This window comes from Streptomyces sp. JK94, assembly GCF_053613315.1.
Map to the genome: position 1 here is coordinate 1 of NZ_JBSICH010000042.1, position 57,671 is coordinate 57,671.

The 57,671-nt window shown below is 73.5% G+C and carries 45 protein-coding genes and 1 pseudogene (1 of these 46 running past the window's edge); 17 read left to right on the plus strand and 29 right to left on the minus strand.

Going from position 1 to position 57,671, the window contains the following annotated elements; all coding sequences use genetic code 11:
- The first annotated feature begins 437 nt into the window (after positions 1-437).
- The 8 genes from ACVV2G_RS29300 (at position 438) to ACVV2G_RS29335 (ending at position 9,825) form a co-directional block, all read left to right on the plus strand.
- Positions 438-2,582: a hypothetical protein gene (locus tag ACVV2G_RS29300; protein ID WP_453845794.1), complete on the plus strand. Its 2,145-nt coding sequence runs from the start codon at positions 438-440 to the stop codon at positions 2,580-2,582.
- Positions 2,583-2,643: 61 nt separating this feature from the next.
- The gene (gene pelF / locus ACVV2G_RS29305) at positions 2,644-4,176 is read left to right on the plus strand and encodes a GT4 family glycosyltransferase PelF (RefSeq protein WP_453845795.1); all 1,533 of its coding nucleotides are present in this window, start codon (positions 2,644-2,646) and stop codon (positions 4,174-4,176) included.
- The gene (locus ACVV2G_RS29310) at positions 4,173-5,582 is read left to right on the plus strand and encodes a hypothetical protein (RefSeq protein ID WP_453845796.1); all 1,410 of its coding nucleotides are present in this window, start codon (positions 4,173-4,175) and stop codon (positions 5,580-5,582) included. Before pelF ends, ACVV2G_RS29310 begins: the two co-directional genes overlap by 4 nt.
- 93 nt (positions 5,583-5,675) lie before the next feature.
- Positions 5,676-6,677, plus strand: a complete 1,002-nt coding sequence (locus ACVV2G_RS29315; protein ID WP_453845797.1) for a GDP-mannose 4,6-dehydratase — start codon at positions 5,676-5,678, stop codon at positions 6,675-6,677.
- A gap of 35 nt (positions 6,678-6,712) precedes the next feature.
- Positions 6,713-7,426: a nucleotidyltransferase family protein gene (locus ACVV2G_RS29320; RefSeq protein WP_453845798.1), complete on the plus strand. Its 714-nt coding sequence runs from the start codon at positions 6,713-6,715 to the stop codon at positions 7,424-7,426.
- A gap of 7 nt (positions 7,427-7,433) precedes the next feature.
- Positions 7,434-8,360 (plus strand): NAD-dependent epimerase/dehydratase family protein, encoded by a 927-nt coding sequence (locus ACVV2G_RS29325; protein WP_453845799.1) that lies wholly within the window; start codon positions 7,434-7,436, stop codon positions 8,358-8,360.
- Complete coding sequence (locus ACVV2G_RS29330) at positions 8,357-9,019, plus strand: spherulation-specific family 4 protein (RefSeq protein WP_453845800.1); 663 nt, start codon at positions 8,357-8,359, stop codon at positions 9,017-9,019. Before ACVV2G_RS29325 ends, ACVV2G_RS29330 begins: the two co-directional genes overlap by 4 nt.
- Positions 9,016-9,825, plus strand: coding sequence for an endo alpha-1,4 polygalactosaminidase (locus tag ACVV2G_RS29335; RefSeq protein ID WP_453845801.1), 810 nt, complete (start codon positions 9,016-9,018; stop codon positions 9,823-9,825). The genes ACVV2G_RS29330 and ACVV2G_RS29335 overlap by 4 nt, the downstream gene beginning before the upstream one ends.
- Positions 9,826-10,058: 233 nt before the next feature.
- On the opposite strand, the gene ACVV2G_RS29340 is transcribed toward ACVV2G_RS29335, so the two are convergent.
- The 4 genes from ACVV2G_RS29340 to ACVV2G_RS29355 form a co-directional block, all read right to left on the minus strand.
- Positions 10,059-10,745: a DUF5825 family protein gene (locus ACVV2G_RS29340; RefSeq protein WP_453845802.1), complete on the minus strand. Its 687-nt coding sequence runs from the start codon at positions 10,743-10,745 to the stop codon at positions 10,059-10,061.
- Between the two features lie 141 nt (positions 10,746-10,886).
- Complete coding sequence (locus tag ACVV2G_RS29345; protein WP_453845803.1) at positions 10,887-12,842, minus strand: RiPP maturation radical SAM C-methyltransferase; 1,956 nt, start codon at positions 12,840-12,842, stop codon at positions 10,887-10,889.
- A gap of 286 nt (positions 12,843-13,128) precedes the next feature.
- Positions 13,129-15,108, minus strand: coding sequence for an alpha/beta hydrolase family protein (locus ACVV2G_RS29350; protein WP_453845804.1), 1,980 nt, complete (start codon positions 15,106-15,108; stop codon positions 13,129-13,131).
- Positions 15,105-16,559: an MFS transporter gene (locus ACVV2G_RS29355; protein WP_453845805.1), complete on the minus strand. Its 1,455-nt coding sequence runs from the start codon at positions 16,557-16,559 to the stop codon at positions 15,105-15,107. Before ACVV2G_RS29355 ends, ACVV2G_RS29350 begins: the two co-directional genes overlap by 4 nt.
- Positions 16,560-17,522: 963 nt before the next feature.
- Here ACVV2G_RS29355 and ACVV2G_RS29360 point away from each other — a divergent pair.
- Positions 17,523-17,855, plus strand: a complete 333-nt coding sequence (locus ACVV2G_RS29360) for an antibiotic biosynthesis monooxygenase family protein (RefSeq protein WP_453845806.1) — start codon at positions 17,523-17,525, stop codon at positions 17,853-17,855.
- 48 nt (positions 17,856-17,903) lie between these two features.
- Here the strand turns inward: ACVV2G_RS29360 and ACVV2G_RS29365 are convergent, their stop codons facing one another.
- Positions 17,904-21,278, minus strand: a complete 3,375-nt coding sequence (locus ACVV2G_RS29365; RefSeq protein ID WP_453845807.1) for a pyruvate carboxylase — start codon at positions 21,276-21,278, stop codon at positions 17,904-17,906.
- Between the two features lie 78 nt (positions 21,279-21,356).
- Positions 21,357-21,707 carry a hypothetical protein gene (locus ACVV2G_RS29370; RefSeq protein WP_453845808.1) on the minus strand — a complete coding sequence of 117 codons (351 nt, stop codon included), beginning with the start codon at positions 21,705-21,707 and terminating at the stop codon, positions 21,357-21,359.
- Between the two features lie 453 nt (positions 21,708-22,160).
- Here ACVV2G_RS29370 and ACVV2G_RS29375 point away from each other — a divergent pair, with 453 nt between their 5' ends.
- Positions 22,161-23,063 carry a CAP domain-containing protein gene (locus tag ACVV2G_RS29375; RefSeq protein ID WP_453845809.1) on the plus strand — a complete coding sequence of 301 codons (903 nt, stop codon included), beginning with the start codon at positions 22,161-22,163 and terminating at the stop codon, positions 23,061-23,063.
- Positions 23,064-23,069: 6 nt separating this feature from the next.
- Here ACVV2G_RS29375 and ACVV2G_RS29380 read toward each other — a convergent pair whose 3' ends face one another.
- Genes ACVV2G_RS29380 through ACVV2G_RS29390 form a run of 3 tightly spaced genes read right to left on the minus strand, consistent with a single transcriptional unit; the run spans position 23,070 to position 25,419 of the window.
- Complete coding sequence (locus tag ACVV2G_RS29380) at positions 23,070-24,386, minus strand: sensor histidine kinase (RefSeq protein ID WP_453845810.1); 1,317 nt, start codon at positions 24,384-24,386, stop codon at positions 23,070-23,072.
- Positions 24,383-25,072 carry a response regulator transcription factor gene (locus tag ACVV2G_RS29385; protein ID WP_453845811.1) on the minus strand — a complete coding sequence of 230 codons (690 nt, stop codon included), beginning with the start codon at positions 25,070-25,072 and terminating at the stop codon, positions 24,383-24,385. Before ACVV2G_RS29385 ends, ACVV2G_RS29380 begins: the two co-directional genes overlap by 4 nt.
- 53 nt (positions 25,073-25,125) lie before the next feature.
- Positions 25,126-25,419: a hypothetical protein gene (locus tag ACVV2G_RS29390; RefSeq protein ID WP_453845812.1), complete on the minus strand. Its 294-nt coding sequence runs from the start codon at positions 25,417-25,419 to the stop codon at positions 25,126-25,128.
- 67 nt (positions 25,420-25,486) lie between these two features.
- Between ACVV2G_RS29390 and ACVV2G_RS29395 the strand changes: the two genes are divergently transcribed.
- Positions 25,487-25,699, plus strand: coding sequence for a hypothetical protein (locus tag ACVV2G_RS29395; RefSeq protein WP_453845813.1), 213 nt, complete (start codon positions 25,487-25,489; stop codon positions 25,697-25,699).
- Between the two features lie 75 nt (positions 25,700-25,774).
- Here ACVV2G_RS29395 and ACVV2G_RS29400 read toward each other — a convergent pair whose 3' ends face one another.
- The 7 genes from ACVV2G_RS29400 to ACVV2G_RS29430 form a co-directional block, all read right to left on the minus strand.
- Complete coding sequence (locus ACVV2G_RS29400) at positions 25,775-27,454, minus strand: cellulase family glycosylhydrolase (RefSeq protein WP_453845814.1); 1,680 nt, start codon at positions 27,452-27,454, stop codon at positions 25,775-25,777.
- A 164-nt stretch (positions 27,455-27,618) separates the two neighbouring features.
- Positions 27,619-27,834 (minus strand): hypothetical protein, encoded by a 216-nt coding sequence (locus ACVV2G_RS29405; RefSeq protein ID WP_453845847.1) that lies wholly within the window; start codon positions 27,832-27,834, stop codon positions 27,619-27,621.
- A 346-nt stretch (positions 27,835-28,180) separates the two neighbouring features.
- Complete coding sequence (locus tag ACVV2G_RS29410; RefSeq protein WP_453845815.1) at positions 28,181-28,447, minus strand: hypothetical protein; 267 nt, start codon at positions 28,445-28,447, stop codon at positions 28,181-28,183.
- 49 nt (positions 28,448-28,496) lie between these two features.
- Positions 28,497-29,498, minus strand: coding sequence for a phosphotransferase (locus ACVV2G_RS29415; RefSeq protein WP_453845816.1), 1,002 nt, complete (start codon positions 29,496-29,498; stop codon positions 28,497-28,499).
- A 136-nt stretch (positions 29,499-29,634) separates the two neighbouring features.
- Positions 29,635-29,877 (minus strand): hypothetical protein, encoded by a 243-nt coding sequence (locus ACVV2G_RS29420; protein WP_453845817.1) that lies wholly within the window; start codon positions 29,875-29,877, stop codon positions 29,635-29,637.
- A gap of 137 nt (positions 29,878-30,014) precedes the next feature.
- Positions 30,015-32,231 (minus strand): catalase/peroxidase HPI, encoded by a 2,217-nt coding sequence (gene katG / locus ACVV2G_RS29425; RefSeq protein WP_453845818.1) that lies wholly within the window; start codon positions 32,229-32,231, stop codon positions 30,015-30,017.
- 24 nt (positions 32,232-32,255) lie between these two features.
- On the minus strand, positions 32,256-32,702 hold the full coding sequence (locus ACVV2G_RS29430; RefSeq protein WP_453845819.1) for a Fur family transcriptional regulator: 447 nt from the start codon (positions 32,700-32,702) through the stop codon (positions 32,256-32,258).
- Positions 32,703-32,901: 199 nt separating this feature from the next.
- On the opposite strand from ACVV2G_RS29430, the gene ACVV2G_RS29435 reads away from it, so the two are divergent.
- Entirely contained in the window at positions 32,902-34,002 is a 1,101-nt protein-coding gene (locus ACVV2G_RS29435) for a DUF475 domain-containing protein (RefSeq protein WP_453845820.1), read from the plus strand.
- Positions 34,003-34,130: 128 nt separating this feature from the next.
- Complete coding sequence (locus ACVV2G_RS29440) at positions 34,131-34,553, plus strand: DUF350 domain-containing protein (RefSeq protein WP_453845821.1); 423 nt, start codon at positions 34,131-34,133, stop codon at positions 34,551-34,553.
- Between the two features lie 40 nt (positions 34,554-34,593).
- On the opposite strand, the gene ACVV2G_RS29445 is transcribed toward ACVV2G_RS29440, so the two are convergent.
- The 5 genes from ACVV2G_RS29445 to rpmG all read right to left on the minus strand — a co-directional run bounded on the left by ACVV2G_RS29445 (position 34,594) and on the right by rpmG (position 38,616).
- Complete coding sequence (locus ACVV2G_RS29445; RefSeq protein ID WP_453845822.1) at positions 34,594-35,754, minus strand: oxygenase MpaB family protein; 1,161 nt, start codon at positions 35,752-35,754, stop codon at positions 34,594-34,596.
- A gap of 13 nt (positions 35,755-35,767) precedes the next feature.
- Positions 35,768-36,826, minus strand: coding sequence for a polyprenyl synthetase family protein (locus ACVV2G_RS29450; protein ID WP_453845823.1), 1,059 nt, complete (start codon positions 36,824-36,826; stop codon positions 35,768-35,770).
- Entirely contained in the window at positions 36,819-37,103 is a 285-nt protein-coding gene (locus ACVV2G_RS29455; RefSeq protein WP_453845824.1) for a polyprenyl synthetase, read from the minus strand. Before ACVV2G_RS29455 ends, ACVV2G_RS29450 begins: the two co-directional genes overlap by 8 nt.
- Positions 37,104-37,250: 147 nt before the next feature.
- Entirely contained in the window at positions 37,251-38,324 is a 1,074-nt protein-coding gene (locus tag ACVV2G_RS29460) for a polyprenyl synthetase family protein (protein WP_453845825.1), read from the minus strand.
- Positions 38,325-38,451: 127 nt separating this feature from the next.
- Positions 38,452-38,616, minus strand: coding sequence for a 50S ribosomal protein L33 (gene rpmG, locus ACVV2G_RS29465; RefSeq protein ID WP_453845826.1), 165 nt, complete (start codon positions 38,614-38,616; stop codon positions 38,452-38,454).
- Positions 38,617-38,939: 323 nt separating this feature from the next.
- Between rpmG and ACVV2G_RS29470 the strand changes: the two genes are divergently transcribed.
- Entirely contained in the window at positions 38,940-40,811 is a 1,872-nt protein-coding gene (locus tag ACVV2G_RS29470) for a LamG-like jellyroll fold domain-containing protein (protein WP_453845827.1), read from the plus strand.
- 199 nt (positions 40,812-41,010) lie between these two features.
- Here ACVV2G_RS29470 and ACVV2G_RS29475 read toward each other — a convergent pair whose 3' ends face one another.
- Positions 41,011-41,904: a LysR family transcriptional regulator gene (locus ACVV2G_RS29475; RefSeq protein WP_453845828.1), complete on the minus strand. Its 894-nt coding sequence runs from the start codon at positions 41,902-41,904 to the stop codon at positions 41,011-41,013.
- 83 nt (positions 41,905-41,987) lie between these two features.
- Between ACVV2G_RS29475 and ACVV2G_RS29480 the strand changes: the two genes are divergently transcribed.
- Positions 41,988-42,890 (plus strand): PhzF family phenazine biosynthesis isomerase, encoded by a 903-nt coding sequence (locus tag ACVV2G_RS29480; protein ID WP_453845829.1) that lies wholly within the window; start codon positions 41,988-41,990, stop codon positions 42,888-42,890.
- 30 nt (positions 42,891-42,920) lie between these two features.
- Here the strand turns inward: ACVV2G_RS29480 and ACVV2G_RS29485 are convergent.
- Positions 42,921-43,220 (minus strand): annotated as a pseudogene (locus ACVV2G_RS29485) (DUF1731 domain-containing protein); the annotation flags it as partial.
- Between the two features lie 199 nt (positions 43,221-43,419).
- Here ACVV2G_RS29485 and ACVV2G_RS29490 point away from each other — a divergent pair.
- The gene (locus ACVV2G_RS29490) at positions 43,420-44,259 is read left to right on the plus strand and encodes a lysozyme (protein WP_453845830.1); all 840 of its coding nucleotides are present in this window, start codon (positions 43,420-43,422) and stop codon (positions 44,257-44,259) included.
- A gap of 25 nt (positions 44,260-44,284) precedes the next feature.
- Here ACVV2G_RS29490 and ACVV2G_RS29495 read toward each other — a convergent pair whose 3' ends face one another.
- The 6 genes from ACVV2G_RS29495 to ACVV2G_RS29520 all read right to left on the minus strand — a co-directional run bounded on the left by ACVV2G_RS29495 (position 44,285) and on the right by ACVV2G_RS29520 (position 56,077).
- Positions 44,285-45,007, minus strand: a complete 723-nt coding sequence (locus ACVV2G_RS29495; protein ID WP_453845831.1) for an FAD binding domain-containing protein — start codon at positions 45,005-45,007, stop codon at positions 44,285-44,287.
- Positions 45,008-45,209: 202 nt separating this feature from the next.
- Positions 45,210-45,983 (minus strand): aminotransferase class IV, encoded by a 774-nt coding sequence (locus ACVV2G_RS29500; protein WP_453845832.1) that lies wholly within the window; start codon positions 45,981-45,983, stop codon positions 45,210-45,212.
- Between the two features lie 145 nt (positions 45,984-46,128).
- Positions 46,129-46,824 (minus strand): PAS domain-containing protein, encoded by a 696-nt coding sequence (locus tag ACVV2G_RS29505; protein ID WP_453845833.1) that lies wholly within the window; start codon positions 46,822-46,824, stop codon positions 46,129-46,131.
- Between the two features lie 492 nt (positions 46,825-47,316).
- The gene (locus tag ACVV2G_RS29510) at positions 47,317-50,145 is read right to left on the minus strand and encodes an ATP-binding protein (RefSeq protein WP_453845834.1); all 2,829 of its coding nucleotides are present in this window, start codon (positions 50,143-50,145) and stop codon (positions 47,317-47,319) included.
- A 4-nt stretch (positions 50,146-50,149) separates the two neighbouring features.
- Positions 50,150-53,119, minus strand: coding sequence for a helix-turn-helix transcriptional regulator (locus tag ACVV2G_RS29515; protein ID WP_453845835.1), 2,970 nt, complete (start codon positions 53,117-53,119; stop codon positions 50,150-50,152).
- 72 nt (positions 53,120-53,191) lie between these two features.
- The gene (locus ACVV2G_RS29520; protein WP_453845836.1) at positions 53,192-56,077 is read right to left on the minus strand and encodes an ATP-binding protein; all 2,886 of its coding nucleotides are present in this window, start codon (positions 56,075-56,077) and stop codon (positions 53,192-53,194) included.
- Positions 56,078-56,428: 351 nt separating this feature from the next.
- On the opposite strand from ACVV2G_RS29520, the gene ACVV2G_RS29525 reads away from it, so the two are divergent.
- Positions 56,429-57,671: the 5' portion of a glycosyltransferase gene (locus ACVV2G_RS29525; protein WP_453845837.1), read on the plus strand. It continues 134 nt past the right edge of the window; 1,243 of the gene's 1,377 nt are visible here — the first part of the coding sequence; the start codon lies at positions 56,429-56,431; its stop codon lies beyond the right edge, outside the window.

Below are 57,671 nucleotides of genomic sequence, written 5' to 3' on the forward strand. Positions count from 1 at the left end.
CCCCCCCTTACCTTCCTCCTCCCCCCCCCTCCCCCCCCCCCCCCCGCCGGGGCGAGGGCGACCGCGTTGACTTGATCTCGCTCCATGCCCGGTCAGCGCCCTGAGGGAGACCCTTGACACCCCGGCGCCACGGAGGCCCCGGTTCCGATCCGCCCCTCTCCGGCTCACAGCAGTACACAGGCCTGCCGACGCGGTCCGGCGCACGCGACCGGGCGGTCGCCGACGGCTCACGACGGTGCCCCTTGCGGGCAGATGGACACCTACGCTTTTCCGTCAAGTTCTGCAGCAGGCACACAAAAGCTCCACACACGCCTCACTATGTGACGCGACGGAAACGTCAACGACCGGCGTCTCAGGGGGGCGACGGCATGGTCATGGGGTGGGCGGGCTCCGGCAGGAGCGGGCCCTCCCCTGCCCGGGGGAGGGAATCACACCGCATGAGACGGACCATTCGCACCACGGCGCTCGCGACGGGCGCACTGATAGCGTCGCTCGGCCTGTCGGCCGGCCCGGTCCACGCCGACGCGCCGACGACACGCGTCGACCTGCGCGTCCTGGTCGTGAGCGACGGAGGGCCGGCCACCGACGCCATCGCCGCCGAACTGGAGACCGCCGGCACGCCGTACACGGAGGTCAACCTGCAGGACTCCGACCGGCCCGTGATCGACGCCGGGTTCCTGGCGGACACCGTGGACGGACTGCCCCGTGCCAAATTTCAGGCCGTCGTGCTGCCCAACGACAACCCCTTCCCGGCCGGCTCCGCCGAGATGACGGCGCTCGCGTCCTACGAGCGGACCTACGCGATCCCGCAGGTGGACGCCTACACCTACGCGCGTCCCGAGGTCGGCCTCCAGTACGCGGTCGGCACGGGGTACGCCGGGAGCGTCGACGGTGTGCGCGCGGAGGTGACCCAGGCCGGTCTGGCCGGCCCCTTCGGGTACCTGGACGGGGCGGTTCCGTTCGAGGACAACTCCCCCGCCGTCGGCGAGTCCTACGCCTACCTGTCGACGCCCGCACCCGGGGCCGACTTCGTCCCCTACGTCCAGGCGGCGATACCCGGGCGGGCGACCAAGGGCTCCCTGGTGGGCGAGTACCGGCACGACGGGCGGCGGGAACTCGTCGTCACGTTCGTCTACAACCAGCACCAGCAGCAGTTCCGGCTGCTCGCCCGGGGCATCGTGGAGTGGATGACCGGCGGGGTCCACCTCGGGGCCGACCGCAACTACTTCGCCGTACACGTCGACGACGTCTTCGCGGCCGACGACCGCTGGGACACCGAGCTGAACTGCACCCCCGGCGACGTGGACTGCCCGCCGGGCGAGGGCACGCCCAACCCGGTCCGCATGGTCCCGGCCGACGTCGACCACGCCACCGCCTGGCAGGACAGCCGGGACTTCACCCTCGACATGGCCTACAACGGCTCCGGCAGCGTCGACCACCGCCTGGAGAACGACGGCGCCGACCCGCTCGCCGACCGGCTGATCGCCGACCGCGACGACTTCCGCTGGATCAACCACACCTACACGCACGCCTTCCTGGGCTGCCGGCAGGATGTCAGCGTGGTCCCCTGGAAGTGCGCGACCGACCCCGACGGCAGTACCCAGTGGGTGAGCCGGAACGAGATAGCCGACGAGATCGCCACCAACCGCGTCTGGGGCGAGACGGCCGGACTGCCCCTGGAGGACGACGAGCTGGTGACCGGCGAGCACTCCGGTCTGAAGGTCACCCCGCAGCAGCCCACCGACAACCCGAACCTGGGTCCCGCCCTCGCCGACACCGGCATCGCCTGGCTCGCCTCGGACAGCTCCCGCGACCCCGTGCAGCGGCAGGTCGGCAGCGCCACCACCGTCTCCCGCTACCCGATGAACGTCTTCTACAACGCCGGCCGGGCGGCCGAGCAGGTCGACGAGTACAACTGGATCTACACCAGCCGCGCCCAGGGCGGCAGCGGCATCTGCGAGGACAACCCCGCCACCTCCACCTGCCTGCCCGCACCGCTGGACACCGCCACGGGTTACGCCGAGCACATCGTGCCCCTGGAGACGCGCATCGCGCTCGGGCACGTGCTCTCCAACGATCCCAAGCCGCACTTCATCCACCAGTCCAACCTCGCCGAGGACCGCATCGCCTACCCCGTGCTCGACGGTGTCCTGGGCGACTACGACGACCTGTTCGCCGGGAACACGCCCGTGGTCAACCTCCGCATGGAGGACATCGGCGTCGAGATGCAGCGCCGCGCCGCCTGGCGGAGCGCGGTCGACGCCGGCCAGGTCACCGCGTACCGCACCGGCGACACCGTGACCGTCCAGGCACCGGACGGCGTGGCCGTGACGGCGACGATGCCCGCCGGCACCCTGCGCGCGGGCACGGGCTTCGGCGACGCCTACGCGGGCGCGCTCTCCGGGTGGGCCGCCACCACCGGCGGCCCGCTCACCCTCGACCTGCCGTCCACGGCCACCGCACCCTCCCCGGCCACCGGGCCCGACGACACGGCCGCCGCACCCTCCACCGCCCCCCGCACCCGGGTGCCGGCCGGTGTGAGCGACCCGGTGCCGTACGGCGCCGAGCGCCCAGCGCCGTAACGCCGGCGCAGGTCCGGTCAGCCCGCACGATCAGCCCACACCTCGGCCGTGGAGCACATGCATGCACGTTCCCCACGACGCGCGACGCTCCGGCGCGCCGCGCGTCACCCTGCTCACCGAAGGCACCTACCCGCACAGCCACGGCGGCGTGAGCGTCTGGTGCGACCAGCTCGTCACCGGCATGCCCGACCTCGACTTCGACGTCACGGCCGTCACCGGCACCGGGCGCGAACCGCTTGTCTGGGACATCCCCGCCCACGTCTCACAGGTCGTCTCCGTCCCCATGTGGGGGCCGGCCCCGCAGGGCCGGCCGCCTCGCGGACATGAGCACCACCGGCTCGCCGCGGCCTACGAGCGTTTCGTCACCGCACTGCTCGACCCGCGCGCCGAGGACGGCTTCGGCCCCGCGCTGTACCGGCTGGCGCGGGCCGCGGCCGACGGCCGGCTCAGTCCGTTCCTGCGCGGGGACCGGGCGATCGCCGTCCTGACGGCGGTCTGGAACCGGCCGGGACTGCCCGTGCGCGAGGCCCGGCCCACACTGCACGACGCGGTGACCGCGACCGCGCTGCTGGAACACGCCCTGCGCCCGCTGGCCGCGCCGTGTCCGCAAGAGGGCGTGGCACACGCCGTCAGCGGCGGTGTCGCGGTGCTGCCCGGACTCGCCGGACTGGAGCGGCACGGTGTGCCGTTGCTGCTGACGGAGCACGGCGTCTACCTGCGCGAGCGCTACCTCGGCTACCGCACCGCCCCCTACCGGTGGCCGGTGAAGGCGCTGCTGCTGGGCTTCTTCCGGCTGCTGGCCGAGGAGACCTACCGCCGGGCCGCCCTGGTCACCCCGGGCAACCGCTACAACCGGCTGTGGGAGGAGCGGGGCGGGGCCGCCCCGGAGTCCATACGGACGGTCTACAACGGCGTGGACCCGGCCGCGTTCCCGCCCGCCGGACCCGAACCGGCCGAGCCCGTGCTCAGCTGGGCCGGCCGGGTCGACCCGATCAAGGACCTGGAGACCCTGATCCGCGCCTTCGCCCTGGTACGGTCCGAAGTCCCCGCCGCGCGCCTGCGGTTGTTCGGCGGCACCCCGCGCGGCGGCGAGGCCTACCGGGAGCGCTGCGAGGCGCTGGCGGCCCGGCTCGGCCACGGTGACGCGGTCGCCTTCGAGGGCCGGGTCGAGGACATCAAGGACGCGTACGCCGCCGGGAACGTCGTGATGCTCTCCAGCATCAGCGAGGGCTTCCCCTTCACCCTGATCGAGGCCATGTCGTGCGGCCGGGCGACCGTCTCCACGGACGTCGGCGGGGTCCGGGAGGCCGTCGGCGACACCGGGCTCGTGGTGCCGCCGCGCGATCCGGCCGCCATGGCCGCCGCGGCACTGGAGCTGCTGCGCGACGCGGAGCGGCGCCGGGCCATGGGCGAGGCCGCCCGGCTCAGGGTGATCGGACAGTTCACCCTGCGTCAGACCATCGACACCTTCCGGTCGATCTACCTCGAACTCGCCGCCTCCTCCGGTACGGCCGCCCGCGCGACGGCCGTACCGGAGGACATCCTCGCCCCGGCGGGCGCGGTGCCGGTGCCCGTGAGGAGTGCGACCGGATGAGCGGGCCGATGGCACTGGAGCCGGGCGGCGCGGAGCAGGACACGCTGGCGCTGCGTCTCGCCGACGAACGCACCCTCGCCGGACGTCCGGCCGACCAGCACACGCTCACCCTGGTCCGCCCCGGCCACGGCGCCCGGCGCGACGCGGTCGACGCGCTGGCCGCCGAGCTGGCCGACCGGATCGCGCCGGCCGTCCACCCCTACGAGGTGGCGGCGCTGCTGGAGTCCGAGGGGCTGACCGGCGGGGCGATCCGGGAACGGTACGGGCACTCCGACCTGTTCTCCCTGGCCGCAGCCCTGTACGAACGCGTGCCGCGCACCTTCCCGGACCCGCCGCGCCCGGCCGACCCCTGGCGGCCCGACCACGTGCGGTGCGCGCTGCGCGGGGCACTGTTCGCCCTGCCGGGGCTCGCCTACGCGCTCGCGGGGCGCCTGCTGCCCCAGGACGGCGTGGTGCGGGCCCTGGTGGTGGCGGGGCTCCTCTCCTGGGCGTGGAACCAGGCGCTGGGGCACCGCGCGTACCTGCGGCTGGCCACCGGGCGCCGGGAAGCGGGCCGCACCCTCCTCAAGGGCGCCCCGCTGGGCGCCCTCGCGGCGACCGCGGCCGGGGTGCCACTGGCCGGTTCCGGCACGGCGGCCCTGGCCGTGACCGCCCAGTCGGGGTACCTCGCGGCGGCCGGGGTGCTCCTCGTGCTGGGCCGGGAACGGCTGCTGCTGCTCGCCCTCGCACCGTTGACGGCCGGTGCGGCGACGCTGCCGTGGTGGGAGCCCGGCAGCATGCTGCGGGCGGGTCTGCCGCTGCTGTCGTGTCTCGGTGCTCTCGCCGCGGCGGGCTGGGCGCTGCGCGGCACCCGTACGGTCCCGCAGGCCTCCGCGGGCGCCCGCCCGCGTCTGATCCGCTCACTGCCCTACGGCCTGTTCGGGCTGGCCGCCGGGGCGCTGGTGTTCCTGGCCGGCCACCACCACCCGTGGGCGGTGGTCGTGCTGACCCTCAGTATGGGCCCGGCGGAGTGGCTGCTCTTCCGCTACCGGGGGCTGTCGGTGGCGGCGCTGCGGGCCACCGGTACGCCGGCCGGTTTCCGGCTGCGCTCGGCCGCCGTCCTCGCCGGCTGCCTGCTGGCGTACCTCGGCCCGCTGGTGCCCGCGGCGCTGCTGGTGGACGCCGAGCCCGTCACGCTGCTGCTGCTCGCGACGGCGCTGTGGACCTCCCTGCTGCTCCAGGCCTTCGGGGTGGCCTGGCCCCCCGCCGCCCTGTGCCTCGCGGCGGCCGGCGGCGCCGGCGCGGTCGCCCTGGCCGGGCTGCCCCCGGGTGCGGCCACCGCCCTGCCGCTGTGCTGCGGTGCGGCCGCGCTCTGCCTCACCGTGTACGTGCTGCGGCTGCTGGGCCGGCCGGCGGCCCATGCCTGACCCCGCGGCGCGGCCGCCGTACCGCCTCCGAGCCCGTCCGGGCCGCTCCCCGCTCCCGGCCACCCACCGCCCCACCGACCGGAAGGACCCCGCGTGACCGCCACACCGCTCGCCGCCGTCAGCGGAGCCGAGGGTTTCATCGGCTCCCACCTCACCGAGGCGCTCGTCGCCTCCGGGCACCGGGTGAGGGCCATGGCGCAGTACAACTCCTTCTCCTCCTACGGCTGGCTGGAGACCCTCTCCCCCGACGTCCTCGACCAGGTCGAGATCGTCCTCGGCGACGTCCGGGACCCCGGCTCGGTACGCCACCTCGTCGAGGGCGCCGACTGCGTGTACCACCTGGCCGCCCTCATCGCGATCCCGTACTCCTACCAGGCGCCGCACAGTTACGTGGACACCAACGTCACCGGCACGCTGAACGTCCTGGAGGCGGTCCGCGCCCAGGGCACACCGCGCCTGGTGCACACCTCCACCAGCGAGACGTACGGCACCGCGCAGACCGTGCCGATCACCGAGGACCACCCCGTCAACACCCAGTCGCCGTACGCCGCGTCCAAGGCGGGCGGGGACCGTCTCGCGGACAGCTACCACGCCAGTTTCGGCACGCCCGTGGTGACGCTGCGGCCCTTCAACACCTACGGGCCCCGGCAGTCGATGCGGGCGGTGATCCCCACCGTCATCGGTCAGCTCGCGGCCGGCGAACGCACCATCACCCTGGGCGATCTGCGGCCCACCCGGGACTTCACCTTCGTCAAGGACACCGCGCAGGCGTTCCTCGCGGTCGGCACCGCGCCCGCCGAGCGGGTCGTGGGCCGTACGTTCAACGCCGGCACCGGCGGCGAGATCTCCGTCGGCGACCTGGTGGCACTCATCGGCAAGGTGATGGACGCGGCCGTCGACGTACGGGAGGACGCGCAGCGGCTGCGGCCGGCGAACTCCGAGGTGATGCGGCTGGTCGCCGACGCGACCCGGCTGCGGGAGGCGACCGGCTGGAGCCCGGCGCACGATCTGGAGCGGGGCCTCGGGCACACGGTGGAGTTCTTCCGCGAGCCGGCCAACCTCGCCCGCTACAAGACCGGCATCTACAACATCTGACCACCCACAGGCACGTGAACCGAGGGGGGAACCTCATGCACGCAGTGATCCTGGCCGGGGGCAAGGGCGTCCGGCTGCGGCCCTACACCACCGCGCTGCCCAAGCCGCTCGTGCCCATCGGCGACCAGCACGCCATCCTGGAGATCGTCCTGCGCCAGCTCGCCTCGGCCGGGTTCACCGGCTGCACGATCGCCATAGGGCACCTGGGCGAGATCATCCGCGCCTATGTCGGCGACGGCTCGCAGTGGGGCCTGAGCATCGACTACGCCACCGAGGAGAGCCCTCTGGGCACCATCGGGCCGCTGCTCACCCTGCGCGAGCGGCTGCCGGAGCACTTCCTGGTGATGAACGGCGACATCCTGACCGACCTCGACTACGCCGACGTCCTGCGCCGGCACACCGCTGCCGGGGCCCCGCTGACCATCGCCACCTACGCCCGCAAGGTGCACATCGACTTCGGTGTCCTGACCACCGACGAGAGCCGGGTGGTCGCCTTCACCGAGAAGCCCAGCATGGACTACCGGGTCTCGATGGGCGTGTACGGGCTGTCCCGGACGACGCTCGACGGCTACACGGCGGGACTGCCGCTCGGTTTCGACGAGCTGGTGCTCGACCTGCTGAAGTCCGGTGACTGCCCGCACGCCTACGACTTCGAGGGCTACTGGCTCGACATCGGGCGCCCCGACGACTACGACCGGGCCAACGCGGAGTTCACCAGCCGCAAGTCCCTGCTGCTCAAGGGAGCCTGAGCACCGCATGCGCATCCTCGTTGTGGGCTTCACCGGCTACCTGGGCGCCCATGTCGCCGACCGGCTCCGTGCCCTGCCGGGCACGCGGGTCCTCGGCGGCGGCCGCTCGCCCGCCGCCGACGTGCCGGTCGACCTCGCCGACGGCTGCGTCGACCGGCTCGCCGGGGCCCTGGTGGCGGCGGCCCCCGACGCCGTCGTCAACTGCGCGGGCGCCACCGGCGGTGATCCGGTGGCGCTCGCCGAACTCAACGCCCGCGGCCCCGCCGTCCTGTGCGCGGCGCTGCGCCGGGCCCGCCCCGCCGCCCGCCTGGTCCACCTCGGATCGGCCGCCGAGTACGGGCCGGGCACGGTGGACGTCAGGGTGCCGGAGACGGCGGCGACCCGTCCGCTGACCGCCTACGGCGCCACCAAGCTGGCCGGGACCGTCACGGTCGCCACCTCCGGTCTGGACGCGGTGGTCCTGCGGGTCGGCAACCCGGTGGGGCCCGGCGCACCGCCGTCCGGCCTGCCCGGCCGGGTCACCGGACTGCTGCGCGCGGCGGGCGCGGACCCGGAGGCGGTGCTCCGGCTCGGCGACCTGTCGGCGCACCGGGACTTCGTGGACGTGCGCGACGTCGCGCGGGCGGTCGAAGGCGCGGTCACCGCGGCCGGGCCGTTGCCGCGCGTCCTCAACATCGGTGGCGGTGACGCGGCCCCGGTGCGCCGGCTGGTGCGGACGCTCGCGGACACCGCCGGTTTCCGCGGCCGGATCGAGGAGGAGGGTGCCGGGTCGGTCCGTTCCGGCCAGGTGTCCTGGCAGTGCTCCGACATCACCGCCGCCCGGGCCGCCCTCGGCTGGCGGCCGTCGTACTCGCTCGACGAGTCACTGGCCGCCCTCTGGTCGGCGGACGCCCGTCCGCCGGCCCTCACCGCGGAAGGCGACCGCCCGTCGTGAGCCTGCTGATCCCGCTGTACGTCCACCCGGCCGAGGACCCGGGCTCCTGGCACCGGCTCATCACGGCGGCCGACCGCACGTACGGAGTCGTCATCAATCCCGGCGACGGGCCGGGCGGTGCGCCCGATCCTGCCTTCGTCGCGGCGGCCGGCGCGCTGCGGACGGCGGGCGCCCGCCTGCTCGGGTACGTCGACACGGACTACGGCACGCGTCCGGCGGCCGAGGTCGCCGAGGACGCCCTGCGGCACCGGGAGTGGTACGGGGCCGACGGGTGCTTCCTGGACCGCGTGAGTTCGGCGGCGACCGAACTGCCCTTCTACAGGGCACTGGTGCGCGGTCTGCGCCGGCGGGGAACGACCTGCGTCGTGCTGAACCCGGGGGTCCATCCGGCGCCGGGCTACGCGCGTGTCGCCGATCTCGTCGTCACCTTCGAGGGGCCCTGGTCCACCTACGTCTCCGCGTTCAGCCGGCCGGACTGGGCCCTGCGGCACCCGCCGGAACGGTTGTGCCACCTGGTGTACGGCGTGCCCGAGGCCCTCGCTCCGCTAGCCGTGCGGACCGCGCACGAGCGCGGCGCCGCGGTCTGCGGTCCCGTCACGGGAGAGCCGCCCAACCCGTGGACCCGCCTGACGCCCGTACTGACCGGAGCGGAGCGATGAGGCGCGGGGGACGGGCGTCGGCCGCCCTGCTGACGGTCCTGCTTCTCTCGGTGGTGGCCGGATGCTCCGGCGGGGGCGGCACGCCGGCTCCGGACCCGTCCGCGACGGCGGTGTGGCAGCCCCGGCCCGGACTGGCCTGGCAGTGGCAGCTCGACGGGAAGGTCGATCCGTCGGCCGACGTGCCCGTCTACGACATCGACGGGTTCGAGAACGATGCGGCCGACGTGGCCCGGCTGCACCGCGCCGGCCGCAAGGTGATCTGCTACGTCAACGTGGGGGCCTGGGAGGACTACCGGCCCGACCGGGACGCCTTTCCCCGGGCGGTGCTGGGCAAGCCCAACGGCTGGCACGGGGAACGCTGGCTCGACATCCGCGAGGTGTCCGTACTGCGGCCGATCATGGAGCGGCGGTTCGACATGTGCCGGGAGAAGGGCTTCGACGCGGTGGAACCCGACCTGGTGGAGGGCTACGGCAACGAGACCGGCTTCCCGCTCACCGCGCGGGACCAGCTGGTGTACAACCGCATGATCGCCCGCATCGCCCGTGCACGGGGTCTGGCGGTGGGCCTCAAGAACGACCTGCCGCAGATCCCGCAGCTGGTGGGCGACTTCGACTTCGCCGTCAACGAGCAGTGCGCCGAGTACGGCGAGTGCGCGCGGCTCACACCGTTCATCGAGGCCGGCAAGGCGGTCTTCCACGTGGAGTACGACGTGCCGGCCCGCGGCTTCTGCCCCGAGTCGCGCCGGCTGGGACTGTCCTCGATGCTGAAGCGGCCGGAGCTAGGGGTCTGGCGCGATCCCTGCTGAGCGCGGCATGACTCAGGCAGGCGAAGCAGGACATGCTGGGACCAGGCCATCGTGGCCCCTGGGTCCCGCTTGCTCGGGACGGTTGCCCGGTGGCCTGCCAGTTGAGCAGGGAGCGGAACCCGCGCGCTCAACCGCTGAAGTCCCCCACACCACTCCGGGGGACGCCATCGGGGCGGTTCACTCATGCGCAGACCCTGCCTCCGCACGTGAACGAAGCCGTTCGCCGGGCAGCCTCAGATCGTCATCGCCTCCTGTATCCAGCGGTTGACGCGGTACGGCAGCCACCACTCCGTCCCGCCGACCGCGAGTACGAGCCGCTCCTCGCGGAGGTCGGCGAGCGCGTCCGGCGGTACCGCCGACGCGGGAGCCCCGTACGCCAGACGTCCGATCGCTTCCTGGTAGTGCGGTTCGTCCACCGTGAACCGGCGGAGGTCTCCCCAGCGGCGGTCGCGGATCTGGATGAAGCCCGGCCCCTGCCGCCAGAGGCACTTGCCGAGGTAGTGGCCGTTGCGCCAGGTCCGCAGCGCGTCGTCCGCCGTCGCCGGGTCCGTCCCCTCGATCCGCTGCGGCGGCTGGAGGTGGCTCAGGAGCCGGCTGATGCTTTCGGCGGACATCGGGCCTGCGTCCGGGCCCGGCCGCAGGTCCCACTCGACGAGCACCGCACGGGCTGTCAGGTCCCTCACCAGACTGAGGGTGCGCACGGCACGGGCCGCCGCCTCCGGCGTTCCCGTGTCCGCGAGGTCCACGGCACCGGACAGGCGGACGCGGCGCGCGCCCAGTTCCCACAGCCGGTCGCACTCCTCGGCGACGGGACCGGTCAGCGTGATGTCGCCGAGGAACATGCCCGGCAGCGCGCAGGCGACGGGGTCGTAGTCACGCCAGACGGCCGCGGACGGGGTGAGGGTGGAGTGTGGACTCATCGGACTGGCCTCCAGAGGCGCCTGAACGGTCGGGCGGCGGTGGGACGACGCTCGGGCGATGGTCGGTCGAGAGCTGGGGAGAGGAAGGGCGGAAGAAGGAGGGAAGAAGGGAGGTAAGAGGAAGGCGGGGGCAGGGGCAGGTCAGACTCCGGTCATGTGCGGTTCGGCCGCCGTGGCGTCCGGTACGGGCGCCGCCACGGGCGGCTCCGCCGGCGCCGAGTACCGGTGCCGCATGAAGTCCAGCCGCAGCAGGTCCTCGTTCACCGCCGAGGGTGCGATGTGCACGTACTGCCCGTTGTCGGTGAAGACCAGCCCCAGTTCCGTCCAGCGGTCGAGCAGCTCGTGCACCTCGTCCTCCCGGAGCGCCCCGCCCGGCACCCTGCCCGCCGCCTTGCGGGCAAGGGCCGCCGGCGTGTGCGGCTGGTCCAGCAGCCGGAACACGGCGATCTCGTACGGGTCGGTCAGTTCCATCGCCCGCCACTCGAAGGCCCGGCGCCTGCTCACCAGGACGATGCGGTCACCCAGGTCGGCCTGGGTGAGACGCGCGTCGGCGTGGTGCTTGCGCCAGGCGGCGAGCGCGGCGTTGAGCGCGGTGACCGTGGGTTTGCCGATGCCCCGCTCCGGCGCCTCGAAGACGTAGGCGAGGCCGTGCAGCTCCTCCTCCGGCAGGTCGTAGGTGAAGCGGTAGTGCGCCTCCGGGCGCAGGCCGGAGAAACCCAGCTCGGGCCGGTTGAAGTAGGGGCTGAACCGTTCGATGGCGATGCGGGCCGAGAGGTCGACCGGCGGGTTGAGGTGTTCCAGAGCCGGTATCTGCGCGATGACCGGGTCGTAGTCCTCCGCGCTCTCTCCCGGGAAGCCGTGCAGGTAGTTCCAGGACACCGACAGACCGGTCTCGGCGCCGTCGCGGAGCATGCGTACGTTCTGGCAGCCGCTGACGCCCTTGTCCATCAGGTCCAGTACGCGGCTGTTCAGGCTCTCGATGCCCGGCTGTACGTAGATCAGGCCCGCGTCGGAGAGCGTACGGAGGTGGGCGCGGCGCATATTGGCCTTGATCTCGATGTGCAGCCGCAGGTCGTAGCCGCTCTCGATGATCCGGGGCAGCACGGTGGACAGGTAGCCCATGTCGAGGATGTTGTCGACCACGTACATGTCGAGCACACGGTGGCGGCGGGCGAGTTCCACGATCTCGTCGTAGAAGGTGTCCGGGCTCTTACTGCGGAACTGCATGAAGGAACCGTTCAGTCCGCAGAACGTGCAGTGGTGTTTCTCGCCCCACCAGCAGCCTCTGGCGCCCTCGACGACGAGCTTGGGCTCGACCCAGTTACGGGCCACGGAGGTGCCGAGGCGTTCGAAGTAGCCGCTGTAGTCGGGCGGCAGGATGGCGGCGGGCGGCAGCGGGCTGGTGGCCATCGCGTTGGCGGTGCTCACACCGTCCGGCCCGCGGTGGCACAGACCGGTCACGGTGGAGAGGTCCGGGTGTTCTTCCCCGAGCGCGGACAGCAGCTGTGGAAAGGCGGCCTCGCCCTCGCCCCGGACCACGTAGTCCACGAACGGGAAGTTGCGGTGGACCGTCGCGCCCTGCTCGCCGTCGCAGTTGGCACCGCCGAGGACGGTCACGATGTGCGGCGCGAGCTGCTTGACCTGGCGGGCTGCCGCGAGCGCGGCGGTGTTCTGCTGGAAGGTGGAGGTGAAACCGACGACGTCGGGTGCCGCGTCGGCGATCCGCCGGGCGGTCTCCGCCACGAACTCCGGTACCAACCGGTGCAGTTCGCGGGTCATCCGCATCCGGGAAGCGCCGACCTTCCCCTTCATCGCGGCGGTGAACTCCTCGTCCCGCCATGCGGGGTCGTCGTAGAGCGCGGACGAGAACACCCAGTCGCCGCAGCCCATGAAGTAGGAGGCCAGCGCGTAGTACTCGTAGTCCTCGGCGGTGAACTCCATGCGCCGGGTGATCCAGTCGGTGAACTCGAGGTTGGCGTGCAGCACTTCGGCACTGCCTTCCGGCAGGTGCTCGTCCACACTCCGCTTGAGGATCCCGAGGGCCAGCGACGGAAGGTCGATGGGCGACCAGGGCATGTTGACCAGGAGTACGCGCATGTCAGCTCCTCGTGGGACGGCCGGAAGACGGGTGACGGGGAAGACGGCGGAAAGGGGAGGCGAAAGGGGGCTCGGGGCAGTAGGCCACGGTCGCCGTGGGACGCCCCGGCCCCGCGGGGACGGACACCCCCGTGGCGGCGGACGCCCCCGTGGTCCGGGCCGACCGGCCGGCCCGGCGTCGGTGGACACCGGGCCGGCCGGCGAGGATCAGTTCTCCTCCGTGTCCTCGGCGTTGCGGAACGGAATGGTGACCGTGACGCCGACGCTCGGCTTCCGGTTCTCCTCGTCACCCTCGAGCGGGTCGTTGTGGATGATGTCCTTCTGCATGGGCGGTTCTCCTCTCGGTGTGTCCGGCGGTACCCGTCCCGGCCGCCGCCGCGGTACGGACGCGGCCGGGATCCCCCCTCCGGTCGGCGGGGGGCGTCTTGGGGGCGCGGTGCGGGCCGCGCAGCTCGCGGTCGAGGAAGACCACGGCGCGGCGCAGTACGGCGACGTGGTCGCCGCCGTCGTAGCCGTCATGCCCGCTGTCGAGCCACATCGACTCGTGACGGATTCCGGCGGCGCGCAGCGCGGCGAGGTAGCCGCGCACCTGGCCGGGCGGACACTTGGCGTCCCGGGTGGCGGCCACGACCAGCAGTGGTGCCCGCACGCGCGAGGCGTACCGGATCGGTGAACTGCGGGCGTACGCGTCGGGCACCTCGTCGGGCGTGCCTCCGTACAGGCGTTCGTCCAGGGTGCGCAGTGCGGGCGTGGTGGTGCGGTAGGCGGCGACGCCGTCGGCGACGGGCTTGACGGCGACCCCCGCCTGCCACAGTCCGGGGCGGGTGCCGAGGGCCAGCAACGCGAGGTAGCCGCCCCACGAGGTGCCCCACAGTCCGACGGCGTCCGGGTGCACCAGTCCGCGTCCGATCAGGTCGGCGCGCACCGCCACCAGGTCCTCGACCTGCGTGAGCCCCACGCCCGCGCCGAAGGCCCGGCGCCATCGGGGGCCGTAGCCGGTGGAGCCGCGGTAGTTGACGCGCGCGACGGCGAAGCCCGACGCCACGAGCGAGTGCACGACGCCGTCGTAGGCGTCGCGGTCGTGGTCGGCGGGACCGCCGTGCACGAGGAAGACCACGGGCGGCGGCGCGCCCCGCTCTCCGGCTGCCCGGCCGTGAGGGCATTCGTCCCGCGGGGATTCGTCCCGCGGGGATTCGGATTCCGGTGGCAGGCCGTGTCCCTCGGGAAGGCTGAGCCATGTGTGCACGGGACCGTCCGGGGTCGGCGTCCACAGATCGCGGTGGTCGCCCGGGACGCGCCCCGGCACGGTGCCGAGGGCCGGCAGCGCGGTACCGGCCGTGGAGCACATGCGCGGCGGATGGGCGGTGTCCGTCCACAGGTAGTGCACGTCGCCACCGGCTCGCGGCGCCGCGTCCAGCAGGCTGCCGGGTGGTGTCGGCACGCGCGTGAGGGTGCCGGTGTCCAGACGGGCCCGGTGCAGGGTGCTGCGGCCGTGGCGGTCCTCGCGGACCAGGACGGTGCGCCCCGCGTCCTGGTCCGGGTACCAGCGGGCGGTGATCTCGCTGTCGAACGCGCACCACGGGTACGTACGGATGCCGGTCTCCGGCCGCCAACTGGCCAGCAGGTAGCGGTTGCCGTCCTCGCGCACCAGCAGCAGTTCGTCGCGTTCGCCGGTGGGCGCGAAGCCGAGCGACCAGAGCCTGCCGTGTGCCCCGGAACCGGAGAGCACGGCGCGAGGTGTGCCGTCCGCGGCCAGGACGGTCACGGCGTGCGCGGAACCAGCGGGCCCGCTGATCGCCAGCAGACCGGCCGCGGCGCCGGCCCCGGACAGTGTGGCGTGCTGGTCGACGCGCGTCACCTCGCGTGCGGGAGCGCCGCGCCGCCCCAGGTGGACGGTGGTCGTCCGGCCGTTCCCCAGCCCCATGGCGACGATCCCGTCGTCGCTCACCGCCAGGCCGCGCGGGGTGCCCCGGGGCACGTCGGTCAGCCCGGGGAGGTCGGGGCCGCCGCGGAAGGGCTGGAACCGCCAGAGCCCCTCGCCGTGCGCGTCCTCGTCGAACCACCACACGTTCGCGTCCCGGTCGATCGTTCCGTGCGCAGTGCCCCGGGGCCGGTCGGTCACCTGACGGGCACGCCCGGTCCGCGCGTCCCAGGCGAACACCTCGCACCTGCCTTTCGCGTCCGCGGTGAACACCATCAGCGCCGGATCGGCGGCGCAGACCTCGGGCAGGGCGGCGAGGTAGACCTGGTAGCGGGAGCCGGTCACCGGTCTCGCCTCCGCGCCAAAACGTCTCCCGCGGACGTGCCCTTCGGCGGTACGTCCGGTACCAGCACGCGTCCCGCGCCGAGGGTCGTGTGCAGGGCGAGCAGGACCAGGGCTCCGGCGGAGGCGAGCGCGGGTACGGCCGTCCCCGCGTGAGCCGTCAGGAACCCGGCGAACGCGGGCGCCACGGCGGCGGCTCCCCCGGCGGCGACGGCGAGCACGGAGCCCGCTCGGGCCTGGAGTCCGGGCGGCGTCCCCTGGATCGCGCGGGCCTGGAGGATCACCGTGGCCAGCGGCATGATCAGGCAGAACCCGCCGAACAGCGCCCCGTACGTCCACGGTCCCCCGGACATCGCGAGCGCGGCGGCGAGCGGGATCATGAGCCAGGAAACCGTCACCACCGCCCGCACGGGGCTGAGTCCGCGCACCAGCCGGGGCGCGGCGAGCGAACCGGCGAGTCCGGCGGCGCCGGACAGCGCCAGGACCAGGCCCATGGACGTGCTCCCGTGGCCGCTCTCCTGCAAGGTGAAGAGGGCGTCGTAGTACAGCGCGGCCAGTACGCCGTTGACGGTGGTGGTCCACACGAGTACCAGCCGCAGCAGGGGTGTCGTCCGGACGAGCCGCAGGCCGGCGCCCGCCTCGGCGACCAGAGCGGACCGGGCACCGCGGACGGAGCGGGTCGCGGGTCGCGGCGCGGATCCCTCCCGGGGCGGGGCGGCGGCCGGTTCCGACGCGCCGTCAGCCCGGTCCGACGCGTCCGCCCGGTGCGTCGTGCCCACCGCGTCCGCGCTGTCGGTCCGGCCGGCCCGCAGGTCCGAGCGCATGGCCCGGACGCACACGGCCGTGACGGCGTACGAGACGGCGTCCAGCAAGAAGGGCAGCGCGCGCGAGACCTGGTACAGGATGCCGCCCAGAGCGGGTCCCGCGACCAGGGCGCCCCGGTCACCCGCCTCCAGCCCGGCCACCACGCGTGTGAGGTTCCCGGGCGTGGAGATCAGGGCCACCGTGCCGCGGGCCGCCGCCTCGTAACAAGCGGTGGCGGTCCGTTCCACGAGAACGGCGGTGAGCAGATGGACCAGGGAGGGCCGTCCTTCCGCGACGGCCAGGGCCACGGCCACGGAGCCCATCGCGAGCGCCGATACCGTCGCCGACCAGAACATCACCTGCTTGCGCCTGCCACGGTCTGCGGGTATCGCGACGAGTGGGCCGAGCACCAGCCCGGTCGCCGTGGACACCCCCGCGACCAGTCCCACCACCGCCGGCGAGTAACCGAGCCCGAGGAGCAGCAGCGGCAGGACGACCCCGGACGCCTGGCTGCCCAGGGCGTCGGCAGCGCCGGCGCACCAGAAGAGCCGGACATCGCGAGTGACGGGTCCGGTGTCCTTGGTCAGGGCCGGCGGAGCCGAAACGGTCCGGGCACGCGGGGCCCCCTTCTCGGGGACGGAAGATTCCATGCTCAGCCCTCCTCGTTTCCGCCGTCACACTCGAAATCACTTACGAGTCCGCATAAGAAATGGCGCCACAAATGAAAAAAATGTGCAGAAGAGGTGCAGAAGTTGAAACATCCGGGAGCTTAGCCAGGCGTCGACGTGAAGGACAAGGGTGTGCGGACAGGGGCCGGTCCGATCTCGCGCGACCGGCGCGGGGCACGCCGCGTCCCGGCGCGGCAGCATCGGGACGGGTGGTTCCTGTCGCACCCGCGCCGTCCGTGATCACCGGGCCGGGGTGGCGCGTTTCGGGCGGCGGTGCGGCGCCCGGTGTTCCCGCTTTGCTTCGGCAGCCGTGGTGCCGGACGGATTCTCCGAGCGGGTGGCGCCCGTTGCGGATCGCCGTCGGCCGTACCGGTCCCGAGCCGGGATCCGCCACCTCGTGCGAGGAGGGCTGCTGAACTGTGCGGAGAACGGGACGGCCTGCCGTCGACCGGCCGGGCCGCGCGCCCGCCGCGACGCTCCGCCGTCCCCGCGGTCGAGGGCATGCGAGGCGTTCCCGGTGGTGAACACGGCCTTCGCCGCCGGCGTGCCGCACGCCGCGTGCCCCGCCGCGGGAGAGGCCCCCGGCGGAAGCGCGCGGACGCGTACGGTATCCGGAATCCGGCCTCCCGGTTGCCGCCGGACCGACGGCGGCGGCTCGGGTTATCGGCCAAAAACGTACCCTGCACAGGCTGAAAGAGACAGGCGGGAGGGCCCGAGATCATTTTCGGAGCCCCGGGCGCCGGCCCGGTCGTCCCGGGTACGCGTGCCGATCTCCTCTTTCGGTGCGGCGAGAAGGCTTTCGGCGGCGGGGCGCGTCGGTCGCGCTGTGCCATGGGCGGCGCCTGGGAGTCGTCCTCACGTCTTTTCGGCTGGCGGATGTAGGAGACTGCACGCATGTGATCAAGGCTGGGTACGGTGCCCGGCCTGTGTTCTGAGAGGTGTCATGTGCCCAGTGTGGTAAAGATCAACGTGCTGACCGTCCCCGCCGAGCAGCGCGAGACGCTGGAGAAGCGCTTCGCCTCGCGGGCCCACGCCGTGGAGAGCTCCGACGGGTTCGAGTGGTTCGAGCTCCTCCGCCCGGTGGAGGGCACCGACGACTACCTGGTCTACACGCGGTGGCGTGACGAGGAGTCCTTCCAGGCCTGGATGGAGGGGCCGATGAAGGCGGCGCACCAGGGCGGTGGCGCCGGGGGCGGCGAGCGCCCGAAGCCCGCGGCGAGCGGGTCCACGGTGTGGTCCTTCGAGGTGGTGCAGCAGGCGGCCCCGAAGGAGGCGTGAGGCGACGGCGGCGCCCCGGCCGGTGGGCCGGCCGGGGCGCCGCCGTGTTCAGCCGAGCTGCACGAGGAGGTCGCCGCCCTCGACCTGCTGGACGCGGTTGATGGCGAGCCTGGTCACCGTGCCGGACTTCTGGGCGGTGATCGTGGCCTCCATCTTCATGGCCTCGATGGTGGCCACGGTGGCGCCGGCCTCGACCTCGTCGCCCTCGGCGACGGCGAGGGTCACCACGCCGGCGAAGGGGGCGGCGACATGGCCGGGTTCGTTCCGGTCGGCCTTCTCCGTGACCGGCACGTCGGAGGCCGCCGACCGGTCGCGGACCTGGATCGGGCGGAGCTGGCCGTTGAGCGAGGACATCACGGTGCGCATGCCGCGCTCGTCGGCGTCGCCGACCGCCTGCAGTTCGATGAGCAGCCGGACACCGGGGTCGAGGTCGACCGTGTACTCCATGCCGGGACGCAGTCCGTAGAAGAAGTCCTTGCTGTCCAGCACACTGGTGTCGCCGAAGGAGGCGCGGTGCGTGTCGAACTCGCGTGCCGGCCCGGGGAAGAGCAGCCGGTTGAGGGTGGCCCGGCGCTCCTTGGCCAGCCCCGTGCGGTCGTCGGCGGACAGCTCCGGCACCGGCTTGGCCCCGGCACGGCCGCGCAGCGCCTTGGTGCGCAGCGGCTCGGGCCAGCCTCCGGGCGGGGTGCCCAGCTCACCGCGGAGGAAGCCGATGACGGAGTCGGGGATGTCGAACCGGTCCGGTTCCGCCTCGAAGTCCGCCGGGGAGACCCCGGCGCCCACCAGGTGGAGGGCCAGGTCGCCGACCACCTTCGAGGAGGGCGTGACCTTCACCAGGCGGCCCAGCATCCGGTCGGCGGCGGCGTACATCGCCTCGATGTCCTCGAAGCGGTCGCCGAGACCGAGCGCGATGGCCTGGGTGCGCAGGTTGGAGAGCTGGCCGCCGGGGATCTCGTGATGGTAGACGCGGCCGGTCGGTGCGGCCAGGCCCGCCTCGAAGGGGGCGTAGACCTTGCGGACGCTCTCCCAGTACGGCTCCAGGTCGCCGACGGCCTGCAGGTCGAGGCCGGTGGGTCGCTCGGTGTGGTCGGTCGCGGCGACGATCGCCGACAGGGACGGCTGCGAGGTGGTGCCCGCCATGGACGCCACCGCTCCGTCGACGGCGTCCGCGCCGGCCTGGACCGCGGCGAGGTAGGTGGCGAGCTGACCGCCGGTGGTGTCGTGGGTGTGCAGGTGCACCGGCAGGTCGAACTCCCGGCGCAGCGCGGAGACCAGCGTCGCCGCGGCAGGCGCCCGCAGCAGGCCGGCCATGTCCTTGATCGCCAGGACGTGGGCGCCGGCGGCCACGATCCGCTCGGCGAGCCGCAGGTAGTAGTCGAGCGTGTACAGCCGCTCGGCGGGGTCGGACAGGTCGGCGGTGTAGCACAGGGCCACCTCCGCGACGGAGGTGCCGGTCTGCCGTACGGCGTCGATGGCGGGCCGCATCTGGTCGACGTCGTTGAGGGCGTCGAAGATGCGGAAGACGTCGATGCCGGTGGCCGCCGCCTCCTGGACGAAGGCGTCGGTCACCTCGGTCGGGTACGGGGTGTAGCCCACGGTGTTGCGGCCGCGCAGCAGCATCTGGAGGCAGATGTTGGGGACCGTCTCGCGCAGGGCGGCCAGGCGCTCCCACGGGTCCTCGGCGAGGAAGCGCAGCGCCACGTCGTAGGTGGCGCCGCCCCAGCACTCCAGGGACAGCAGTTGGGGCAGGGTGTGCGCGACCTGCGGGGCGACGGCGAGCATGTCCTTGGTGCGGACCCGGGTGGCGAGCAGCGACTGGTGGGCGTCGCGGAACGTGGTGTCGGAGACGCCGATGGTGGGCGAGGCGCGCAGCCAGCGGGCGAAGCCCTCGGGGCCCAGCTCGGCGAGCCGCTGGCGGGAGCCGGCCGGGGGTTCACCGGCGGGCAACGGCGGCAGCTTGGTCAGCGGGTCGACGAGGTCGGGGCGTTCGCCGTGCGGCTTGTTCACCGTGACGTCGGCGAGGTAGGTGAGGAGCTTCGTTCCGCGGTCGGCGGAGTGCCGGGCGGTCAGCAGGTGCGGCCGCTGCTCGATGAACGACGTGGTGACCTGCCCGGCCTGGAAGTCCGGGTCGTCGAGCACCGCCTGCAGGAAGGGGATGTTGGTGGCGACACCGCGGATGCGGAACTCGGCCACCGCCCGCCGGGCGCGGTTGACGGCGGTGGTGAAGTCCCGTCCGCGGCAGGAGAGCTTGACCAGCATCGAGTCGAAGTGGGCGCTGATCTCCGTACCGGCGTGGGTGGTGCCGCCGTCGAGGCGGATGCCGGAGCCGCCGGGCGAGCGGTAGGCGCTGATCTGCCCGGTGTCCGGGCGGAAGCCGTTGGCCGGGTCCTCGGTGGTGATGCGGCACTGGAGAGCCGCGCCGCGCAGGGTGATGTCCTCCTGGGCGAGACCGAGGTCCGCGAGTGTCTCGCCGGCGGCGATGCGCAGCTGGGACTGGACGAGGTCGACGTCGGTGACCTCTTCGGTGACCGTGTGCTCGACCTGGATGCGCGGGTTCATCTCGATGAAGACGTGGTTGCCGTCGCGGTCGACGAGGAACTCCACGGTGCCGGCGTTGCGGTAGCCGATCTGCCGGGCGAAGTTGACGGCGTCGGCGCAGATCCGCTCGCGCAGCCGCGGGTCGAGGTTCGGGGCGGGTGCCAGCTCGATGACCTTCTGGTGGCGGCGCTGGACCGAGCAGTCCCGCTCGAAGAGGTGGATGACGTTCCCCGCGCCGTCGGCGAGGATCTGCACCTCGATGTGGCGGGGTTCGACGACGGCCTTCTCCAGGAAGACCGTGGAGTCGCCGAAGGCGGAGGCCGCCTCCCGGGACGCCGCCTCGATGGCCTCGCGCAGCTGGGCGGGTTCCTCCACGCGGCGCATGCCGCGCCCGCCACCGCCCGCGACCGCCTTGACGAAGACGGGGAACCCGACGTCGTCGGCGGCGCGGACGAGTTCGTCCACGTCGGTGGAGGGCGCGGAGGAGCCGAGCACCGGTACGCCCGCCGCGCGGGCGGCGGCCACGGCCCGGGCCTTGTTGCCGGTCAGTTCGAGGATCTGGGCGCTCGGCCCGACGAACGTGATGCCGGCCTCCTCGCACGCGCGGGCCAGTTCGGGGTTCTCGGACAGGAACCCGTAACCCGGGTAGACGGCGTCGGCTCCCGCACGGCGTGCGGCGCGGACGATCTCCTCCACGGAGAGGTACGCGCGCACCGGGTGCCCCGGCTCCCCGATCTCGTAGGCCTCGTCGGCCTTCAGCCGGTGCAGCGAGTTGCGGTCCTCGTGCGGGAAGACGGCGACGGTGCGCGCGCCGAGTTCGTAACCCGCGCGGAACGCCCGGATCGCGATCTCACCGCGGTTGGCGACCAGCACCTTGCGGAACATTGTTGATCCCTTCAGCCTGCCGGGTGACGAGACCATGGTGTCGGCGCCGTCCTCGGTACGCCATGTGAGCCGGGCCACTCACGGGTGCGTGCCGTTGCGGCCGGGCGGGGCGTCGGAGCCGGAGTCGATGCCGGTGACCACCGAGGGTCCGAGGGCCGCGCTGGACCCGTACAGGCCCACCTCGCGCAGGGCGGAGTCCGCGACCTCCTGGGCGCGGTGCTCCGCGTGGGCGGCGGTGTCCGCCTCCACGGTGAGGCGGATGGTGAAGGTGCCGTCGTCGTTGACCGAGAGGGCGTCGAGGTCCTCCTCGTCCCCCAGGTGGGTGCGGTGCGGGTCGGCCGGGCGCAGCGCCCGGGCGAGCTCGTCCTTCGTGACGTCCTGGACGGTGCCGGTGAAGGTCCCCGGCACCGAGATGACGTACGTCGTCATGGCAGTCCTCCTTCGGGTCCTCTCCGCCTACCCCGATCCGGCGGTGGGACCCCGGCCGCGAGGGCCCTCGTCACCGCGGACGGTGGTGTCGCGGCCCGGCGGCCCGGCCCCGGCCGGGCATTCGTCGGGGCGGGGGACGGCTCCCCCTGGTGCCCGGGGAGGGGCGCCGGCCGGGCGTACGGGCCCCGCTTCACCTCACGGCGCCGCGCGCCGGCCCGAGGGCGGGCGACGCGGGCGGGTGACGGGCGGGAACCGGTCGGTCCGTCGGCGTCACGCTTCCTCAGCGGACTTTGGCGGCTCCTTTAAGGCTTTCTGAAGATCACCTTCGAACGGTCCTTTCCGCGCCGGCCGCGTCCTACGCTCTCGACCACCCCCCACAGGCCCGGTGGGCGCGGTCGCGTCCACCGGGTGCGGGGTCCCGTCAGCCGACCGACAAGCCGAGGTGTCCTGCGTATGGGTTCCCGCCGAGCCGCTCGCCCGTCCCGTTCCCACGCCCGTCCCCGCGGCGGGCTCAGGACTCGCGGCACCGCACTGGTGCTCGGCGCCGTCACGGTGACGGCGGGCGTCGGGATCACCCTGGCCGTCGCCGGGGGCGACGAGGACCGGGCCTCGGACCGGGTCGCCACGAGCGCCGCCGGGCAGGCGCCGGGCGCCGAGGACGCGGCGGGCGGCGCCGCGCCGCTCGCCTCCGGCCCGGCGAGCCCGAGCGCCACGGCCGGCAGCTCGCCGAGCGCGAGCGCCGGGCCGAAGGACAAGAACAAGAACGAGGACGGGAAGGGAAGCGGTACCGAGGACGAGCCGGCGAAGACGGCGAGCCCGGCCACCGCTCCCGCGCGGGCGGCCACCTCCCCGGCTCCCGCGAGGACGGCGGTGACGAGCGGCGGCGACCGGCCGGCGGAGGGCGGCGGCACGGGATCGGGCGGCTCCGGGGCTGCCTCGGGGGCGGGTTCGGGTTCCGGTTCCGGCGAGGCCGGGGGGCCCGAGGCGCAGGTGCTGGCGCTCGTGAACGAGGAGCGGGCCGAGGCGGGCTGCTCACCGGTCACGGCGAACGACCGGCTGACCCGGGCCGCCGACGACTACAGCGACGTCATGGCGAGCAGCGGCGTGATGTCCCACACGGGCCCGGACGGCTCCACCATGGCGAGCCGCGTGGAGGCCGCCGGTTACCAGTGGTCCGCCCTCGGCGAGAACATAGCCAGGGGTCAGGCGGACGCCGCTTCGGTGATGGAGTCCTGGATGAACAGCTCCGGGCACCGCGCGAACATACTGAACTGCTCCTTCAAGGAGCTGGGCGTCGGCGTCCACTTCGGTGACGGCGGCCCCTGGTGGACCCAGGACTTCGGTACCGGTCGCTGACGCTCGTCACCGTCCGCCGCTCGGGTCCGCGAGCACGAACGACACCCGCACCCGCGCGCCCCCCAGCGGCGCGCGGGTGATCGTCAGCTCGCCGTCCGCCGCGCCGGCCGCCCGGGCCACGATGTCCAGGCCGAGGCCGGTGGAGCCGCCTACGCTGACGCCCCGGGTGAGCGCGGCCTCGGGGTCGGCCACGCCCGGGCCGGCGTCGTCGACCGTGAGCAGGACGTGCCGTTGCGCCCGTTCCACCCGCACGGCGAAGGCGGTGCCCTGCGGGGTGTGCCGGAAGACGTTGCCGATCAGGGCGTCGACGACGGCCGCCAGGTCGTCCTCGGGGAAGGCCACCGGTGCGGGGCGCGGGGTGAGGGAGCGCTCGTAGGGACGCCCCTGCTGGGTGGCGAGGACCGACCAGAAGTCCAGGCGCATGGCGACCACCTCGGCGACGTCGCACGGTTTCCCCGTGCCCGTTCCCGCTCCGCCGAACTGTGCGGCGGCCAGGGGCGTGCGCGCCGCCGCGATGATCGCGTCGAGTTCGCCCTCCAGTTGCCCGGCCGCCTCCGTGACCCGCCGGGCGCCCGGCGTGGCACCCATCCGGTCGGCCTCCAGGTAGAGGGCGGTCAGGGGGGTGCGCAGCCGGTGGGAGAGGTCGGCGACCAGTTCGCGTTCGACGGCGAGCAGGTCGACGACCCGGTCGGCCATGGTGTTGAAGGCCACACCGGCCTCCTGCAGCTCGGGCGGGCCGTCCGGTGCGACCCGTACGTCGAGGTCGCCGGAGCCGAGGGCGAGCGAGGCGCGCTCGAGGCTGCGGGAGGAGCGGACGACGCGGGCCCCGAGCCGGTCGGCGACCAGGACCGAGCCGCCGACCAGGCCCAGTGCGAGCAGTGCCATGACCCCCCAGGAGGCGGCCACGCCCCGGGTGAGGTCCGCCGCGGGCACGTAGGCCTCCACGACCGCGACGCGGTCGCCCCGCAGGACGACGGGCTGGAGGTAGACCCAGCCGTCCGCGGTGTCGACGGCGAGCGTCTCGCGCCCCCGTACGGCCCGGTCGAGTGCGTCCTTCGGCGCGTGCGGGGTCCCGATGAAACCGCCGTCGGGCAGTCGCACCACGAGCTGGTCGGACGAGCCGAGTTCGGCGACGGCCTGCTGCACGTCGGCGCGCCGGGTGGTGAGGGCGAGCACCGGGGACAGGGCCGAGGCGCGCTGCTCGGCGGCGGTGGTGGCCCGGTCCCGGGCCTGTTCGCGGACGAGGAGGGCGAGCGGGATGAGGAAGGACAGCGCCACCATCGAGGTGACGGCCAGGGCGATCCCGGCGAGGGCTCGTCTCACGGCGAGCTGACCAGCTTGATGCCGATGCCGCGCACCGTGTGCAGATAGCGGGGTTTTCGCGGCTTCTCGTCCAGTTTACGGCGGAGCGCGGAGAGGTGGACGTCCACCGTCTGCTCCTCCAGATACGGCTGCTGCCACACCTCGGTGAGTATGCGCTGCCGGGAGATGACCTGGTCGGCGTTGGCGGCCAGGTAGGCGAGCAGGTCGAACTCGCGGCGGGTCAGGGCCAGTTCCCGGCCGGCCAGGTGCGCGGTGCGGGCGGTGGGGTCGACGCGCAGGTCGGCGACCTGGAGGACCGGCCGCCGTGCCGCCTGGACGTCGGCGGGCACGGACCGGCGCAGCACGGCGGCGAGACGGGCCGCGAGCTGGCCGCCGGAGAACGGCTTGACCAGGTAGTCGTCGGCCCCGGCGTTGAGCAGCCGGATGATCTCCGTCTCGTCGTCGCGGGCGGTGGCGACCAGCACCGGGACGCGGGAGATGCCGCGGATCATCCGCAGCACGTCGAGTCCGTCCAGGTCGGGCAGCCCGAGGTCGAGCACCACGATGTCCGGAGGGCTCTGTGTGATGTCGCGCAGTGCCTCGAAACCCTGGTGCGCGGTCTTCACCGCGTAGCCGTGTCCGGTCAGGACGTCGATCAGCGCGGCCCGGATCACAGGGTCGTCCTCGACGACAAGTACGGAGGCCATGGGCAGGCACGTTAGCCGGTCCGTCACTATGGTGTCGTGTCCCGCCTCCTGCGCTACCTGATCATCTGGCTGTCGTGCACGGCCGCCAGTGTCACGGCCGTCATCATCACGATCCACTTCGTGGTGGGCTCGACCCGGCCGACTGCTCCGGTCGCCCAGTCGGCGCCGAGGGAGGTCCCGGCCGCGCCGGCGGCGCCCCCGCCCAGTGCGTCCCCGACCGCGGAGCCCTCGCCCAGTCCGTCGGCGACCACTCGGAAACCCGGTCCGACGCCGTCCCCGGCGAGTGAGAAGCCGACCTCCCCGAGTCCGACGCCGACGCCGACACCGACGCCGACCGCCCGCACCACGGCCCCGCGGGCTCCGGCGGGCGGGGGCGGCCCGGGGTGCGAGGAGGACGGGGCCGGCGTCTACACGGTGCCGTCGGAGGGCGGCAAGGCGACCGTGCGGTTCGGCGGCGGCGGGGTGTGCCTGGTCTCCGCCGTGCCGGTCCAGGGCTTCACGGTGAGCACGAGCCAGAGCGACCCGCGGACGCTGACGGTGACGTTCTCGGCGAACCGCCACCGGTCGGAGATCACGGCGACGACGCAGCCGCGCAGCGGCGCCAGTGTCCGCGAGGTGTCCTTCTGAGGCCTCTGGCCCGTCTCGTGGCCGGCACCGGCCGGCGCGGCCCCCTGGCCGCCACCGGCCGGTGGGGCCGTACGGTCACGGCGTGGCGCAGGCGGCCCCGTCGAGGGTGAACGCGGTCGGGGCGGTGTTGGCGGTGCCCCTCCCGGCGGTGAACCCGAGGGTGACCGTGCCGCCTGCGGGGACGGTGGCGGTGTAGGAGGCCGGGGTGACACTCACGGCGCCGCCGCTCTGGACCGGGGTCCCTCCCCACATGTTCGTGATCCGCTGGCCGTCGGCGAAGGCGAAGGCGAGGGTCCACCCGCTCAGGGGCGCGGTCCCGGTGTTGCGGACGGTGATCTCGCCCTGGAAGCCGCCGGGCCACTCGCCCACGACGCGGTATCCGACCGAGCACGTGGCACCGGGGGTGCCGCCGCCCGCGCCGGTCGTGACGTCCACGGTGGCGGAGCGGGGCGAGCGGTTGCCGGCCGCGTCGCGCGCGTAGACGGCGAAGGTGTAGGCGGTGTCCGCGGTGAGGCCCGTCACGGTGGCGGTGTTGGTGGTGGAGGTGGCGGCCGCGGCCTCGCCGCCGTCACCGACCCGGACCACGTCGTAGCCGACGACGCCCACGTCGTCGGTGGCCGCGCTCCAGCCGAGGGTGACGGAGGTGGCCGTGACGGCGGTGGCGGCCGGGGTGCCGGGCGCCGTCGGGGCCCGGGTGTCGTCCGGGTCGCCGCCGCCGAAGACCGTCGCCTCCTTGGAGGTCCGGGCGATGCCGTCGGCGCCGTGGAAGACGCGCTCGCCCCAGGAGCTGAGCCGGCTGGGGTCGAAGTCGAGGGCGAGGTCGAGGACCGGGTCGGTGTTGCCGCTCCAGGACCAGGCCAGGTAGCCGAGGCCGAGCTGTTCGGCGGCGGCCATCATGGTGTCCTCGTCGGGGTCTCCCCACTGGTCGGCGGGGCCGCCGAACTCGCCGATGAGAAGGGGCAGTCCGGCGTCGACGAAGGCGTTCAGGTAGTCGGTGATCTCCTGGGCGGTGTCGAAGACGCTGTACATGTGGATCGAGAAGATCAGGTTGCCGGTGGGGTCGGCGTCGTACACGGACTGCGCGTTGGCCCGCATGACCCCCTGCCAGTCCTGGCCCCAGTTGGGCGCGTCCACCATGATCGTGTGCTGGAAGCCGGCGGCGCGCAGCTTCTCGACCGCGGCGATGGTCGGTTCGGTCCAGCCGGCCGGGTCGGTGTTGCCCCAGGGCTCGTTGCCGATGTTGACGACGACGTAGTCCTCTTCGCCGGCCAGTACGTCCTTGAGGCCGATCCAGTAGTCGGCGGCGTGGTCGAGCGTGCCGGCGGCGGCGTCCTCGCCGTAGCCGGTGGTGTCGTGCACCTCCAGCACGCAGATCAGGCGGTTGGCCTTGCACTGGCCGACGACGGCGGCCACGTCCGCGGGGCTGTTCTCGCTCCAGCGGTGGCCGTCGGACAGCACGACCCGGACGGTGTTGGCGCCGAGCGCCTTGACGTCCGCCAGCGACTGCGTCTCACCGGGGTACCAGGTGTGGGCGTGGTTGACGCCGCGCATGACGAAGTCGTTGCCGTTGCCCTCCAGCAGCCTGCCGTCACTGATGTGCAGACCGGTGGCCCGGGCGGCGGCGGACGGCTGGGCCAGGGCGGCGGCCGGACAGAGGACACCGACGACGACCAGCCCGATCAGGGTGGCCAGTGCGGTCAGCAGGCGGGACAGGGGGCTTCTGCTCTTCGGCGAGGGGCGTGGGGCGGTGCGCACGGCGACTCCAGGGGACGAGTGGTGCGGTCACGGTGGACGACAAGCCTGTGGGAGCGCTCCCATAGAAGCGAGCACGCCGCGTACACGTCAACCCCTCGGGCGGAAATGGCTTGCCGGCCGCCCGATCCCGGGCGGCCGACAGCCGACTCGCCTGACGGCACGCGTCAGGGCAGGGGCCACTTCTGGCGGGGTCCGGTGTGGCAGGTCCACAGGTCCACAGGTCCACGGGTCCACAGGTGCACGGGCGTGCCGTCGTTCCACGTACCGCCCGAGGCGTCCAGGCACGTGCCCGGCTGCGCGTTGCGCACCGTGCCGTCCGGGCCGAGGACCGTGTCCCTCACCTGGGTGCCGCTCCAGGGGAAGGAGTCGATGGACGGCACGTTCCCGTCCGGGCCGGCCCCGATCCGCTTGACCAGCGGCGGCCGACCCCGCCGGCGAAGAAGCCGCCGTCGTACTCCTCGGGGTACCTGACCTCGGAGGCGGAGTCCGCGTCGAAGTCGATGTCGCCGCCGACGTGGCGGCACAGGCCGCGGGAGACCGCGGGGGTGGAGACCTCGTCGGGCCGTCGAGCGGACCGGCTCCCGGCCGCGCACACGACTGGCCGCCCGCGGCCCTCATCGCGCAGGCGGACGCGTCATCGTGTCCGACGGTGGGACGCCAGGGCGGGGCGCCGCTTCCGGCGGGAGCCGCGGAGACGTACGCCTCACCGTCCCCGGCGGCGGGGTGTCAGGGCATGTCGCCCCGCCAGTCGAAGCGTCGGCGGTCGTCCGGCCTCCGGCCGTACGCGGAGCGGCCGCCCGGGCCGTAGCGGCCTATTTCCGTCGCCAGGACCACTCCCCTGGCACACTCGCGCTCCGAGAGGTCCGTGACGTCCAGCAGCAGACCGTCCAGGGGGCCGCCCACCAACTGGGCGTAGACACGGCCGGCCCGCGGCCCGGGGTCGTCGTGGTCGGCGCCGTAGACCCTGCCCCGCATGAACTCCGCCTCATCCATGACGGGCAGCCTCGCACCCGCCACTGACAACGCCTGCCGGGCGGCGGGCTCAGAGCGGCGGGTCGTCGAACAGTTCCAGCAGGCGGCGGGCGCCCTCCCCGGCGACCTCCGCCCCGGCGGCACCGGACGCGCCGGGGAACAGCCTGCCGTAGGCGCCGGCGCGGGCCAGGGCGCTCAGCCGCCACGCGAGGCCCACCGCACGCCGCAGTTCCGCCGTGCTCCGGCCGGCGCCCGTCCACGGTTCCAGGTAGGCGTCCCGCAGTCGGGGCAGTACCTGCGGTCCGTGGCGCTCGGCGGCCCGGCGGGCGGGGACCGCCAGACTGCAGAAGGGGTGGGAGACGACGGCGTCTCCCCAGTCGAAGAAGGTGAAGCGGCCCGGTCCGGGGTGGAAGAGCTGGCCGTCGTGCAGGTCCGCGTGGTCGAGGGAGTCCGCGACGCCCACGGCCGCGAGTTCCGCACCCCACTCCAGGAGGCGGGGGCGCAGTTCCCGGAGCGCGACGCGTTCCTCCGGCCGCAGCGGGGAGGCGTCGCATCGGTCGAGGACGTCGGGCAGCGTGGTGACCGGCAGGTGCGGCACGCCCAGCCGTACGATCTCCGGTGCGCGTGGGGTCAGGGCGTGCTGCAGGGCGGCGTAGCGGCGCAGGAGTTCCTCCCACACGGCGGGGCCGGGCGCCTCGCGGTCGAGCACGTCGCGCAGGAGCCGGCCCCCGTCGGGCAGCAGCGACCAGCCCCGGCCGGCGTCCACCGCCAGGGGCTCCAGCACGTGCCCCGGCATCCAACGGGCCAGCGCCGCGGTCAACGCGCCCTCGAAGGCGCCGGCCGGCGGACTCGCCTTGAACCAGACCGCGCCGCCCTCCTCGACGGGCAGCCGCACCAGGACGGACCAGGGCCGCAGCCGGACCCGCCACTCCCCCGTCGACCGCAGCCCCCGGGCGGCGAGCCCGCCCGCCGCCCAGTCGAGGGCCGCGGCCCGCCAGGCCTCGTCCTCCCAGGGCGTCACCGCGTCCGGGAACCGGCCCCGGTCCACCACCACCGACGTCGCGCCGTCCATCACGCCATCTCAGCATCGCGTTCCCCGCGTGGCCATCGCTTTTCGCCCCGGCAGGGGTGCGGTGGCGGCCGTTCCGGCAAGGCGGACGGTGCGGGTGAGGCGGGCCGCGGTGGCGCAGGCCGCGCCGAGGGCCCGCTCACACCGGGCCGTAACCGGCGAAGGCGTCGCGGGTGACACCGCCGAGGACGGCGGCCGGCGCACCGACCTGGTGGGCGGCGCCGGTCCAGTCGAGGACGACGGCGCCGTCGTCACCGTGGAAGCGGCGGCACGGCGCGATGACCGCAGGCACCGTGGCGAGGTCCAGAAGGCCGAAGAGGCGGAAGAGGACGACGAGGGCCATCGTGGGCGGCGTGACGGTCGCGCTCGTGATCAGGGGCAACGCGACCAGCAGGAGACCGGGCGGGGTGAGGACGAGGGCGGCCTTCCGCGGGACGGCGCAGCCCGCCGGCCCGGGGGCATCGCGGGCGGGCCCGGACCGTCCGGGCCGGCGGGTGCCGGCCGGCCCGGACGGTCGGGTCAGACCAGGTCGAAGCGGTCGAGGTTCATGACCTTGACCCAGGCGTCGACGAAGTCGTGGACGAACTTCTCTTTGGCGTCGTCGCTCGCGTAGACCTCGGCGAGCGCCCGCAGTTCGGAGTTCGAGCCGAAGACCAGGTCGGCGCGGCTGCCGGCCCACTTGACCTCGCCGGTGGCGGTGTCGCGTCCCTCGAACAGGGTCTGGTCCTCGGACGTCGCCTTCCAGGTGACGCCCAGGTCGAGCAGGTTCACGAAGAAGTCGTTGGTGAGCGAGCCGGGCGTCCTGGTGAAGGCACCGAGCTGGGACTTCTGGTAGTTGGCTCCCAGTACCCGCAGGCCGCCGACGAGCACGGTCATCTCGGGAGCGCTCAGGGTGAGCAGGTTCGCCCGGTCGAGCAGCAGGTACTCGGCCGGCAGGCGGTTGCCCTTGCCGAGGTAGTTGCGGAACCCGTCGGCGACCGGTTCGAGCGCCTCGAACGACTCGGCGTCGGTGTGCTCCTCCGTCGCGTCCACGCGGCCCGCGGCGAAGGGGACCTGCACTTGGAAGCCGGCCTCCTTGGCGGCCTTCTCCACGGCGGCGGTGCCGCCGAGGACGATCAGGTCGGCCAGGGAGACCTTCTTCGCGCCGGAGTTGAACTCCCGCTGGATGCCTTCCAGGACCCGCAGGACCTGCGCCAGTTCGTCGGGCTCGTTGACCTCCCAGCCGCGCTGCGGCTCCAGGCGGATACGGGCACCGTTGGCGCCGCCGCGCCGGTCGCTGCCGCGGAAGGTGGACGCCGAGGCCCACGCGGTGGACACCAGCTGCGAGACGGTCAGGCCGGACTCGATGAGCTTGGTCTTGAGGGTGGCGACGTCCTCGGCGTCGACGGGCTCGCCGTCGGCCTCCGGCAGCGGGTCCTGCCAGAGCAGGGTCTCCTCCGGGACCTCCGGACCGAGGTACAGGGACTTCGGGCCCATGTCGCGGTGGGTCAGCTTGTACCAGGCGCGGGCGAAGGCGTCCGCGAACTCCCCCGGGTTCTCGTAGAACCGGCGGGAGATCGGCTCGTAGACCGGGTCGTAGCGCAGTGACAGGTCGGTGGTGAGCATCCTCGGCCGGTGCTTCTTCGACGGGTCGTGCGCGTCGGGGACGAACTCCGGGGCGTCCTTGGCCACCCACTGGTTCGCACCGGCCGGGCTCTGCTCGAGCTCGTACTCGAACTCGAAGAGGTTCTTGAAGAACCCGTCGCTCCACCGGGTCGGGGTGGCCGTCCAGGTGACCTCCAGGCCGGAGGTGATGGCGTCGCCGCCCTTGCCCGTGCCGTAGGTGTTCCGCCAGCCGAGCCCCTGCTCCTCCATGGAGGCGGCCTCGGGGTCGTCGCCGACGTGGTCGGCCGGGCCGGCCCCGTGGGTCTTGCCGAAGGTGTGGCCGCCGGCGATCAGCGCGACCGTCTCCTCGTCGTTCATCGCCATGCGGCGGAACGTCTCGCGGATGTCGCGGGCGGCGGCGAGCGGGTCCGGGTTGCCGTTGGGGCCCTCGGGGTTGACGTAGATCAGGCCCATCTGGACCGCGCCGAGCGGGTTCTCCAGCTCGCGGTCACCGGTGTAGCGGCGGTCGTCGAGCCAGGTGGTCTCCGGGCCCCAGTAGACGTCCTCCTCGGCCTCCCACACGTCGGCACGGCCGCCCGCGAAGCCGAAGGTCTCGAAGCCCATCTGCTCCAGGGCGACGTTGCCCGTGAGGATCAGCAGGTCGGCCCAGGACAGGCTCTGGCCGTACTTCTTCTTGACCGGCCACAGCAGACGGCGGGCCTTGTCGAGGTTGCCGTTGTCGGGCCAGCTGTTGAGCGGGGCGAAGCGCTGCTGTCCGGCGCCCGCGCCGCCGCGGCCGTCGCTGATGCGGTAGGTGCCCGCGCTGTGCCAGGCCATCCGGATCATCAGCGGGCCGTAGTGGCCGAAGTCGGCGGGCCACCAGTCCTGCGAGGTGGTGAGCACCTCGGCGATGTCGCGCTTGACGGCCGGCAGGTCGAGCGACCGGAACGCCGCGGCGTAGTCGAACTCCTCACCCAGCGGGTTGGCCACCGCGGGATTCTTGGCGAGGATCTTCAGGTTGAGCCGCTCCGGCCACCACTGGCGGTTTCCACCCCCCTGGGTGGGATGCGGGGCGCGTCCGTGGGCGACCGGGCAGCCGCCCGTCTCCTCGGTTTTCGCGTCGGTCACGATGGCGTCGTGGTTCTCGGACATGGACATCCTTCCGGACGGGGCGGGTCACGGTGCTGGGGAACTGCCGGTGGTGGAGCAGCCGGGGCACAGGCCCCGGTAGATGACCTCGGCCTCGTCTATCGAGAAGCCGTGGTCGTCGGAGGCGGTCAGGCAGGGTGCCTCGCCGACGGCGCAGTCGACGTCCGCGAGGGCCCCGCAGGACCGGCACAGGACATGGTGGTGGTTGTCCCCCACCCGCCCCTCGAACCGCGCCGGGCCGCCGGGCGGCTGGATGCGGCGTACGAGTCCTGCCGCGGTGAGCGCGTGCAGCGCCTCGTACACGGCCTGCAGGGAGACGTGGCCGACGCGCCCGCGCACTCCGGAGGCGATCGCCTCGGCGTCGAGGTGGTCGCCCCGGCGGACGGTCTCGAGCAACGCGGCGCGGGCGGCGGTCACGCGTAGTCCGGCCCCGCGCAGTGCCGAGGCGGCGGCCGGATCCCGGGATGCGGTCATGGCGGGAACCTACTCCCGTACACACGAACCGCTCAAGGAAACGAACCGGTCCATTGTGATGACCGTCGGGTGCACGGGGCGGTGCGCACCGGGTCTGCCCGGGGAGGGAGGACGATCATGGTAGACAACGACGGTGGGGGGCACTGGCAGGGAATGCCACATTCCGGTCAGCGCGACAACAGGAGTGAGTGAGTAGCCCGTGCTTTTGAAAACGTTCCGTTGGGCCTTCGTCGTCACCGCACTGGGCCTGACCGCGGGAGTGCTGTACGAGGGGTGGACCGCCTTCGGCCTCGTCGCCATCCTCGCCGTGCTGGAGATCTCCCTGTCCTTCGACAACGCGGTGATCAACGCCGGGATCCTGAAGAAGATGAGCGCCTTCTGGCAGAAGATCTTCCTCACCGTGGGCATCCTGATCGCCGTGTTCGGCATGCGTCTGGTCTTCCCGGTCGTCATCGTGGCGGTCAGTGCCCGGCTGAACCCGTGGTCCGCGGTCCATCTGGCGCTCACGGACAAGGAGCGGTACCAGGAGCTGGTGACGGACGCCCATCCGTCGATCGCCGCCTTCGGCGGCATGTTCCTCCTGATGATCTTCCTCGACTTCGTCTTCGAGGACCGGGAGACCAAGTGGCTCGGTCCGCTGGAGCGCGCGCTGGCCAAGCTCGGCAGGGTCGACATGCTGTCGGTCTGCGTCGCCCTGACCGTGCTGCTCCTCTCCGCGGTCACCTTCGGTGCGCACGCCCATCAGCACGGCGGCACGCACGCCGACAAGGCGGAGACGGTGCTCCTGGCCGGTGTCGGCGGACTGATCACCTACATGATCGTCGGCGGTCTCTCCGGCTTCTTCGAGGACAGGCTCGAGCGGGAGGAGGAGCGCGAGCACGAGGCCGAGGCGGCGGCCGAGCGCTCCGGCGGACCCCGTTCGGCCGTCGCCCTCACCGGCAAGGCGGCGTTCTTCATGTTCCTCTACCTGGAGGTCCTGGACGCGTCCTTCTCCTTCGACGGCGTCATCGGCGCCTTCGCCATCACCAACGACATCGTGCTGATGGCCCTGGGCCTGGGCATCGGCGCCATGTACGTCCGGTCGCTGACCGTCTACCTGGTCCGCCAGGGCACCCTCGACGACTACGTCTACCTGGAGCACGGCGCGCACTACGCCATCGGCGCCCTCGCCGCCATCCTCCTGATCACCATCCGGTACGAGATCAACGAGATCGTCACCGGCCTCATCGGCGTGGTCCTGATCGGCGCCTCCTTCTGGTCCTCCGTGCGCCGCAACAAGCGGCTCGCCGAGGCGGCCTGACACCCGGTCGGGCCGGATCGCGGGAGTGCCGGACCGCAGGGGCCGGAGGGCCGAACGGGTGCGCTACATTTTGCAGCGCCTTGACCGCGATCCCTCACGATCCCTCACGCTACGGAGCCGGCACCCCCATGAGCGACATCGTCAACGGACTCGGCCGCGCCACCGCCTACGGCGGTCTCGGCCTGGTCCTCCTGGTCCTCGGCATCGTCCTGGTGGACGTGCTGACGCCCGGAAAGCTCGGCCGGCAGATCTGGGAGCAACGCAACCGCAACGCGGCCATGGTCCTCAGCTCCGCGCTGCTCGGCATCGGCGGCATCGTCTTCACCTCCATCTGGACGACCTACGACGACTTCGGCAAGGGGCTGGTGTCCACCGCGGCCTTCGGGCTGCTGGGGCTCGTGATGATGGCCGTGGCGTTCCTGGTGGTCGACCTGATCACCCCGGGCCGGCTGGGCGCGACGCTGGTCGAGCAGGAGCCCCACCCCGCGGTGTGGGTGACGGCCTCGTGCAACCTCGCCGTCTCCGCCGTCGTCTCGGCTTCCATCGCCTGACGCCCCCGGCTCCGCCCGGGCCCCGGCCGCACGCCCCGGGTCAGGAGAGGGTCGCGGGCGGCGGGGTCCAGCGGCGGGTGCGGGCGGTGGCGTCCGGGACGCCGTAGTCCTTCTTCAGCTGCTCGGGGATCGCGTAGTGCATGACGCGTCCGCGGGTGAGGGAGGACAGTTCGAGGATCGTGGTGAGGTGGCCGATCCGGTCCAGGGCCCAGGCGCCCAGCGGCGAGCGGTCCTCGATCGTCTCCAGGACGCCCAGGAGGTGCGGAGCCGCCTTCACCACGGTGTCCCAGGTGGTGCGGGGCACGTCCAGCCAGTCGGCGCACGTGTCCCCGACGAGGTAGCGGATCAGGGCCGAGACCACCGGGTCGAAGAAGGTGCCCGGGACGACTTCCTCGTACAGGTCGATCAGCTGCCTCGTCAGATGGGCGCCCTCCTCGGAGGGACCCATGTGGCGCAGCATGTACAGATCGAGGAAGTGGCGTGCCTCGTCGAGCGTGGTGGGCACGGCCGTCTGGTCGACACCGAGGACGGCGCCGACCACACGCCAGGCGTAGAAGTACGCGTCCGCCCCTTCGGCCGACATGTGGATGCCGAGCCGGTGCAGGCTGTCCAGGACGAGCAGGGAGAAGAACATCTGCCCGCCGATCATGTCCTCCTGGCAGATCGGCACGCCCAGGGTGTCGGTGTCCCAGCGGTTCTCCCGCTTCAGGTGGTGGCGGATGGCGGCGTGCAGCAGGCGCACCTTCTGGGCGGCCGGGATGAAGCGGCCGCCGGCCTCGAACGCGTCCGGCTGCATGAGGTAGACGGTGAACTGACCGGTCTCCGCCATCCGTTTGGAGGGGTAGCTCAGTCCGTGGGTGGCCGACAGCAGCCGGGCCACGTGCGGCACGACGTAGCAGGCGGGCATCGACGCGAACGACAACGCGGTCGAGATGTGCACGTTGTTGTCGATGAAGAAGAGGCGGGCCTTCTCCATCTCGGCCCAGTCCACCCAGTCGGGCGGGGTGCCGGTCACCCGCAGGTACTCCCGGGCCACCCCGGGCAGGCCGTCCGGCAGTCGCTGGCCGTTGGTGGAGACGTAGCGCATCAGTGAGTTGAACGTGCCGACCTCGCCGCGCTCGAACAGGGTGGCCACCACGGCGTCGGCCAGTTCGTCACCGCTGCGGCGCAGGGCGTCCATCGACGTCTCGGTGTAGGTCATCGCGGTCTCCTCGTCAGTGGATGCGGTCGGTGGCCTGCCGGGCGAGTGCGGACAGCACCCGGCGCGCGTGCGGTGGTGTGTCGGCGGTGTCCAGAGCGCGGGTGGCCTGTTCCACGCGGGCGTCGATCATCCGCTCGACGCGCTGCGGTGCCTTCAGCTCCCGCATGAGGTCGCGCACGTCGCGCAGGTGGGTCTCGTCCAGGTCGTCGCGGCCCAGCACCCGGCGCAGCCATGCGCGCTGGGACGCGTCGGCGGCCTGCCAGGTCTCGGCCAGCAGCGCGGTGGGCCGGTGGGCCCGCAGGTCGTCCAGGCCCGCCTTGCCGGTGCGCTCCGGGTCGCCGAACAGACCGAGCAGGTCGTCGCGCAGCTGGAAGGCCTCGCCGAGCGGCAGGCCGTAGGCGGAGTAGGTGCCTTGCAGCGCGGGACCGGCGCCGGCGAGCAGGCCCCCGATGAGCAAGGGGTGTTCGACGGTGTACTTGGCGGTCTTGTACCGGACCACCTTCAGCGAGGTCCCGGTGTCCGGCCGGCCACCGGTGTGCAGGATCTCCAGGCACTCGCCGGCGACGAGTTCGCGGGCGAGCGCGGCCCACAGGCCCCGGGCTCGGGCGAGGTAGGCGGCGGGGAGGCCACTGCCGGTGAACAGCTGCCCCGCGAGGGCCATCAGCTGATCGCCCACCAGCATGGCCAGGGACCGGGCGGCCTCGCGGGCCCGGCTGCGGCCGTCCCGGGCGAGTACGGCTTCCAGGGCGACGTGGACGGTGGGCAGGCCGTGGCGCAGCGGGCTGTCGTCGATGAGGTCGTCGTGCACGATCGCCGCGGCGTGCACCAGTTCCATGGCGGCCGCCGCCCGCACCAGTGCGTCGCTGTCGGGCTGTCCGGCCGCTCGCCAGCCCCAGTAGCAGAAGGCGGCCCGCAGCCGTTTGCCGTGCCCGGCCGCGCTGCGCACCTGCTCGGCCACGGGCGCGAGGGCGGCGTCGACGGCCACCAGGTGACCGGCCTCCTCGTCCAGGAAGCTCCGCAGGACACCGTCGACGCGCGCCCTGAACGCGGCCGGGTCCCAGCGGTCAGACATCGCCGCCGTCGGCCGCCCGCCGGGCCAGCGCGTGCCGGGCGAGTACCTCCAGGTGGGCGGGCGGTACGTTCGTGCAGCGGTCGAGGGCCAGGCGGCCCCGGGCCTGGAGGTCCTGCTCGGCCTCCCGCACCAGGTCCGCGGTGTCCGAGCGCCGCAGGAGCCCGCGCACCGCGCCCGCCGCCGTGCCGAGCGTGCTCACCGCCAGATCGGCCAGTCCGGCGACCACCAGCAGGGCCTGGCCGTCCGGTCCCTGGCCGCGTCCCGTCGAGTGCGTCATGCTTCTCCCCCCAGGGGTTCGCGTCCTCACCGGTGCGCCTGGTCAACGACGCGTCCGGTCAGTCCGAGCATGACCGGACGCACGGGGCGGAAGATCCCGAATACCCCTTTGAGTGATCGGGGGAACAGGTGTCGCACACCGGTTCGGTCAGCCGGTGCGCTCGATGCTCCAGCCCGGCAGCCGCTCGAAGAAGACGACCGCGTCCGCACGCCAGCGCGGACGCCAGTGCGCCGCCACCTCGCGGGCCTGCTCGGCGTGTCGCCGCATGTCCGCCCGCATCCCGGCGGCCACGCCCCGGCGTTCGCCGATCCCGCGGATCGCGGCGACGGCCTCCGGGGAGCAGGCGGGGTTCCCCAGGGCCTCCTCCACGACGGCGCGCTCGGAGCCGCTCACGGCGGACAGCAGACGGGCGACGGCGTAGCTGCGCCGGCCCTCGCGGATGTCGGTGCCGGTCGGCTTGCCCATCGCCGCGGCGTCGCCGAACAGGTCCAGGTAGTCGTCGCGCATCTGCCCGCAGATGCCGACCAGTCGCGCGTAGCGGCGCAGCTCGGGCTCGTGGGCGGCCGGCTGCTCGCCCGCGGCCAGCAGTCCGAGGTACAGCGGGGCGAGAACCGAGTAGCGGGCGGACTTGTGGTCCGCCACGTCGTGCAGCATCTCGTCGTCCGGGGCCTCGGGGGCGAAGTCCCGCTCCAGGTCGGTGATCTGGCCCACGAACGTGTCGGTCGCGGCGCGGGTCTGGACCTCGACCATCGCCTGACGCACCTCGACCGGGAGCCTGGCGTCCAGGAGCACCCGCAGGGAGAGGGCGAGCGCCAGGTCGCCGGCGAGGACGGTGAGCCCGAGAGCCGCCCGCGGATGGCGGGGGAACCGCTCCCGGTAGGCGTAGTACGTGGTGGGCCCGCCGCGGCGGGTGGCGCTGTCGTCGATGAGGTCGTCGTGCACCAGGCCGTGGGTCTGCAGCAGCTCGATGCTCAGCGCGGCGGCGTCCAGCCCCTCGACCGGCTCGTCGGACACCAGGCGCGCGGTCTCGTGCAGCAGCACGACCCGCATCCGCTTGCCGCCTCGCAGGGACAGGTCGCGCAGCAACTCCACGCACTCCGGGGTGAAGCGGCTGAACGACGGTGCGTCCAGTGTCGCGCCCAACGTGTCGAAGTACTCCGCGAAGAGCGTGGTGAACCGGCGCTCGTACCGGGCGACACGGTCCGGCAAAGGCTCGGTCATGGCGAAGGTCTCCTGAAGGTGGGCGGGTGGCACGGCAGCAGGGTGCCAGGTGCCGCGACCACGGGGCGGCACCGGCGGAGGACACCGCAAACCGGGATCAATGTGCCCCCTCGCTCCGTCGCCCCGTTCAGCGTTCCTCGCGGAAGGGGACGTGTTCTCCCGCGACCGGGTCGTACTTGCGCAGGACGAGCCGGTCGGGGTCGTTGAGCCGGTTCTTGCGCGTCACGTAGGTGACGCCGGTCCCGGCGGCCGACCTGAGCCTGACGACCGGGCGTGCGGTGCTGCGTGCCATGGTGCTCCTTCCGACCGCCGCGCGGGCCGCGGTGGTGTCCCGCGCGTGTCGGTCACCGCCCTCAACCGTCCCACCCGCCACCGCATTCCCCCGGCCGCGCCGACCGGCACCCCTGCCGCAGCCGGGCCGCCACCCCGTACGCGCGTCAGCGGTGGACGGCGACGCCCGGAGCCGGATCACACACGGCTCCCCCGTCGCACGCATCAGCCCCTCCCCAGTAGCCCGCCGCGCACCATGCTGCGTTCAGCTCACCGTCGACGCGCGGCCACGGCCGCTGAGCACCGTGAGCCGCGCAGGTCGGACTTCTCGTTTCTGGAGGGCAGATGAGCACGGCGGAGCAGCACGACAGTCCGGGCAGACGCACGGTACTGAGAGCGGCCGTGGCCGGCGGGGCGGCCACGGCGGCGGTGGCGGGCTGGGGCGCGGGCGCCGCGCAGGCCGCGGAGCCGGCCGGCGCGCGGCGCTTCGACGCCGACAGTCCGCGGTTCACCCTGGCCGTCCTGCCGGACACGCAGTACCTCTTCGACGCGGACAGCGCCGACCCGGCTCCGCTGCGGGAAACCTTCCGCTACCTGGCGGCCGACCGGTCCGAGGCCAACATCGCCTTCCTGACCCACCTCGGCGACGTCACCGAGCACGGCACCGAGGACGAGATCCGACGCGCCGCCCAGACCTTCGGCACGCTGCACGGCAAGGTGCCCTACAGCGTGCTGGCGGGCAACCACGACATCGCGTCGTCGACCGACGACCAGCGCGGCGACTCCGCCTACCTGCGGGAGTTCGGTCCCCGGCGCTACGCCTCGATGCCCACCTTCCGGGGCTCCTCGCCCGACGGTTACAACAGCTACCACGTCCTGCGCGCCGCGGGCCGCGAGTGGCTGGTCCTCGCCCTGGACTGGCGGATCTCCGACCGGGGCACGGAGTGGGCGCAGGGCGTACTGGACGCCCATCCGAGCCTTCCCGCCGTCCTCACCACGCACGACCTCGCCGCCGCGGACGAGAACGGCTCGGCCGGCCTGTCCGGCAACGGGCAGCGCCTGTGGGACGGCCTGATCCGCGCCAACGACCAGATCTTCCTCGCCCTGGGCGGGCACTACTGGCCGCCCGGCCGCACGGTTCTCACCAACGACGCCGACAACGATGTCCACGTCCACGTCACCAACTACCAGGACCGCTACTACGGCGGCGCCGGGATGATCCGCACCTACGCGTTCGACCTGGTGCGCAACGTGATCGACGTGGAGACCTTCGCCCCGTGGTTCCTGGCCCGCGACCCCGGGCGGCGCGCGCCGCTGGAGGCCGAGACGCTCGAACTGACCGGCCCCACCGACCGGTTCAGCCTGAGTATCGACTTCGACGCGCGCTTCGCGGGCTTCGCCCCGGTCGTACGGCCGAAGCCGCGCCCCGCCTCCGCGGTGATGCCGCGTGGCACGGTCGCCTACTGGAGGTTCGACGCCTCCGGCATGACGACCGCCCCGGACGGCCGCCCGGTGGCGGACGGCGCCGTGGTGCGCGACCTCTCCGGACACGGCAACGACCTCACCGTCGGCCGCCTGCACGCCGGCGGGCCCGAGGCGCTCACCTGGTCGAGCGACCACCATCCCGGACAGCCGGCCCACGCCAGCCTCCGCTTCGACGGCGGCAAGGCGCCGGACCGCGGCGCCGTCCTCCGTACCGGTGCGCGGGCACCGCTGAACGGCGAGAGGTTCCTCCGCGGGTACACCATCGAGACCTTCGTCCGGCTGCCCGAGCCGTTCGAGGGCGACCACAGCTGGATGGGCATCCTCAGCTGGGAGGGGCGCAACGGGGACGCGGGCAAGACCACCGGCTGGTCCCCGCTGGAGCCCACGTGCAGCCTCAACCTGTCCCCGGAGCGCTTCCTGCAGTTCGTCGTCTACCCGCACCGCCAGGACGCGGACCCCACGTCGTGGAGTCACGCCGTACCGGTGGGCCGCTGGATGCACATCGCCGTGGTGAACGACGGCCGCCGCACCGTCATGTACGTGGACGGCTCGAAGATCGCCCGCAATCCGGCGGCGCCCTCGACCGGCATCGCCACCCTCGGCAAGCCCTTCGTCCTGGGCGCCACCCAGTTCGACGAGCGCTTCGAGCAGGGCTTCTACGGCTGGATCGGCGACACCCGCATCGTCGACCGGCCGCTGCGGACACAGGACTTCCTCACCCCGTTCGACTGACGCCCGGGGAGCGAGCCGCGCGCACGGCCCGGGGCCCGGGGCAGGCGTCGAGCGCCCCGGGCATCGCCGGGCGAAACGAGGCGGTGCGACGACGGGGCCGTCCGCCCGGTGCAGGGCCCCGCAGGGGGTCTCCAGGCAGGGGCCGCCCCGCGCAGGGGCCCCCGGGTCTGACGGGACCCGCGCGGTCCCGCGGGTCCCGTCAGGCCCCCAGGTGCCGTACGAGCGCCCGCGCGACCTCCTGCGCGGCGGGTGCCGCCCACCGCCGACGGTGCCGAACCAGCCGTACCGGTACGTCGGGGAAGCGCGGGCCGTCGATCCGTACCAGCCGCCCCCGCCGGAGTTCCTCCGCCACGGTGGTCAGCGGCAGCAGGGTCAGTCCGAGCCCGGCCGCCACGCAGTTGCGCGCCGCGTCCACGCTCCCGAACCGGGTCAGCCGCGGCTGCCCGCCCGGCACGTCGAGCAGCCGCCGGGCCAACGCGTCGCTGTAGGAGCAGCCCTCCTCCAGCAGGAAGAAGTTCTCCGCCGCCAGTTCCGGCCAGTCCGGGGCGTGCCGGCGCGCGGCGATGGGGTGCCCGGGGGCGGAGACGAGGGCGAGCGGCTCGTGGGCGACCGGTTCGCCCGTGACGTCCGTGACGTCCGGGAACCGCGTCTCCTCCAGCAGCAGCGCCAGGTCGAGGCGTCCGGACCGCAGTCCTTCGACGCACTCCGCGGTCCCGGCCGCGTGCAGGTGGACGTCCACCTCGGGATGGCTCGTCCGCAGGGCGGCGATGACGCCGGGCAGACGGCTCGCGCACAGGGACTCCGGACTGCCGACGACCACGCGTCCCGACACGGTGCCGGCGTCGTCGCATCCGGCGCGCAGCCGTGCCACGGCGTCGAGCACCTCCTCCGCCCGCTCCAGCAGCCGGCGGCCGGTGTCGGTGAGCAGCGCGCCGGTGGGCAGGCGGTCGAAGAGCCGGACGCCGAGGTCCCGTTCCAGGGTGCGGATGTGCACGGTGACCGTGGACTGGGCCAGGTGGAGTTCGATGGCGGCAGCCGTGAAGCTGCCGGAGCGGGCGAGCGTGGTGAAGGTCGTCAGCAGTCGGGTGTCCACGGCAGCATGCTATGCGCTTTCGTGATGGATGTGATCGGGATCGATCGTTGGACACGATCGCCATCGGGTGACAGCGTGGGGCCATGACCACCGACGTGACGGGAAAGAGCGACGTGGACGACCGTGCCGCGAGACCGACCGGGACCGAGATCCTGCGCTACTCCGCCTTCACCCCCGACCCGGCGGGCGGGAACCCCGCCGGGGTCGTCCTCGACGCCTCCGGACTCGACGCCACCGCGATGCGGGCGGTCGCCGCCGAGGTGGGCTACTCCGAGACGGCCTTCGTCACCGGCGGCGACGAGGGCGCACGGCGGTTCCGGGTCCGCTACTTCAGCCCTCTCGCCGAGGTGGCCTTCTGCGGGCACGCGACGGTCGCGCTGGCCGTCGCCCTCGCCGAGCGGCTGGGGCCGGGCGGGATCGTCCTCGACACGCCCGCCGGCGAGATTCCCGTGTCCACGGCGACCGACGGCGCCGGAGCGGTACGGGCCACCCTCACCAGTGTGCCGGCGCGTTCCCGTCCCGCTCTCGCCACGGAACTGGACGCGGCGCTCGGGGCGCTCGGCTGGGCCCCGGACGACCTGGACCCCGCCCTGCCTCCGCACGTGGCGTTCGGCGGCAACGACCACCTGGTGCTCGCCTCGGCGTCCCGGGCCCGGCTGGCGCGGCTCGACTACGACTTCGACGCACTCGCCGAGGTCATGGGGCGTCATGGCTGGACGACGGTGGACCTCGTGTGGCGCGAGTCGCCGGAGCGCTTTCACGCCCGCAACCCGTTCCCCGTGGGCGGCGTCGTGGAGGACCCGGCGACGGGAGCGGCGGCCGCGGCGTTCGGCGGCTACCTCCGCGCCCTGGGCCTGGTCACCCGGCCCGGCACGGTCGCGATCCGCCAGGGGGAGGACATGGGCCGCCCCAGCGACCTGCTGATCGACGTGGACCCGCTGGACCCGCGCACGAGGGTCACGGGACAGGCGGTGCCGATCCCGTAGGACGGCCCCCGCGCCGCCCCGCTCACCGGGACCCGCGCACCCGCGTACGAGGCCGTCGGCCGCTTCCGGCCACTGGGGGTGGTTGAAGGCGAACCCCGCTTCGCGCAGCCGTGCGGGGACGACGCGGCGGCTCTTGAGGAGCAGTTCGGTGTCCGTGCGCAGGGCGAAGGTACCCGCTTCGGCCATCCACCGCGTCGCGGGCAGGCCCACCGGCATGCCCCACGCCTTGCGCAGCGCACGCATGAAGGCGCGCTGGGGCAGGGGTCCCGGTGCGGCGAGGTTGACGGGACCGCCGAGGTCGTCGCGGTCGACGAGGAACTCGAGCGCGCGGCTGCCCGGTCCCCCCCCTCCCCGGGAATCACGATCTTCATCAGCCGCTCCCTTCCTGTCGCGATCGACCCCATCCCGATTTTGAACATGTTCAAACCCGATGGCGGTGACGCCCGGCACCCCCGTTGATCCGGTCGCCCAACACCGTCTGGACGCCCGTGAGATGCGCTCCGGCGTCACAGCGGATCGGATGGGTGCCATGCGCAGACCCATAGCCGTGGCGTCCCGCCACTCCCGACGCCTGCTCGTGTCCGGCGTCCTTCTCGCGTCCCAGTCACTCCTGCCGGTCCTGTCCGCGGCCCCCGCGTCGGGCGACGGGACGGGCGGGGCGCCCGTTCGCGGTACCGCCCACATGGGCATGGGAGTCCTCGCCCACGAAGGGGTGCAGGGCCGGCCCGCCGACACCCGGACCACCCAGACGGAGGGGGTGGACGTCTCCAGCCACCAGGGCAACGTCGCGTGGCCGACCCTGTGGAGCAGCGGGGTCAAGTGGGCCTATGTGAAGGCCACCGAGGGAACCTCCTACCGCAATCCGTACCACGCGCAGCAGTACGGCGGTTCGTACGACGTCGGCATGATCCGCGGCGCGTACCACTTCGCCATCCCGGACGGCGCCGGCGGTGCCGCCCAGGCCGACTACTTCGTCGACCACGGCGGCGGCTGGTCCAAGGACGGCAGGACGCTGCCGGGCGTGCTCGACATCGAGTACAACCCGTACGGCGACACCTGCTACGGCAGGACGGCGAGTCAGATGGTCGGCTGGATCCGCGACTTCCTGGACCGCTACAGGGAGCGCACGGGCCGCCACGCCGTCATCTACACCTCCACCAACTGGTGGAAGCAGTGCACCGGGGACTACAGCGGCTTCGGTGCCGCCAACCCGTTGTGGGTCGCCCGGTACGCCTCGACCGTGGGCCCCCTGCCGGCCGGCTGGGACCAGCACACGATGTGGCAGTACACCTCCTCGGGGCCGACCGTGGGGGACCACAACAAGTTCAACGGGGCGCTGGACCGGGTCGAGGAGCTGGCCAACGGCTGAGGCCGGACGGTCGCGGACCGCCGCGTCAGCGACCGGCGAGGGAGTCCAGGATGCCGGCGACCTGCTCACGCACCACGTCCCGCGCCCCGGCGGGCAGTGCGCCGGCGTCCGTGCGCTCCAGCAGGCCGAAGGCCGCCTCGGCACCCTCGTCGCACGGCACGGTCTCGCTGAGCACCTCGTAGCCGTCGCGGACGGCGACCCGCAGACGACGCCGGCCCTCGTCGTCGGCGTGCACGGCGGTGGCGACGACCAGCGGCGGCGCTCCGCCCGGCTCGGCGGGCTCCTTGCGGTACGCGCTGGCCAGCGGGGTGCGCCAGCGCAGGCCGAGCAGCAGGTGGCGCTTGGCGAGGACCTCGGACAGGTCGGTCTCGTAGGCCCGGTCGGGTTCCAGCACCGTGGGGCGGGCGTCCAGCACGAGTGCCGCCGGCAGCAGGCAGCGCAGGCTGCTGCCCACGAGGTTGCCCCCGACCGTGGCGGTCCGGCGGACGGCCCCGGTGCCCACCGTGCCGGCCGCCCTGCGCAGCACCTCCGGTACGCGGTCGTCGATGCGGTGCAGCAACACGGCGGATCCCAGCGCCTCGGGCTCGACCACGGTCGCCTGCGGCAGATCGCGCAGGGACATGGCCAGTTCCGGGAAGCCGTCCCGCTGCCAGGTGGCCCACACCAGGGTCGCGCCGCCTATGGGCACCGCCCCCTCGGCCATGCACTCCTGCGCTTCGGACACCGACGTGGGCAGACGCAACAGCATGGCGATCGACCTGCTTCCCCGAGGGCGGCGGTCGGACGACGCCGCGCCTCCCGCCGCGTGATCACGGCCACTGCGCATTCTCCGTACCGCCGCGGGGGCGTGTACAGGGCTCACGCATACTCCGTGTGCGCTGTTTGCGCCCCGGAGCACCACGTCTGCTCCGGGACGGCGCGTTTCACCGGACGTTCGGGAGTCCGGTCCGTCAGAGCGGGTGGGCGGGAAGCGCCCGGTAGCTCTCCGCGAGCCGGGTCGTCACCGGGTGCGTGGCGGGGTACTCCCGGTGGTCGATTCGTGTGAGGGGGCGGAGGCCGGTGGCGGCGTTCGTGGCGAACGCCGCCTCGCAGTCGTCGAGGTCGGAGAGGCTGATCAGCTCCGTGGGGTCTCCGCCGGCGTGGCGCAGGAGGTGCCGGGTCGTGCCGGAGAGAACGTCTCCTCCGGGCCAGACGACCCGGCCCCCGCGCACCAGGCCGATGTTCCAGGTGCCGCCCTCCAGCACTTCGCCGTCGCGTCCCGTGAACAGCACGTCGTCGTAGCCCTCCCGCCGGGCGTGGCGGCGGAGCCGCAGAGCGGGCCCCAGGGCGACCGACTTCACCTCGGGCAGGTCACGGAGGTGTGCCGTGCTCCGCACCCGCAGGGGCCCGGGGTGTGCCTCCGGTGCCGGCCGTGCCGTGACCAGGATCCGCGGACGGGCGACCGCGTCGATGGTGGCGAGGTCCAGCGCCGGGTCGAAGACGGTGACGCGGACGATCCGGCGACCGCTCACCGGTGCGGCCCGGCGGGCCAGGGCGCGCACGCGGTCCGGGTCGAGTGCCGTGTCGAAGAGGAGCCGGCAGTCGCGGATCAGGCGTTCCAGGTGGAGGTCGAGGCCACGCACCCGGCCGTCCTCCACCAGCAGGGTGGTGAAGTGACCGTAGTTGGTCAGGGCCAGAGCAGCCAGTGCGTCCTCGCCGGCGGGCCGGCCGTCGAGTTCGATCATGGCGTCACCCCGTCACGCCCGCCGTGGCCGGCTCGGTGGCCGCCGCCCTGCCGCGGGCGCCCGGCGGGGCGGGCGGGCGACGGACCGAGGCGGGCGGGGTGGTGCGGGGCGGCGGTGCCGCCCCGCACAGCAGATGGTGTACGGCTCACTTGATGTAGTCCTCGACGACCCTGGGCGGCCAGGTGCCGACCTTGAGGACGCCCATGGAGTAGGCGCGGGAGACGAGGGCGGCCCGGTTGGGGACCTTGAGCGCGCGCAGCAGACCCGAGACGTGGTACTCCACGCCCTGGCGGCTGAGGAAGAGGCGGGAGGCGAGGGGGACCGTCGAGACACCGGCGGCTATGCCCTCCAGGATGCGGGCGTCGACCTCGCTGAGGAGTTTCTTGCGCGGTGCCATCTCCTCGGCGTCCTCGGTCCGTTCGTCCGCGCCGGACATCACCACGAGGATCGCGGCCACGTCGGGGATGTGGCCGCCCTGGACGGCCATGGCACGCAGCGGGAGCGCGGAGGCGGTGCTGTCCTGGTCGACGGCGATGACTTCAGTGAGGAAGCGGTTCCGTTTGCCCTCCAGCATGCGCGCGAACTGCTGCATCAGGGGTGGCCGGACGCTGGGGTGGATCAGGTCGCAGAAGTGCCGGCCGCAGAGGCTGGAGGACGGTCCGCCGAAGCGGCGGTCGAACTCCTGGTTGACCTGCTGGATGGTGAGGGAGGGATCCAGGCAGGCGATGTAGGCGTCGGCCCGGTCGAAGCCGTCGGTGCGACCGGGGGCCGACTCCGGGGTGCCGGACGGGCCGGCCACGGGGGCGCGGTCGACGAGCGTGGCGTGGGGGGTGGGCGCCAAGGAACTCAAACCCTTCTTCTATCGGTGCTTTAGGAGGAGGGCCAGGTAAGCGACTGGCCTTGCGTGAAAAAGAATGCGACAGAAAAGGAAGACACTGGAACATTACGAAGGACGGCGACGAAGGGTCAACGCAACACCGGCTTGACCTGCTAATACTGTGGTGACTCCTTCGGTGGGTACGGTTCCGCACCGAAGGGGTTCGGTGGGGGAGGTTCGGTGGGGGCACCGAACCATGCGACGCCACTTCGGCAGGCGGAACTCTCCCCAGAACGAACCAAATGCGACAGTCGCCCCACCCTGCCGCCAGGCGCCATCACTCCAGGCCACGGCCTGCTTACGCGAAGCACGTTCCCGAGCCGGTCCCAGCCCGGGAAGAGGAGGAGAGGGAAAGCGGTTACCGACCGGCGGCCACTCGCTCGGGGAGAAAACGGAAAGGCCCGGACCCCGTCCCGGATATGCGGGGACGACGGCCCGGGCGATTTCACCGAACAGTTACCTGTGGAAACTCGCGCTTTCCGTACGGGAAACAAGAGCGATGAGTTCACGGCGTCCGGGGATGCCCAGTTTCCGGTAGGCGTGGGTGAGATGCTTTTCGATGGCGCGTGAGCTGACGCCCAGTTCGCCGGCGATCTCCTGGTTGGTCAGGCCGCGGCACGCGAGGCCCGCCACCCGCCGCTCGGTCGGGGTGAGCACGCTCTCCGGCGACACCGTGTACAGGGGTGTCCTCACGGTGCCGCGCGTGGCGCGCTCGGCCAGCTCGGGGGCGCCGCAGGCGGTCGCCAGGGTGGCTGCCTCCCGGGCCAGTGCCTCCGGCTCGGGGCCGCCGCCCAGGCGTTCGGCGAGCGAGAGCAGCGCTCGGGCGAGTTCCAGCTGGTTGGCGGAGCCGCGCAGGACGGTGACCGCCTCGCGCAGGCGGGCGGTGCCCCGCCCGCCTTCCTCCAGCCGGCCGAGCAGCCGCAGGGCCCGGCCGACACCGACCGGCGCGCCCCACTGCTCGGCGCGCGCGTACTCCTCCTCCGCCAGGACCCGGGCGGCGCGGATGTCGCCCATGCGGCGGTGGACGCTGATGGTCCACGGACGCCAGGGGAAGAGCACCGGGTTGTGCCAGCCCGCGGCCTCCATCTGACGGCCGCAGGACTGCAGTGAGTCGAGGGCTCCGGTGTGATCGCCCGCGGCGATCTCGCCGATGGCTTCCAGCAGGCGGAGCAGGCCGGTGAGGGGAAGACCCTGGGGCCGGGTCCGGTCGGCACGGCGCAGCACGCGTTCGGCGAGGGAGGGGTCGCGGGACTCCAGGGCGACGACGGCATGGGTCATGGTCGCCACCGTGCCCAGGGAGTGGTGGTCGGTCTCGGTCATGCCCAGCGCCGTCTCGGACCATTCGCGGGCCTGGGCGAGCCGGCCCCGGCCCAGGTGGACGAGGGCCTGTTCGATGTGGGCGAGCGCGTTGGCGGGGGTGGCGCGCTGCTGGTGGGCGCGGTGTTCGACGGCGAGCCAGGAGTCGACGGCCTCCACCGAGTCGGCGGCGATCATCGTGATGATCACCAGGGGGAGGGTGGAGTGGACGCGGGCGGAGGTGGCGGGTTCGCGGTCGAGGATGCGTTCCGCCAGCCGTACCACCTCGGCGGCGGGCAGCCGGCAGCTGAGGGTGACGGCGCCGAGCAGGGCGATCGTCAGCTCACGCTCCGCGCCGGTGTCCACGGGCGGTTCGGGCCCGAGTTCCTTCAGCCGTTCGGCTGCCGCGGCCAGCTCGAAGGGGTCCTCGTGGCCGCAGTGCCGCAGCCGGGCCTCCAGGCGCAGCGCGAGGTCGCGGTCGAGGCCGGTGAGCCGCGAGGCCGGACCGAGTCCCTCGGCCGCCTGGCGCAGCAGGTCGACGACGGTGAGCGAGGTGGGGCCCAGCGGGGTGGGTGAGATGCGCAGCGCGGCCAGGGCCCGGTCCCGCGGCTCGGGGAGCAGGGTCATGGCCTGGGCGATGTGCCGTTCGCAGGCCGGTGGGTCGAAGTCCCTTTCGGCGGTGCCGAGTTCGACCAGGAGGCGGGCGCGTGTGATGCCTTCGGCGGGGCTGTCCAGCAGGGCGCGCCGCAGGTAGCGGGCGGCGGTGTCGGGTGCGCCCCGGCGCAGGGCGGTGTCGGCGGCGGCGCTCAGGACGTCGACGGCCCAGGGCTGGCGTCGGGTGACGACGGCCATGAGCTGGGCGGCGACCTGCTCGGCGGGGCTGCCCGAGGCGTACAGGAGAGCGGCGGCCTCGTCGTGCAGCCGCTCGCGCTGGTCCATGGTGAGGGTGGACTCGACGGCGTCCCCGACGGCGCGGTGGGTGAAGCGCGGTTCGTGTGCGGAGGTGAGCATGCCCAGGGCGCCCAGGGCGCGCAGGGCTCCGGAGAAGCCGGCGTCGTCCAGTCCGGCCAGACGGGTCAGGGTGGCGACGTCGCCCTGTTCGCCCAGGATGGCGATGGCGGCGGCGAGGTCGCGCACCGGTGCGGGCTGGGTGCGCAGGGTGCTGGCCAGGTGTTCCCGCAGCTGGGACGGGCTGAGGCGCCGGGTCAGATCGGCGTGTTCGGCCTGCGGGCGGCGGCCGACGAGGTCGGTGCCGACCAGGGTCGACATCAGGAACAGCGGGTTACCGGCGGAGGCCTCGTGACAGGCCCGGACGAATTCCTCGTCGCCCGGTTCGCCGAAGCGGTCACGGACCAGCGTACGGGCGGCCTCCAGGCTCAGGGAGGCCGGCCTCAGCGTCTGCGTTGCCGCCTCCCGCAGCTCGCGGATCAAGGCGTGGCTGGTGCGGGGGTCGCCGTCGCGCAGCGCGCAGACGACGACGGCCCGCAGGCCGTGCAACCGCTTGGCCAGGAAGGTGAGCCAGCGCAGCGAGGGCACGTCGGACCACTGGAGGTCGTCGACGAGGACCAGCAGTCTGCTGTCGACGCTGACGTTGGCCAGCAGCGAGAAGAGTCCGTGCAGGACGGCCTCGGTGGCGGCGATCGCCTGGTCGGCGCCGGGCGAGGCGGCGTCGTCGGCCAGGACGTGCCGGGCGAAGGAGGCGTGGGCGTCCATCCAGCGGTCACGGGCGTCCTGGGGCGAGTCGCTCAGCAGGGGCTCGAAGAGCTGCCGTACGACACCGAAGGCGAAGTCCTGCTCCATGGGCGCGGCGTTGGCCCGCAGCACCCGGACGTCCTCGTGACCACCGCCGACCGCGGACAGCCGCTGCAGCAGCGCCGAGCGTCCGATGCCGAGGGGGCCGGTGACCACCACGAGGGAGGACCGTCCTTCGGCGGCGGCGCCCAGCGCGGCGTCGACGAGGGTGATCTCGGTGTTGCGTTCCAGCAGCATGGGGTCAGCCGCCCTCCGGTCCGTTTCTCAGTGCGCGCAGTTCCTCACGTCCGCGGATGCGGAGTTTGCGGTAGACGCCGCTCAGGCGCAGCTCCACCGCGCGGGTGGTCACCGACAAGGCGGTGGCGATCTCCCGGTTGCCCAGGCCGCTGGCGGCGAGGAGGGCGGTCTCGTGTTCGGCGGGGCTCAGGGCGGGCCAGCCGGCCGCCGGGCGCTGCCGGAGGTGCGGCGCCGCGCCACGCGGGGCGGGTGCGCCGGGTCCGGGTGGCCCGCCGGCCGGCGCGCGCGGGCCCTGGGGGAAGTCGCCGAGCGCGCCGGGAGCGGCACCGCCGGCCGCCGGGGCCGGGCGGGAGGTGAGGGCCAGGGCGGTTCTGCGCTCGGCCTCCGCGCTCTCCGCGGAGGCCAGTTCGAGCACGGCGCGGGTGTAGGCGGTGCGGGCGGGTGAGTCGCTGAGGGTGGTGACGGCGGCGCGGAAGTGTTCGGCACGGTTCTCCCCGATCACCACCGCCAGGCTGAGTTCCGCGCGGCCGAGGGCGCTGCGGGTGCCCCAACGGGCGGCGAGCCGTATTTCCTCGCGGGCCAGGCGCAGGGCCTCCTCGTCGTCGCCGAGCGCGTGGGCGGCCTCGGCGGCCAGGGAACGCCAGGGCAGGACCGCCGGGTTGACGCAGCCGTAGCGCAGCATCCATCGCCCGCAGGCGCGGAAGTAGGCGCGTGCCCGGTGCGGATCGTCCTCGGCACGGGCCAGCACACCGCGGGCGAAGAGCAGATAGGCGGTGGTGGCGCACTCCTCGGCGAGGAGCGGGACGGGACGGGCGGCGATCTCACGGGCCCGGTCGGCGCGGCCGTTCTGGAGGTCCGCGACCAGGTTGAGTGAGGCCCAGTAGGGGACGAACAGCGGGTGGAGCCGGGCGAGCGGAAGTTCCGCCTCGGCGGCGGCCAGGTCGCGGGCCGCCGCGTCGGGGCGGCCGTGCCGGATGTGCAGGTCGGCGCGGACGGCCAGGACGTGGGCGATGGCCACGGCGGCGCGTTGCCGGTGGGCCTCGTTGAGCAGGGTGGCGAGGTGCGCCTCGGCCTCGTCGCCGTCGTCGGTGAGGAAGAGCGCGCGGCAGGCGAACAGCCGGGGCGCCACGAGCGGCGGGCGGCCGGCGGGATCGGGCGCGAAGGCCGCCCTGGCCAGGTGGCGGGACTCCTCGAGACGGACGCCGGCCACGGCGTGTTCCCAGGCCCGCACGCCGGCGACGGCGGGGCTCTGCGAGTGCGCGGGCAGGGCGGGTGCGGGGTGGACGTCCAGGCAGGTCTCCTCGTGGCGCAGGAACCGGGCGACCCGCAGGAGGGCGATCAGCTCGTGCCGCTCGCCGACGGTGGCATCGTTGTCAGCGGAATCGGTGCGGTGGGGGTGATCGCCGGGCATGCTCCGGGACGTCGGTTTCGACGCGGTTCGTCCGGAGGTGGTCGCGGCGCCCGCGACGGTCCGGCCGTGGGGGCCCGCGGCGTCGCTCTCCCGCCTCGGCCCGGGCACGGCGTCACCGGGAGCGGGCTCCGCGGCGGGTGTGCCGGGCACGGCGGGACCGACGGGCCGGGCGAGGCGGGCGGCGCGGGTGTCGCCGCCGAGGAGGCACAGGTCGACGGCCTGGGAGCGCAGGCCCGCGCAGGCGCCGGCGGCGCGGATGAGGCCGTGCAGGCGGCGCTCGGCGGCCTCCGGGGCGGTGACCATCTGCACCGAGGCCAGCTGGAGTTCGACGCGGACGCGTTCCTCGGCCCGGAGCGGTTCGTCCAGGGCCCGGGCGAGGTAGGCGGTGGCCCGGTCGCGCCGTCCGCTGCGCAGCGCGGCGGAGAAGCCCCGGCGCAGGGTGTCCACGGCCCAGGGCGCTCCCACGGGGTGGGCCCGCAGCAGCAGTTCGGCGATGCCCTGGTCGGCCGCGGCGACCCGCTGGGCGAGCCGCGCGGCGCGGGCGTACAGGTCGGCCCGCTCGGCGGCGGGCATCTCCTCCAGGATCCGGGCCCGCACCACGGCGTCGCACCCGTACGGCGATCCGTCGCGGGTGGTGAGGAGACCGCTGGCCATGAGGGTGGCCCGCAGCCGGGCCTCGGGCACCGGATGCGGGCCGGCGAGCGTGCACACCAGCGGGAAGTCGAGCAGGTCCCCGCAGACGGCGAGCGCGCGCAGGACGTCGACGGCGACCGGGTCGCGCAGTTCGCTCAGCGCCCGTGCGGCGTGGTCGCCGACCACTTGGGCGGCCAGGTCGCACAGGTGTTCGATGTGTTCGGCGCGGGGGGCGCAGCCGGTGGTGGTGAACCGGTGGAGGACCTCGCGGACGACGGCCGGGACGCCGCGGGTGGCTTCGGCGAGTGCCTCGGTGAACCCGTCGTCGCCGTCGATGCCGCAGACCGCGCGCACGGCGGTGGCCACGCCGCTCGCCGTGAGGGGCGGCAGCGCGAGTTCGATGGTGCTGGCCAGACCGGTCAGCGGGGAGCCCACGCTCCACTCCGGCCGGTCGATGGCGGTGCCGGTGGTGCTGGTGAGCAGGGCGAGCGGAGCCCGGGGCAGGCGGCGGGCCAGGGCCTCCAGCCAGCGCAGGGAAGCCGGGTCGAGCCACTGGACGTCCTGCACCACGAGGAGGGTGGGCCGGTCCCGGCAGGCGGTGAGCAGGTGGTTGAGGCCGGGCAGTCCGCCGGGGCGCTGCGGGGCCACGAAGAGACGGGAGGCGATGTCGCGGTCCTCGGGCGCGAGGAGCTGGGCGACCACTCCGTAGCGCAGTTCGTGCTCGGCGGGGGTGGCGCGGGCCCGGAGCACGTGGACTCCCCTGCCCTTCGCCTGCCCGGCGGCCCAGCACAACAGCTCGTTCTGTCCCATGCCGGGCTCTCCCGCCACCGTGACCAGGGCGGGACGGCCGGAGCGGAGTTCACCGATCACGGCGGAGAGGACCGCTTGCTCCCGGTCACGTTCGAGCAGTGGCAGGTCAGGGGGCGCCATGCCGTGATCTTATATTTTTGCGAGACCGGTGGTTCGTGAGTCGAACGTCTTGTTTTCCCATTGACAAGATGTTCATCTGCTGTCTCCGGACCGCCCGGAAAGGACGCCGCCCGCTCGCAGGGCCGCACCCAGGTCGGCCCGCCGCTGCACCCCGAGCTTGCGGTACACGCTGGTGAGGTGGAGTTCGACGGTGCGTACGGTGACGAAGAGGGATTGCGCGACCTCCCGGTTACCGGCTCCCGAGGCGACCAGCCGGGCCACCGTGCGCTCCGAGCCCGTCAGCATGTCCAGCGCGGACGAGGTGATCTCCCGCATCCGGCCACCGGCCGCGATCAGCTCCTCCCGCGCCCGCCGGGCCAGGGCCACGCAGCCGCAGCGCCTGGCCAGCGCGACCGCCTCGCGCAGGTGCTCCCGCGCCTCCCGGTCGCGCCCGTCCTCCACCAGCGCGCGGCCCAGCATCAGCGAGGCACGGGCCTCGTGGCCGCGGGCCGGTGAGGAACGCAGCAGGTCCACCGCCTCGCGCAGCGGTTCCACCGCCGCCGCGCCCGGCGTGCTCGCGCCGCGCGCCAGGGCGGCGTACCCGAGGGCACGCCGGGTCCCCCACCGCTCGCTGCGCGCGGCGCCCCGCTCGGCGAACTCCCGCGCCTGCCCGGTGCGGCCGAGCCCGCCCAGGAGACAGGCGGCTTCCAGCCACCAGGGGGCGAGCACGGGGTTGGTGAGCCCTGTCCCCTCCAGCGAGTCGCCGCACGCCGAGAACGTCTCCAGCGCCCCGTCCAGGTCGCCGCGGGCCAGCCGCAGACGGCCCAGCGCCATCAGATACCAGGGGTACTCCCACACGAAGCGGTCGAGACCGGGGCGTTTGACCGCCGCGAGGACCTCCTCCGCGTGCCCCACCTCACCGCGTGCGACGAGGGCCGACGCGTACGCCGTGTGCGCCATGGTGGCGCTGTCCCCCCAGCGTTCGCGGCCAGTGATCTCCAGCGCCGTCTGCGCGTCCGCCGCGCAGTCCGCGAGGGCGCCGTTCTCCAGGCGGAACAGCGCCCGGGTGGACAGGGCCAGGGCGTACGTCCACACCGCGGCCTTCTCCCGGCTGCCCCGCAGCACCGCCTCCAGCGCGTCGTCGGCGGCCCGGTCCTCCTCGGCCAGGTGCAGGGCGAGCGAGGCGGGCAGCAGTGACCACGTCCCCAGCGGTGCGTCCGGGGTGCGCAGCGCACGGCGCGCCCGGCGCGCACTGTCCGCGGCGCGGCCTCCTTCGGCCGCGCAGAGCACGCTCAGCATGGCGAGCTGCTGGCGCTGGGCGGGGGTGTCGCCGGGCGGCTCGGTGGTCCGCGCGGCGCGGTGCAGGGCCTGGGGGAAGGTGGACTTCTCGTCGGAGCCGACGATGAGCAGGGCCGACTCCGCGAGCGTGCGCAGTTCCCGGTCGGCGGGGTCCGGTGCGGGTCCCAGTTCGGCGTCGAGGGCGTCCAGAGCCTCGGTGAGGAGCCGGGTGCCCTCCGTGGACCGCTGCACGCTCAGGCAGGTCAGGGCGAGCTGGATCGCCGTGGTGGTGCGGGCGCGTGCGTCGGTGGTCAGGGCGTGCGCCTCCCGCAGCAGGCTCAGCGAACGCTCCGGGTCGCTCTCCTCCAGGGCTTTCGCCAGTCGGGCCAGCAGAGCGGGGTCGTCCGGTCCGGCCTCGCGCACCCGCTGCAGGTAGCGGGCGGCTGCTTCGGGGGCGCCCCGGTGCTCGGCCTGGGCGGCCGCGGCACGCAGCACGCCGAGGACCCAGGCGTCCTTGGTCCCCGGCGCCAGCAGCAACTGGGCGGCGCTCTCCTCGGGCGGGCGTCCGATGTCGCTGAGCAGCCGGGCGGCGCGCAGGCGCAGCTCGGCCACCCGGGCCGTGCCGAGGGTGTCGAGGACCGCGGCGCCCACCAGGTCGTGGACGAGTTCGCGGCGGTCGGCCCGGACCAGCCCGGCCTGCCGCAGTACGTCCACCGCCTCCTCCACGTGCAGGACGGACAGACCGGCCAGGGCGGCGAGGTAGGCGGTGTCCTCGTCGCCGAGCACGGCCAGGGCGCGGGCCGCCCGGCCCACCCAGTCCGGCTGGTGTTCCAGTACCCGGTGCACGGAGGCGGCGACGGCCCGTCCGCCGATCTCGGCCATCCGGCGCTCCCCCGCGTCGTCGGGGCCGAGACCGGCCGCGCACAGTTCGTCCAGCAGGCGTACGACCTGCAGGGGGTTGCCGCCGGTCACGGATGCCAGACGGTCGACGAACGCGGGCCGGGCGTGCTGGGCGGGGAAGACCAGGCCGGTCAGTTCGGCCACCTGCGGGGTGTCCAGCGGCCCCAGCCGCAGCGACACGGGCAGGTGGTGGGCGACCAGGTCGGCGAGCGCGTCGCGGGCGGCGGGATCGGCCTCGGTGCGGTGGGCGGCCATCACGAGCAGCGGCAGGCCGTCGGCCCGGCGCAACAGGAAGTCCAGCCAGCGCAGGGAGCGTTCGTCGCACCAGTGGGCGTCGTCCAGGACGAGCACCAAGGGGCCGTCGGCCAGGAGGTTGGCGGTCAGCCAGTACAGGCCCTGGAGCACCGAGAAGGTGCCGCCGGGCGTGGTGTCGCCCTCCTGGGGCGTGGCGGTGAGGGCGGGCAGGGCGTGCCGGGCGCCGCCGTCCAGCAGGGCGGAGGCGCGGCCCCTGCGGCCGGTCAGGTTGAGGGGACCGAACAGGGCCCGCACCCCGCTGTAGCCGGTGGCCGCCTCCACGGCGCGGCAGGTGCCGTGGAGGGCGGTCATGTCCGCGAGGGGGCCGCCGGCGGCCAGGGCAGCGCGCAGCAGGGCGGTCTTGCCCGCCCCCGCCGGGCCGTCCAGGAGCACCAGGCGGGGCTGTCCGGCCCGGGCGGCCGCGGCGTGCTCGGCCAGGGCCTCGAGCTGCTCGGCCCGCCCGACCAGCGGCAGGACGGGATGTGCGGCGCCGGCCAGGTCGGTCACTTGCTCTCCCTCGCGTCGTACAGGGCGGATGGCGCCGTGGTCCTGGTGCGCCGGGGCCCGCGCGGCGCCGGAGCCCTGCACTCCGGCGGTGACCGGGCGCATGCCCGGCTCCTCTCCGCGCCATGCCTACGTATACGTCACATGTACGCCCCGAAGCGGCTCCGCGCCCTCCTGGGACGGGAAATCTAAGGAATTCCCCCGTCGCGGCCGTGAGATCAAGTGGTGGTGCGGTCGGCAACCCCGTGTCCCACCCCGGCCGGCCGGCCGCACGCCATCGCGTCGTCGCGCCCGTCGCACGCCTGACCGGCGGGCCGCGGCGCACCACGGCAGTCACTTCGTGAAAGGGCCCGCATGGACTCCGCCGCTCGGCCGATCCTCTTCGTCAGCCTCCCCGAGAGCGGACTGCTCAACCCGTTGCTGGTGCTGGCCGGGGAGCTGGCCCGGCGCGGCGTGCCCGGCCTGTGGTTCGCCACCGACGAGCACCGGCGCAAGGACGTGGAGGGGCTCGCCGCCGCGTCCGCTGTCTCCTTCGCCTCACTGGGCGAGGTGGTGTCCGAACTGTCCGCGGTGACCTGGGACGACGCGGTGTACCGCGAGGTCACGCAGTCCTCACGGTTCAGGGCACACCGCGCGGTGGTGCGGCAGTCGTACAAACCGGCGCTCCAGGCGCGCAAGTACCGCGAGCTGGAGCGCGTCGTGGACGAGGTGCGGCCGGCGCTCATGGTCGTGGACTGCGTGGCCGGCTTCGCGGTCGACCTGGCGCTGGCCCGGGGCATCCCGTACGTGCTCAACGTGCCGTTCGTCGCCAGCAATGTACTCACCTCGCACAACCCCTTCGGCGCCTCGTACACCCCGAAGAACTTCCCCGTCCCCAACTCGGGCCTGCCGCTGGCCATGACGACCCGTCAGAAGCTGGCCAACACGCTGTTCAAGTGGCGCACGCTCGGCATGTTCCTGCACCCGGAGATGGGCAAGGTGCTGCGCGAGGACGCGGCGATCCGCAAGGAGCTGGGCATCGCCCCGCCCAACGCGATGACGCGGGTGGACGAGGCCGCCGCCGTACTGTGCGCGTCCATCGCGGAGTTGGACTACCCCTTCGACGTCCCCGAGAAGGTGCGTCTGGTGGGAGCCGTGCTGCCGCCGCTTCCGGAGGCCCCAGACGACCGCGCGGTGGCCGAGTGGCTGGACGAGCAGACCTCGGTCGTCTACATGGGCTTCGGCACCATCACCCGTCTCACCCGCGAGGAGGTCGGGGCGCTGGTGGAAGTGGCCCGGCGGATGTCGGACACGCACCAGTTCCTGTGGAAGCTGCCGGAGGAGCAGCAGCATCTGCTGCCGCCGGCCGCGTCCCTGCCGCCGAACCTGCGGGTGGAGAACTGGGTGCCCTCGCAACTGGACGTGCTGGCCCATCCCAAGGTGTCGGTGTTCTTCTCGCACGGCGGCGGCAACGCCTACCACGAGGGCGTCTACTTCGGGAAGCCGCAGGTGGTGCGGCCGCTGTGGGTGGACTGCTTCGACCAGGCGGTCCGCGGCCACGACTTCGGCATCAGTCTGACCCTGGACAGGCCGCACACCGTCGACCCGGACGACGTGG

Bases quoted from the DNA above. Each gene is read 5' to 3' on its own strand.
- rpmG (WP_453845826.1), bottom strand. From the start codon at position 38,616: ATGGCACGCAGCACCGCACGCCCGGTCGTCAGGCTCAGGTCGGCCGCC.
- ACVV2G_RS29440 (WP_453845821.1), top strand. From the start codon at position 34,131: ATGAGCGACATCGTCAACGGACTCGGCCGCGCCACCGCCTACGGCGGT.
- ACVV2G_RS29490 (WP_453845830.1), top strand. From the start codon at position 43,420: ATGCGCAGACCCATAGCCGTGGCGTCCCGCCACTCCCGACGCCTGCTC.
- ACVV2G_RS29515 (WP_453845835.1), bottom strand. From the start codon at position 53,119: ATGGCGCCCCCTGACCTGCCACTGCTCGAACGTGACCGGGAGCAAGCG.
- ACVV2G_RS29355 (WP_453845805.1), bottom strand. From the start codon at position 16,559: ATGGAATCTTCCGTCCCCGAGAAGGGGGCCCCGCGTGCCCGGACCGTT.
- ACVV2G_RS29495 (WP_453845831.1), bottom strand. From the start codon at position 45,007: ATGCTGTTGCGTCTGCCCACGTCGGTGTCCGAAGCGCAGGAGTGCATG.
- ACVV2G_RS29480 (WP_453845829.1), top strand. From the start codon at position 41,988: ATGACCACCGACGTGACGGGAAAGAGCGACGTGGACGACCGTGCCGCG.
- ACVV2G_RS29500 (WP_453845832.1), bottom strand. From the start codon at position 45,983: ATGATCGAACTCGACGGCCGGCCCGCCGGCGAGGACGCACTGGCTGCT.
- ACVV2G_RS29370 (WP_453845808.1), bottom strand. From the start codon at position 21,707: ATGACGACGTACGTCATCTCGGTGCCGGGGACCTTCACCGGCACCGTC.
- ACVV2G_RS29430 (WP_453845819.1), bottom strand. From the start codon at position 32,702: ATGACCGCATCCCGGGATCCGGCCGCCGCCTCGGCACTGCGCGGGGCC.
- ACVV2G_RS29320 (WP_453845798.1), top strand. From the start codon at position 6,713: ATGCACGCAGTGATCCTGGCCGGGGGCAAGGGCGTCCGGCTGCGGCCC.
- ACVV2G_RS29340 (WP_453845802.1), bottom strand. From the start codon at position 10,745: ATGAGTCCACACTCCACCCTCACCCCGTCCGCGGCCGTCTGGCGTGAC.
- ACVV2G_RS29365 (WP_453845807.1), bottom strand. From the start codon at position 21,278: ATGTTCCGCAAGGTGCTGGTCGCCAACCGCGGTGAGATCGCGATCCGG.
- ACVV2G_RS29385 (WP_453845811.1), bottom strand. From the start codon at position 25,072: ATGGCCTCCGTACTTGTCGTCGAGGACGACCCTGTGATCCGGGCCGCG.
- ACVV2G_RS29470 (WP_453845827.1), top strand. From the start codon at position 38,940: ATGAGCACGGCGGAGCAGCACGACAGTCCGGGCAGACGCACGGTACTG.
- ACVV2G_RS29345 (WP_453845803.1), bottom strand. From the start codon at position 12,842: ATGCGCGTACTCCTGGTCAACATGCCCTGGTCGCCCATCGACCTTCCG.
- ACVV2G_RS29450 (WP_453845823.1), bottom strand. From the start codon at position 36,826: ATGTCTGACCGCTGGGACCCGGCCGCGTTCAGGGCGCGCGTCGACGGT.
- pelF (WP_453845795.1), top strand. From the start codon at position 2,644: ATGCACGTTCCCCACGACGCGCGACGCTCCGGCGCGCCGCGCGTCACC.
- ACVV2G_RS29415 (WP_453845816.1), bottom strand. From the start codon at position 29,498: ATGGACGGCGCGACGTCGGTGGTGGTGGACCGGGGCCGGTTCCCGGAC.
- ACVV2G_RS29455 (WP_453845824.1), bottom strand. From the start codon at position 37,103: ATGACGCACTCGACGGGACGCGGCCAGGGACCGGACGGCCAGGCCCTG.
- ACVV2G_RS29325 (WP_453845799.1), top strand. From the start codon at position 7,434: ATGCGCATCCTCGTTGTGGGCTTCACCGGCTACCTGGGCGCCCATGTC.
- ACVV2G_RS29460 (WP_453845825.1), bottom strand. From the start codon at position 38,324: ATGACCGAGCCTTTGCCGGACCGTGTCGCCCGGTACGAGCGCCGGTTC.
- ACVV2G_RS29445 (WP_453845822.1), bottom strand. From the start codon at position 35,754: ATGACCTACACCGAGACGTCGATGGACGCCCTGCGCCGCAGCGGTGAC.
- ACVV2G_RS29300 (WP_453845794.1), top strand. From the start codon at position 438: ATGAGACGGACCATTCGCACCACGGCGCTCGCGACGGGCGCACTGATA.
- ACVV2G_RS29310 (WP_453845796.1), top strand. From the start codon at position 4,173: ATGAGCGGGCCGATGGCACTGGAGCCGGGCGGCGCGGAGCAGGACACG.
- ACVV2G_RS29410 (WP_453845815.1), bottom strand. From the start codon at position 28,447: ATGGATGAGGCGGAGTTCATGCGGGGCAGGGTCTACGGCGCCGACCAC.
- ACVV2G_RS29375 (WP_453845809.1), top strand. From the start codon at position 22,161: ATGGGTTCCCGCCGAGCCGCTCGCCCGTCCCGTTCCCACGCCCGTCCC.
- ACVV2G_RS29335 (WP_453845801.1), top strand. From the start codon at position 9,016: ATGAGGCGCGGGGGACGGGCGTCGGCCGCCCTGCTGACGGTCCTGCTT.
- ACVV2G_RS29510 (WP_453845834.1), bottom strand. From the start codon at position 50,145: ATGCTGCTGGAACGCAACACCGAGATCACCCTCGTCGACGCCGCGCTG.
- katG (WP_453845818.1), bottom strand. From the start codon at position 32,231: ATGTCCGAGAACCACGACGCCATCGTGACCGACGCGAAAACCGAGGAG.